Origin of the sequence: Kocuria sp. KRD140, from assembly GCF_017168375.1 — a bacterium.
GTDB lineage: Bacteria > Actinomycetota > Actinomycetes > Actinomycetales > Micrococcaceae > Kocuria > Kocuria marina.
Genome location: NZ_JABFAW010000004.1, coordinates 114,226 through 162,424 on the forward strand (window position 1 = coordinate 114,226; position 48,199 = coordinate 162,424).

Annotated in this window: 37 protein-coding genes, 3 tRNA genes, 1 pseudogene and 1 riboswitch; of the genes and pseudogenes, 20 read left to right on the forward strand and 21 right to left on the reverse strand. The window is 70.1% G+C overall.

The window, feature by feature from the left end; all coding sequences use genetic code 11:
* Positions 1-1,009: permease (locus J1M36_RS04710; RefSeq protein ID WP_206478750.1), on the forward strand; the 1,009-nt coding region annotated here is incomplete at its 5' end.
* A gap of 147 nt (positions 1,010-1,156) precedes the next feature.
* Here J1M36_RS04710 and J1M36_RS04715 read toward each other — a convergent pair.
* Both J1M36_RS04715 and J1M36_RS04720 read right to left on the reverse strand, forming a co-directional pair.
* Entirely contained in the window at positions 1,157-1,789 is a 633-nt protein-coding gene (locus J1M36_RS04715; RefSeq protein WP_064846469.1) for a hypothetical protein, read from the reverse strand.
* A gap of 9 nt (positions 1,790-1,798) precedes the next feature.
* The gene (locus tag J1M36_RS04720; protein WP_064846468.1) at positions 1,799-2,092 is read right to left on the reverse strand and encodes a putative quinol monooxygenase; all 294 of its coding nucleotides are present in this window, start codon (positions 2,090-2,092) and stop codon (positions 1,799-1,801) included.
* 160 nt (positions 2,093-2,252) lie between these two features.
* Between J1M36_RS04720 and J1M36_RS13085 the strand changes: the two genes are divergently transcribed.
* The 3 genes from J1M36_RS13085 (at position 2,253) to J1M36_RS12690 (ending at position 3,313) form a co-directional block, all read left to right on the forward strand.
* Positions 2,253-2,786 (forward strand): hypothetical protein, encoded by a 534-nt coding sequence (locus J1M36_RS13085; RefSeq protein ID WP_342358285.1) that lies wholly within the window; start codon positions 2,253-2,255, stop codon positions 2,784-2,786.
* A gap of 102 nt (positions 2,787-2,888) precedes the next feature.
* Positions 2,889-3,137, forward strand: a complete 249-nt coding sequence (locus J1M36_RS12685) for a hypothetical protein (RefSeq protein WP_241246865.1) — start codon at positions 2,889-2,891, stop codon at positions 3,135-3,137.
* Positions 3,116-3,313: a hypothetical protein gene (locus J1M36_RS12690; protein ID WP_241246866.1), complete on the forward strand. Its 198-nt coding sequence runs from the start codon at positions 3,116-3,118 to the stop codon at positions 3,311-3,313. The genes J1M36_RS12685 and J1M36_RS12690 overlap by 22 nt, the downstream gene beginning before the upstream one ends.
* An 11-nt stretch (positions 3,314-3,324) precedes the next feature.
* On the opposite strand, the gene J1M36_RS04735 is transcribed toward J1M36_RS12690, so the two are convergent.
* From J1M36_RS04735 to J1M36_RS04750, 4 genes are all read right to left on the reverse strand, one after another.
* A complete protein-coding gene (locus tag J1M36_RS04735) occupies positions 3,325-5,013 on the reverse strand; it encodes an ABC transporter permease (protein ID WP_342358286.1) in 1,689 nt (562 codons plus the stop codon).
* Positions 5,014-5,057: 44 nt separating this feature from the next.
* Positions 5,058-5,828: a molybdate ABC transporter substrate-binding protein gene (gene modA, locus J1M36_RS04740; protein ID WP_206478751.1), complete on the reverse strand. Its 771-nt coding sequence runs from the start codon at positions 5,826-5,828 to the stop codon at positions 5,058-5,060.
* 20 nt (positions 5,829-5,848) lie between these two features.
* Entirely contained in the window at positions 5,849-6,250 is a 402-nt protein-coding gene (locus tag J1M36_RS04745) for a molybdopterin-binding protein (protein ID WP_206478752.1), read from the reverse strand.
* 124 nt (positions 6,251-6,374) lie between these two features.
* Positions 6,375-7,157, reverse strand: a complete 783-nt coding sequence (locus J1M36_RS04750) for an enoyl-CoA hydratase (RefSeq protein WP_098053563.1) — start codon at positions 7,155-7,157, stop codon at positions 6,375-6,377.
* Between the two features lie 148 nt (positions 7,158-7,305).
* Here J1M36_RS04750 and nadE point away from each other — a divergent pair, with 148 nt between their 5' ends.
* The 3 genes from nadE to J1M36_RS04765 all read left to right on the forward strand — a co-directional run bounded on the left by nadE (position 7,306) and on the right by J1M36_RS04765 (position 10,583).
* Positions 7,306-8,133: an ammonia-dependent NAD(+) synthetase gene (gene nadE, locus J1M36_RS04755; protein ID WP_064846462.1), complete on the forward strand. Its 828-nt coding sequence runs from the start codon at positions 7,306-7,308 to the stop codon at positions 8,131-8,133.
* A 130-nt stretch (positions 8,134-8,263) separates the two neighbouring features.
* Positions 8,264-8,395: riboswitch (TPP riboswitch) on the forward strand.
* 45 nt (positions 8,396-8,440) lie between these two features.
* Positions 8,441-9,205: a 3-oxoacyl-ACP reductase gene (locus J1M36_RS04760; RefSeq protein ID WP_206478753.1), complete on the forward strand. Its 765-nt coding sequence runs from the start codon at positions 8,441-8,443 to the stop codon at positions 9,203-9,205.
* A gap of 1 nt (position 9,206) precedes the next feature.
* Positions 9,207-10,583: an LLM class flavin-dependent oxidoreductase gene (locus J1M36_RS04765; protein ID WP_241246867.1), complete on the forward strand. Its 1,377-nt coding sequence runs from the start codon at positions 9,207-9,209 to the stop codon at positions 10,581-10,583.
* 108 nt (positions 10,584-10,691) lie between these two features.
* On the opposite strand, the gene J1M36_RS04770 is transcribed toward J1M36_RS04765, so the two are convergent.
* A complete protein-coding gene (locus tag J1M36_RS04770) occupies positions 10,692-11,951 on the reverse strand; it encodes a phospholipase D-like domain-containing protein (protein ID WP_206478754.1) in 1,260 nt (419 codons plus the stop codon).
* Between the two features lie 415 nt (positions 11,952-12,366).
* Between J1M36_RS04770 and J1M36_RS04775 the strand changes: the two genes are divergently transcribed.
* The 3 genes from J1M36_RS04775 to J1M36_RS04785 all read left to right on the forward strand — a co-directional run bounded on the left by J1M36_RS04775 (position 12,367) and on the right by J1M36_RS04785 (position 16,074).
* Positions 12,367-13,173 (forward strand): exodeoxyribonuclease III, encoded by an 807-nt coding sequence (locus J1M36_RS04775; protein ID WP_064846570.1) that lies wholly within the window; start codon positions 12,367-12,369, stop codon positions 13,171-13,173.
* A gap of 3 nt (positions 13,174-13,176) precedes the next feature.
* Positions 13,177-14,091, forward strand: coding sequence for a hypothetical protein (locus J1M36_RS04780; protein ID WP_064846459.1), 915 nt, complete (start codon positions 13,177-13,179; stop codon positions 14,089-14,091).
* Between the two features lie 336 nt (positions 14,092-14,427).
* Positions 14,428-16,074 (forward strand): glycoside hydrolase family 13 protein, encoded by a 1,647-nt coding sequence (locus J1M36_RS04785; RefSeq protein WP_318541858.1) that lies wholly within the window; start codon positions 14,428-14,430, stop codon positions 16,072-16,074.
* 81 nt (positions 16,075-16,155) lie between these two features.
* On the opposite strand, the gene J1M36_RS04790 is transcribed toward J1M36_RS04785, so the two are convergent.
* The 5 genes from J1M36_RS04790 to J1M36_RS04810 form a co-directional block, all read right to left on the reverse strand.
* Positions 16,156-16,611, reverse strand: coding sequence for a hypothetical protein (locus J1M36_RS04790; RefSeq protein ID WP_206478756.1), 456 nt, complete (start codon positions 16,609-16,611; stop codon positions 16,156-16,158).
* Positions 16,612-16,997: 386 nt separating this feature from the next.
* Positions 16,998-17,070 (reverse strand) — tRNA-Phe (locus J1M36_RS04795).
* A gap of 75 nt (positions 17,071-17,145) precedes the next feature.
* Positions 17,146-17,219 (reverse strand) — tRNA-Asp (locus J1M36_RS04800).
* A gap of 89 nt (positions 17,220-17,308) precedes the next feature.
* Positions 17,309-17,381 (reverse strand) — tRNA-Glu (locus tag J1M36_RS04805).
* A 215-nt stretch (positions 17,382-17,596) separates the two neighbouring features.
* Positions 17,597-18,544: a universal stress protein gene (locus J1M36_RS04810; RefSeq protein WP_206478757.1), complete on the reverse strand. Its 948-nt coding sequence runs from the start codon at positions 18,542-18,544 to the stop codon at positions 17,597-17,599.
* 161 nt (positions 18,545-18,705) lie between these two features.
* Here J1M36_RS04810 and J1M36_RS04815 point away from each other — a divergent pair, with 161 nt between their 5' ends.
* Entirely contained in the window at positions 18,706-20,067 is a 1,362-nt protein-coding gene (locus tag J1M36_RS04815; protein ID WP_231885557.1) for a D-arabinono-1,4-lactone oxidase, read from the forward strand.
* Positions 20,068-20,105: 38 nt separating this feature from the next.
* Here J1M36_RS04815 and J1M36_RS04820 read toward each other — a convergent pair whose 3' ends face one another.
* Positions 20,106-21,200: an LLM class flavin-dependent oxidoreductase gene (locus tag J1M36_RS04820; protein ID WP_064846455.1), complete on the reverse strand. Its 1,095-nt coding sequence runs from the start codon at positions 21,198-21,200 to the stop codon at positions 20,106-20,108.
* A gap of 159 nt (positions 21,201-21,359) precedes the next feature.
* Positions 21,360-22,775, reverse strand: coding sequence for an FAD-dependent oxidoreductase (locus tag J1M36_RS04825; RefSeq protein WP_098053573.1), 1,416 nt, complete (start codon positions 22,773-22,775; stop codon positions 21,360-21,362).
* 249 nt (positions 22,776-23,024) lie between these two features.
* On the opposite strand from J1M36_RS04825, the gene J1M36_RS04830 reads away from it, so the two are divergent.
* The gene (locus tag J1M36_RS04830) at positions 23,025-24,485 is read left to right on the forward strand and encodes an NCS2 family permease (RefSeq protein ID WP_206478758.1); all 1,461 of its coding nucleotides are present in this window, start codon (positions 23,025-23,027) and stop codon (positions 24,483-24,485) included.
* Between the two features lie 25 nt (positions 24,486-24,510).
* Here the strand turns inward: J1M36_RS04830 and J1M36_RS04835 are convergent, their stop codons facing one another.
* Both J1M36_RS04835 and J1M36_RS04840 read right to left on the reverse strand, forming a co-directional pair.
* A complete protein-coding gene (locus tag J1M36_RS04835) occupies positions 24,511-25,455 on the reverse strand; it encodes a spermidine synthase (RefSeq protein ID WP_206478759.1) in 945 nt (314 codons plus the stop codon).
* Between the two features lie 181 nt (positions 25,456-25,636).
* A pseudogene (locus J1M36_RS04840) lies at positions 25,637-25,930 on the reverse strand (MTH1187 family thiamine-binding protein); the annotation flags it as partial.
* Between the two features lie 94 nt (positions 25,931-26,024).
* On the opposite strand from J1M36_RS04840, the gene pta reads away from it, so the two are divergent.
* Entirely contained in the window at positions 26,025-28,118 is a 2,094-nt protein-coding gene (gene pta, locus J1M36_RS04845; RefSeq protein ID WP_206478760.1) for a phosphate acetyltransferase, read from the forward strand.
* A gap of 118 nt (positions 28,119-28,236) precedes the next feature.
* Complete coding sequence (locus J1M36_RS04850) at positions 28,237-29,469, forward strand: acetate/propionate family kinase (protein ID WP_064846449.1); 1,233 nt, start codon at positions 28,237-28,239, stop codon at positions 29,467-29,469.
* 131 nt (positions 29,470-29,600) lie between these two features.
* On the opposite strand, the gene J1M36_RS04855 is transcribed toward J1M36_RS04850, so the two are convergent.
* Positions 29,601-30,104 (reverse strand): phosphoribosyltransferase, encoded by a 504-nt coding sequence (locus J1M36_RS04855; RefSeq protein WP_064846448.1) that lies wholly within the window; start codon positions 30,102-30,104, stop codon positions 29,601-29,603.
* Positions 30,105-30,202: 98 nt separating this feature from the next.
* Here J1M36_RS04855 and J1M36_RS04860 point away from each other — a divergent pair, with 98 nt between their 5' ends.
* Positions 30,203-31,765 carry a nucleobase:cation symporter-2 family protein gene (locus tag J1M36_RS04860; protein WP_206478761.1) on the forward strand — a complete coding sequence of 521 codons (1,563 nt, stop codon included), beginning with the start codon at positions 30,203-30,205 and terminating at the stop codon, positions 31,763-31,765.
* Between the two features lie 170 nt (positions 31,766-31,935).
* On the opposite strand, the gene J1M36_RS04865 is transcribed toward J1M36_RS04860, so the two are convergent.
* Positions 31,936-33,738 (reverse strand): ABC-ATPase domain-containing protein, encoded by a 1,803-nt coding sequence (locus J1M36_RS04865; RefSeq protein ID WP_206478762.1) that lies wholly within the window; start codon positions 33,736-33,738, stop codon positions 31,936-31,938.
* 132 nt (positions 33,739-33,870) lie between these two features.
* Entirely contained in the window at positions 33,871-35,109 is a 1,239-nt protein-coding gene (locus J1M36_RS04870; RefSeq protein WP_082943316.1) for an MFS transporter, read from the reverse strand.
* 75 nt (positions 35,110-35,184) lie between these two features.
* Between J1M36_RS04870 and J1M36_RS04875 the strand changes: the two genes are divergently transcribed.
* From J1M36_RS04875 to J1M36_RS04890, 4 genes are all read left to right on the forward strand, one after another.
* The gene (locus J1M36_RS04875; RefSeq protein WP_064846445.1) at positions 35,185-36,237 is read left to right on the forward strand and encodes a hypothetical protein; all 1,053 of its coding nucleotides are present in this window, start codon (positions 35,185-35,187) and stop codon (positions 36,235-36,237) included.
* A 739-nt stretch (positions 36,238-36,976) separates the two neighbouring features.
* On the forward strand, positions 36,977-39,640 hold the full coding sequence (locus J1M36_RS04880) for an excinuclease ABC subunit UvrA (protein ID WP_206478763.1): 2,664 nt from the start codon (positions 36,977-36,979) through the stop codon (positions 39,638-39,640).
* Between the two features lie 244 nt (positions 39,641-39,884).
* Positions 39,885-41,207 carry a VWA domain-containing protein gene (locus J1M36_RS04885; protein ID WP_206478764.1) on the forward strand — a complete coding sequence of 441 codons (1,323 nt, stop codon included), beginning with the start codon at positions 39,885-39,887 and terminating at the stop codon, positions 41,205-41,207.
* 71 nt (positions 41,208-41,278) lie between these two features.
* Entirely contained in the window at positions 41,279-41,479 is a 201-nt protein-coding gene (locus tag J1M36_RS04890; protein WP_206478765.1) for a hypothetical protein, read from the forward strand.
* A 149-nt stretch (positions 41,480-41,628) separates the two neighbouring features.
* Here J1M36_RS04890 and J1M36_RS04895 read toward each other — a convergent pair whose 3' ends face one another.
* Positions 41,629-45,237, reverse strand: coding sequence for a bifunctional proline dehydrogenase/L-glutamate gamma-semialdehyde dehydrogenase (locus J1M36_RS04895; protein WP_206478766.1), 3,609 nt, complete (start codon positions 45,235-45,237; stop codon positions 41,629-41,631).
* Between the two features lie 134 nt (positions 45,238-45,371).
* Positions 45,372-47,507 (reverse strand): glycoside hydrolase family 15 protein, encoded by a 2,136-nt coding sequence (locus J1M36_RS04900; protein WP_274606023.1) that lies wholly within the window; start codon positions 47,505-47,507, stop codon positions 45,372-45,374.
* Between the two features lie 127 nt (positions 47,508-47,634).
* On the opposite strand from J1M36_RS04900, the gene J1M36_RS04905 reads away from it, so the two are divergent.
* The gene (locus J1M36_RS04905) at positions 47,635-48,108 is read left to right on the forward strand and encodes a DUF805 domain-containing protein (RefSeq protein WP_206478768.1); all 474 of its coding nucleotides are present in this window, start codon (positions 47,635-47,637) and stop codon (positions 48,106-48,108) included.
* Positions 48,109-48,199: the final 91 nt, after the last annotated feature.

Consider the following 48,199-nt stretch of genomic DNA (forward strand, 5'->3'; position numbering starts at 1 on the left):
AGATGCGTATAAGAGACAGCTCGTGGGCGGGCTGTTCTGGGCCAAGTGGCTCCCCTACGAGGCCAAGATCCAGACGCTCGCCGAAACCGGGGTGTGGAACGGTGCGGCGATCTTCGGCTCCGCGGGCGAACCGGGGTCCGCGCCGTCGTTGCGGGGTGCGATCGACTTCACCGTGGTCTACCTGAAGGCCGTATGGAAGGCCGCTCTCGTTGCCCTGCTCGTGGCCGCGGCCCTCGAATCCCTGGTCCCCCGGCGCTGGTTGCTGCGGGTGCTCAGCCGCAAGACCTCGTGGGGTCAGGGGATCTCCGGGGCGCTGCTGGCACTGCCCAGCATGATGTGCACGTGCTGCACCGCGCCGGTGGCCATCGGACTGCGCCGCAGCGGTGCGCCCGCGGGGGCCACCATGGCGTACTGGCTCGCAAACCCCTTGCTCAACCCGGCGGTGCTGGTGTTCCTGGCGCTGACCATGTCCTGGCCCTTCGTGACCACGCGCGTGGCCGTGGGCATCCCGGTGGTGTTGATCGCCGCAGTGCTCGTGAGCCGCACGTTCTCGACCGTCACGGTGCAGACCCCCGAGGCCCTCCCCGCCGATCCGCAGCACTGGGGTGAGCTGGTCACCCGGTTCGGGCGAGCACTGGGCCGGTACCTGGTGGTGATCGTCCCGGAGTACGTGATCCTGGTGCTGCTGGTGGGGTTGTTCGCCGGATGGCTCTCGGACTTCACGGGTCTCGCGGACCACGCCGGGCTCTTCTCGCTGCTCATCGTGGGCCTGATCGGGGCGGCCCTGGTAATCCCCACCGGCGGCGAGATCCCGGTGATCGTGGGGCTCACCGCGGCGGGCGCAAGTTACGGGGTGGCCGGGGTCCTGCTCATCACCCTGCCGGCCCTGAGCATCCCCTCGATCATCATGGTCGCCCGGCATTTCGGGACCAAACAGACGCTGCTGGTCACCGGGTGGGTCGTGATCGGCGGGTTGGTGGCCGCAGCGCTGCTCACCGCGCTGGTCTGAGCCGGCGGGTCAGGGCCGGTTGGTCCGGGCAACAAACCAGGTACTCGAGTCGCCCGCATAGCGGTCGGCGCCCCGGCCGCCCGTACATGGGCCGACGGCACGATGACCCCTGGCGCGGCGACGGCACCGGGCCGCGCGGCGTCGTCGTCAACCGGCGATCAGTGCGTAGATCCCGCCCAGGACGACGATCCCGAAACCGAAGCCCGCGAACAACTGGGCCCACGTATGGGCGCGCAGGACGCGGCGGCTCACGCACACCGCCACCGCGACGGGCAGGAACAGCAGACCCCACGGCCCCACCGCGACGGGCAGGATCACCGCAGTGCCGCCCATCATCATCCCGTGCACGGAAATCTTCCAGAACGGGCTCACGAGCGCGACCATTGCGCTCGCCGCGAGCGTGGCCATGAGCAGTCCGGTGACCTCCACGGGTCCGTGGAACGCGAGGTTGACCGCCAGGAACACGGCCACCAGCGCGAAGGTCCCCAGCATCACGGGTCGGCGGTGCTCCTTGACGCTCACGTGGTGGTCGGTGAGCACACCCCGGCGCGCCAGCACCGTGACCGTGGCGAGTGAGACCCCGCAGACCGCCAGCGCCGCCATCACGCCCCACAGCAGTGCCCCGAGGCTCCTGTGCACGGTCCACGGCAGGACCACCAGCAGCGCGGCCAGCACGAGCGGCGCCTGGAAGACCTCGCTGAGGACAAGGGCCCATGCGGGCCCTCGTTCAGCCGGGGCAGGATCCGGGCGCGGCGACGTTGTCCCCTCGTAGTTGGTCACGTGTGGCGGTCAGAAGTCGAGCGTCTCGTAGGTCTTGTGCGCGCGCTCCGCCAGGGCGGGGATCGCCTGGCGTGTTCCCCACTGGTCGAAGTGCTCGGAGCTCACATGGGCCGTGAACGCATCCTCGTCCGTGTACACCTCGAAGATGCGGAACACGGCAGGCTCCTCCGGGCTCTGGTACGCCTGGTAGTAGAGGTTCCCGGGCTCCTGGCGAGCGGCCGGGGAGAGGTGGGAGAGCGCGTCACGCACGGTGTCCTCCTCTCCGGGCTTTGCAGTCCAGGTGGCGCTGCAGACGAAGGCCATGGGTTGTCCTCTCTCGATGTTGACGCCGGACGGTCACCGGCCCGACTCATGCTACCGACCCGAGCTGGCGCGGTTCAGCGGGGAGGCATGCGCTGCCGTGCACCGTGGCCCGGCAAGATGTCCCCACCACGCGTTGTCCGTCCACCCGAGAGCACCGGCCATGGCAGAACCACCCGTCGTTCGCATGTTCAACGAGTACACCTTCAGCTGGCCGTTCTGGGGAGAGAACGGTCTCCCGGACCAGGAGGACTTCCCCCTCCCGCTGAAACTCACCAGGGACGTCCTGGTCTGGACTCGGAACTTCGACCACGAGAGGGGCTGGCCAACGGCAGAGCAGCGGGAGGCCAGCCGCCGTGAGGGCGAACGACTCGCAGGGAGGGTGCAGGATTCGGTGGGCCCAGGGGTCACCATCGACCTGGACATGTGGGAGGCACATGTCCACAAACCACGCCTGCCTCGGTGGCTGCGGATGCTCACCGGTCTCACGCCGGCGAGCTCGTGTGAGGCGCTCGTGCTGGGCCGCCGCTACGCGGAGCTGCCGAACCCCAGCCGACACGTGGGCGTGATGCTCGACGCCGCTGCGCAGCACCCCGGACGCACCGGCCGCGAGGTGCTGCAGCTCTCCGCCACCATCACGGATGCGGGCAGGGCGCGGGTGGACGAGATGCTGGAGCTCGACGCCGTGTGCCCCTGACCCTGCCGCGCGTCGAGCTGCGCAAGCGGGGGGCACCCGCGCCGGGCGCGGTCTGCTGATCGCCATCGGCATGCTGACCGCTCTGGCTCTGGGCTTGTTGATGTGGGTCGCACGCAACGACGGCGCACCCTTGTCGGCGGCCCTGGCCGTGACCACGACCCCCAGGGTCTGCTGCTGCCCGTGCTCGGGATCATCACGGCATGCAATGAGTGGAGCCAGCGCACCGCGCTCATCCCCTTCACGCAGGAACCCCGCAGGCTGCGCGTGGTCCTCGCCAAACTGCTCTCGGTGGCGGCGCTGGGCACCATCGCGGTGCTCTCGCCTGGGTCATGGCCCTCGTGGCCTTCCTGATCCTCGCCGCGCTGACCGGCCAGTCCCTGAATCCCGATCCGGACTGGGGACAGCTCGCGGGTGGGTGGCTCACCCAGCTGATCGCCGTGCTACAGGGCGCGGCGTTCGGCCTCGCCCTGCTGTCCGTCCCGTTGGTGATCGGGATCTGGCGTGTGCTCACGCGCGAGGTGAAGTAGGCGCGCCGCGCTCAGTCGGCGGTCGTGCGCGGTGCCGGATCCCTGTTGCCGGCCCGCTCCAGCCGCACCACATGGTCCGCGAGCTCGGCCACGTCCTGCGGGTCGTGCGTCACGATCATTGCGGTGCGCCCGGCGAGCACCCGCTGGAGCACCTTCCTCATCCGAGGCCGCGCGGTCACGTCCAGGGCGCTCAGGGGCTCGTCCAGCAGGATCACGCGCGGCTCGGCGGCCAGCACCCGCGCGATCGCCACGCGCTGGGCCTGCCCGCCGGACAGCTCGTCCGGCATGCGCTGGGCGAACGCCCGCGTGTCCACCTCGCGCAGCCACGCCAGGGCACGACGCCGCGCCATCGCCTTCCCCGCGCCACTCGCCCGGGGGCCGAAGGCCACGTTGTCGAGCACGTTGAGATGGGGGAACAGCAACGGTTCCTGGGCCATCAGGGCCACGCCCCTGCGATGCGCCGGGACCCACATGTCCTGGGCCGCCCCACCGGCGCGCAGCACGGATTCGTCCCCCACCCGGATCTCACCGCGGTCGGGGGCCAGCAGGCCCGCGATCACGTCGAACACGGTGGACTTCCCCGCGCCATTGGGCCCGATCAGGGCCGCGGTGGTTCCCGGCTCCACCGTGAACTCGGCGGCCACACGGCGGCGGTCGTGTTCAACACGGACCATCAGTCCGGGCGCCTCCCCCGCTACGCGGGGCGTGCTCACCCCTAGGCCCGACGCGCCCCCGGGTGCAACCGCGGATGCGGCTGCGGTCCTGACCACGGCGCCATTTCGCCCGGCCCCGGCGTCCGCCGTCCCAGACCCGGCCGCGGGTCGGTCACCGACCGCATGGGCAGTGCGGCTGTCCTTCGAGGACTGCGTCGAGCCACCGGACCGGGGCCGTGATCCCTCCGGATGGGGACCCCACTGCGGACCCGGCGCGAACCACCGGGTGAGGTTGGCGCGGAAGCCGGCGCCGCGGCGTCGTCGGGAGGGAGCACTGACCCCCACGACGAGCAGAGCAACGAGCACGAGCAGCAGGGAGAGGGCCACGGCGGCGTCGGGATCGGTCTCGCGCTGCAGGTAGATCTCGAGCGGGAGCGTGCGGGTCACGCCCTGCAGGCTGCCCGCGAACGTGAGGGTGGCGCCGAACTCGCCGAGGCAGCGCGCGAAGGACAGCGCGGCCCCGGAGAGCACTGCGGGCAGCACCAGGGGCAGCGTGACCCGGAACAGGGTGCGCGTGGGGGATGCACCAAGGCCCGCCGCGACCCGTTCGTAGCGAACGCCCGCGGTGCGCAGCGTGCCCTCCAGGGAGACCACCAGGAACGGCAGGGCCACGAACGTCTGGGCGAACACGACGGCCGCGGTGGTGAACGCGATGTCCACGCCCGCCGAGGACAGGGTGCCGCCCAGGAAACCCATGCGTCCGAAGGTGTACAGCAGCGCGATACCGCCCACCACAGGTGGCAGCACGAGCGGCAGCAGCACCAGTGAGCGCAGGAGCGTGAGGCCGCGCACGGTGGAACGGGCCAGAACCAGGGCGAGCGGGCACCCCAGCACCAGGCACAGCGCCGTGGACACGACCGCGGTGCGAAGGCTCAACCACAGCGCGGCGAGCGAGGACTCGCTCGTGAGCAACTCCCCCAGGTGCGCCCAATCGATGCGCAGCACCATGCCGAGCAAGGGCAACAGGATGACCAACGCCCCCGCCACCGCCGGGACCAGGATCCACCGGGGGGTCGTGACGAACCCGCGCGTCACGGTGCGCCGAAGCCCGCGTCCCCCAGGACCTTCCGGCCCTCGTCACCCTGGACGAGGTCCACGAACTGCCGGGCGAGCTCCGGCTCCGCGGAATCCTTGAGGGCGACCACGGGGTAGTTGTTGACCGCCTGATCCGTGCGCGGGATCTCGACGGTCGTGACCCTGTCCTTCGCGGACTTGGCATCCGTGACGTACACGATCCCCGCGTCCGCCTGCCCGGAGGTCACCTTGCCGAGCACGTCCGTGACCGCGTTCTCCTGGCTCACGGGGTGAAGCGCGACACCGTTGGCCTTCTCGATCTCCTGCGTGGCCGCACCGCACGGTACCTCCGGGGCGCACGTGACCAGCTTGACGTCCCGGTCCACCACGTCCCGGAAGGAGGTGATGTCCGCGGGGTTGTCCTTGGGTACCGCGAGGGTGAGCACATTGGTCGCGAACACGCTCGGCTCCCCCGCGGCCAGGCCCGCGTCCGTGAGCTTCTTCATGTTCTTCTGGTCAGCGGAGGCGAAGACGTCCGCGGGGGCGCCCTGGGTCAGCTGTTGCACGAGCCCGGACGAGCCTCCGTAGTTCATGCTGACCTTCACCCCCGGGTGCGCCGCCTCGAACGTGCGCGCGAGCTCGTCGAAGGAATGGGTCAGCGAGGCCGCCGCGGACACCCGCAGGGTCGTCTCCTGATCGGACGACGACGCCGCGTCCCCTCCCCCGTCCGACGCTCCCGCGCATCCGGAGAGCGCCACCGCGCTCACCGAGCAAGCCAGGGCGCGCATGCGTGTCGCCGCGCGCCCCATCACTTGCGCCCCTCGGTCTCGACGATGACCGCGGTGGACTTCACCACGGCCGTGGCCACGGACCCCGGTTCCAGCCCCAGGTCACGCACCGCTTCCGAGCTCATGAGCGAGACGATCCGGTGCGGGCCGCACTGCAGCTCCACCTGGGACATCACGGGATCGGAGGTCACGGCGGTCACGAGTCCCACGAGGCGGTTGCGCGCCGAACTGTTCACCCCGGCGGGATCCTGAGGGCTCACGGCGTTGTCGCGCGCGTATGCCGCGAGTTCGGCGCCGTCCACCACGGCGTACCCCGCGGAATCCTTGTGCCCGGTGAGCGTGCCCTGCTCGATCCACCGCCGGACGGTGTCGTCGCTGACGCCCACGAAGGTCGCGGCCTGGGAGATACGGAGGTGGGTCATGGGAGCAGTTTATCCGCATCTGCGGAACCACGGCCCTGTTTGAACCGCACTTGCGTGGTGTTGACCTGACACGCGACGACGCCGCGCGGACCGGGCCGCGCGGCGTCGTCGTCCCCTACAGGGCTCATTCGTGGGAGAACCGCGCCTTACGCTTCTCCGCGAACGCGGACATGCCCTCTTTCTGGTCCGCGGTGGAGAACAGCCCGTGGAAGACCCGCCGCTCGTGCTGGACGCCGGCCCACAACCCGGACTCGTACGCGGCATTGACGGTCTCGACCGCGTGCTGGGCCGCGGGCTTGGACATCTCCGCGATCTTTCCGGCGACCTCCAGGGCGGTGTCCATGAGCTCGTCCGCTGCGACCACGCGGGAGACCAAACCGGAACGCTCGGCTTCCTCGGCGCGCATCTGCCGTCCGGTGAGGATCATGTCCATGGCCTTGGCCTTGCCCACGGCGCGGGTGAGGCGCTGGGTGCCGCCCATCCCGGGGATCACACCCAGGGCGATCTCGGGCTGACCGAACACTGCAGTGTCCGCGGCGAGGATCAGATCGCACATCATCGCGAGCTCGCACCCACCGCCGAGCGCGTAACCGGCCACCGCGGCGATCTTGGGGGTGCGCAGCCGGGCGAAAGCGTCCCACCCCGCGAAGAAGTCCTCGTGGTACATATCGGACGCGGACTTGCCGGACATCTCCTTGATGTCAGCACCGGCCGCGAAGGCCTTCTCCGAACCTGCGAGGATCAGCGCGCCGATCCCCGAGTCACGGTCCAGCTCGGTCGCGGCGGCCACCACGTCCCGCATGGTCTGTTCGTTCAGCGCGTTCAGTGCCTTGGGACGGTTCAGGGTGATGACACCCACGCGTCCCTCGCGGCGGACTTCAATGGTCTCGTAGGAGTTCTCGTTCATGTGATCAGCATCTCATAGGTCCCTCGGGGGCGTGTCCGAGCGTGGGGGTCCAGCACCGGGGCCCAGCGCCGGCCTCCGTCCTCCGGGCCACGGGACGGGCTGGCGGTAGGCCCCTGTCCCCGCGGGAACCGGCCACTAGCATGGACGCATGCGTGAATTGCAAGCACAGATCGTTGCCGAGCTCGGCGTCTCTCCGCAGATCGATCCGGAGCGGGAGGCCCAACGCCGCGTCGACTTCCTGAGCGACTACCTCAAGGCCACGCACACCGCGGGATTCGTCCTGGGGATCAGCGGCGGCTTGGACTCCACCTTGGCCGGGCGCCTGGCTCAGCTCGCGGTCGAGAAACTGCGCGAGGACGAGATCGAGGCGGAGTTCGTGGCCATGCGGCTGCCTCACGGGATCCAGCACGACGAGGCCGACGCCCAGGCGGCGCTCGAATTCATTCAGCCGGACCGGGTCATCACGTACGACGTCGCGCCGGCCGTCCGCGGTTTCGAGTCCGCCTACGGTGCCGCGACCGGTGAGCAGCTCACCGATTTCACCCGCGGTAACACCAAGGCCCGCGTGCGTATGACGGCGCAGTACGCGGTGGGCGGGGACCACAACCTGCTGGTGATCGGCACGGATCACGCGGCGGAATCGGTCACCGGGTTCTTCACCAAGTTCGGCGACGGCGGCGCGGACGTCCTGCCCCTGGGCGGGCTGAACAAACGGCAGAACCGCCAGGTGCTCGCGTACCTGGGGGCCTCCGAGCAACTCGTGGGCAAGGTCCCCACCGCGGACCTCCTGGACGAGAACCCCGGGCGCACGGACGAGGACGAGCTGGGCCTGCGCTACGACGACATCGACGACTTCCTCGAGGGCAAGGACGTCCCCGAGGAGGTGGCCCGCAAGATCGAAAGCACGTTCCTGCGCACCCGCCACAAGCGCACGGTCCCGGTGACCCCGGCGGACGAGTGGTGGCGGGAGGGCTGATCCTCCCCGTCCGCGCGATGTCCAAGGGGACGACCCTGGCCTGACTGCGCTGGACAACCGCATTGGCCATGCCCTCCGACGGCCTGCGCCGTGCGCGACCCCGGTCCGGCCCCCCTGTGCTTAGACTGGGCCCAGTGACACGGGGTGCCGCTGCACGTTCCCACGACCCACCGGGCCGGGGAGCCCTGGATGCAATGGCTGAGATGACACCCGTCGAACCTGTCCAGTTAGTACTGGCGAAGGGATGTCACGGTGGCACCGCACGGGTGGCGCACCGCGTTCTTCGCCGTGAGCCACAGGAGTGAGCATGCGGATCGACACCACCATCGTCCTGATCACCGGGGGAGCCCGGGGTCTGGGTGAACACCTCAGCCGAGCCTTCGCCCGCGAAGGCGCCCGGGTGGTCGTGAACTACCACACGAGCGAGGACCGCGCCCGCTCACTGGTGCGCGAACTCGGTGAGGACAAGGTCATTGCCGTTCGGGCGGACGTGACCGATGCCGGGCAGGTGCAGCAGATGGTGGCACTCGCCCAGGACCATTTCGGTGCGCCCATCACGGTGGCCGTGAACAACGCGCTGGTGGACTTCAGCTTCAACGGGGACGCCCGCCCCTCGCTCGAAAACCTCGCCGCCGAGGATCTTTCCCAGCAGTTCACCGGCGCGGTCGTGGGCGGACTCAACGTGATCCAGGCGGTCGTCCCGGGGATGCGCCGGTCCGGACACGGGCGCATCATCAACATCGGCACCAATCTCTTCCAGAACCCCGTGGTCCCCTACCACGACTACACCGCAGCCAAGGCCGCCCTTCTCTCCCTCACCCGCACGGCGGCCAAGGACCTGGGGGCCCTGGGCATCACCGTGAACATGATCTCCGGTGGCCTGCTACGCACCACGGACGCGAGTGCCGCTACCCCGGCCGAAGTCTTCGACGCCATTGCCGCCGGTACGCCCTTGGGTCGGGTCACCAGCCCGGAGGAGTTCGCGGACACCGCCCTCTTCTTCGCCTCCGACTGGTCCCGCGGCGTCACCGGGCAGAACCTCGTGGTCGACGGTGGACTGGTGATGGACTGACATGGCCGCCCCGCACGACACCGCGCGGACCCCGTCCGCCGCCCCTGCGGCGTCCACCCGTCCCACCCAGGTGAACCAGCCGCCCGGGACACCCGCCCGGACGCTGCACCTCAACGCCTTCCTCTACGGGGCCGGCCACCACCAGGCCGCGTGGCGCGCGCCGGGCTCCCCGGTGCACCGCCTCACGGACATCGCCTACTACGAGGAGCTCGCGCGGACTGCCGAACGCGGTCTGTTCGACGCGGTGTTCTTCGCGGACGGGCACAGCGTGGGTGACGTCTCCGGCGGACCCCGCTGGAGCCTGGAACCCCTGACAGCGCTGTCCGCGATGGCGCGGGCCACCGAGCGCGTCGGCCTGGTGTGCACGGTGTCCACCACGTTCTTCACCCCGTTCCACGCGGCCAGGATGCTCGCGTCCTTGGACCACATCTCGGGCGGGCGAGCGGGGTGGAACGTGGTGACCTCCATGTGGGACTCCGAGGCCCGCAACCACGGCTACCGGGCCATGCCGACCAAGGATGAGCGCTACGAGCGCGCCCGCGAGTTCGTGGAGGTGGCCCGCGCCCTGTGGGCCAGCTGGGACGAGGACGCCGTCACCGCAGACCCGGAGGGCCGGTGGGCTGAGCCCTCCAAGCTGCACCGTCTGCACCACGAGGGCCGCCACTTCCTGGTGGATGGACCCCTCACGGTTCCGCCCTCCCCCCAGGGGGAACCGGTCCTCTTCCAAGCGGGTGCCTCCGGGCCCGGCAAGGCACTCGCGGCCGACTTTGCAGAGGGGATCTACGCCGTGGCCTACGACCTGCCCGCCGCGCAGGAGTACTACGCGGCGGTGAAGGCCGAAGTGGCCCGCGCCGGGCGTGATCCCGGTTCCGTGATCGTGATGCCCGGTCTGGTCACGTACGTGGGCCGCACGCACGAAGAGGCCCTCGAGAAGCAGGCCAGCGTGGACCGTTTACTCCCTGTGGAGCAGTCGCTCGCACAGCTCTCCACGTTCGTGGAGCAGGACTGCGCGCAGTGGGACCTAGATGCGCCCGTGCCCACGCTGCCGCCCCTGGAGGAGTTCACCGGTCCGCAGGGCCGCTACGGCACCATCCTGCGGATCATCGAGGCCGAGCGCCCCACGGTCCGCCAGTTGCTCGGCCGCCTCGCCGCCGGCGGGGGTCACTGCACGATGGTGGGCACCCCGGAGTCCATCGCGGATCGAATGCAGGAATGGTTCGACAACGCCGGCGCGGACGGCTTCAACCTCATGCCGCCCGTCCAGCCGGACTCCCTGGACGACTTCGTGGACCTCGTGGTCCCCGAACTCCAGCGCCGCGGCCTGTTCCGCACCGCGTACACCGCCACCACGCTGAGGGGTCACCTCACGCGGGGTTGAGGCCCCGCTGCGCAACCCCGCCACAGGACGACGACGCCGCCCCGCACGGTGGGCGGGGCGGCATCGTCGGTGGCGTCAGCGGCGTCGTCGCCGATCGGGAGGGTCCGGTCAGAGGAACGGGCGCAGCGGTACCAGGATCGTCTCGGCGACCCGGGCCATGGGGTGGCGATCGCGCCATTGGGGCGAGGACAGCTCCTCACAGTGCTCGTAGTCGGCGAGGAAGACCTTCTCCATCTCGGCCGCGAAATCCGGGTCCACGATCTCCACGTTGGTCTCGTAGTTGAACGAGAGGGAGAGCCGGTCGATGTTGGCGGTGCCCACGGTGGACCACTCGCCGTCGACCGTGGCGGTCTTGGCGTGGATCATGCAGGCGGCGTACAGCAAGATGGTGACCCCACCCTCCAACAACTGGCCGTAGAACCCGCGGGACACCCAGTCCGCCAGGATGTGGTTGGAGTCCTTGGGGACCATGATCCGCACATCCACCCCGCGAGCTGCCGCGTCCAGGAGGCAGTCCAGGATCTGCTGGTCGGGGATGAAGTAGGGCGTGTTCACCCAGATGTGGTGCTGCGCCCTGTTGATCGCGTTCATGTACATCTCGCGGATGGGGTACACGAGCTGGATGGGCAGGTTCGCGGAGACCCGCACCTCCGGGTCCCAATTCTTGGGCGCCACCCAGTCGATGGCGTGTTCCGGGTCCCGGTCCTCGTTCCACACGCTCGCGATGGAGCTGCGTAACCCCCATACCGCAGGCCCGATCTCCCGGATATGCGTGTCCCGCCATTGCCGGGAATAGAGAGAACCGAAGTTGTAGCCCCCCACGAAACCGATGTTGTCGTCCACCACCAGGATCTTGGAATGGTTGAAGCCCGAGAACCGCAGGGGCCCTTTCCAGAACGGGCGGCGCACCACCGGCATCCGGTACACGTGGACCCGGTCCGAGAAGTCGTAGAAGGAGGACGGGATCACGAGGTTCGCGAACCCGTCGTAGATGATGAACACCTCCACGCCCCGATCCGCGGCCCGGTTGAACGCGTCCAGGAAGCGCTGACCCGTCTCGTCGTTCTTCCAGATGAACGTCTCCATGTGGATGGAGTGCTGGGCGTTGTCGATGGCATCGAGCATGTCCTGGTACACCGCCTCACCCGACGTGTAGATGGTGATGTCCGAGTCCTGCACGTGCGCGTTGAACGTCCCGGGGTGCGGGGCGTCACGCTGCTGACGCCCGTGATGCTTCCACCAGTCGAGCCCGGCGAGCGAGGCGATCACCACGGCCTGCGCCCCCAGCAGGGCACCAGCACCCGCACCGGCCGCTTTCAGGAGGATACGGCGTTCTCTGATCTCGGCTAGCGCCCGCCTTGCGTCCATGACTTCACACTACTGCGGCGTCACATGGCGCGTCCCGGATCATGACCGGACCGGCCCTGGGAATTCACACCGCCCGTCCCGCGACCAGGGGCACTGAGGTGTTACGCGGCGGGAATCCGCCGAATGGTAATCCACCCCGTCCCATAAGCCCTCGTGGAAGGACGACCTCGTGGGCGACGCCGCCACACAGAACCCGGGCGCCGCCGCATCCGTGGCCCCGGACGTCACCGCGAGCGAGGCCAGCCAGGACGCGAACGAGGCGCAGGACCAGGCCGGCGAAGCCGTGGAGTCCGCTGCCCCGCAGGCCTGCGACAACACCGTCGGAACCGATCCGCTCGGTCCCTCGTACGAGAACCCGGTCCGTCGTCCGCCCGCGGTTTCCCAGCGTGGGCCGCGGCTCGCTACGGTGGACCCCATGAGAATCGCCACGTGGAACGTGAACTCCATCCGCGCCCGCGCCGACCGCATCGAGGCGTGGCTCGACCGCTCGGACGTGGATGTCCTGGCCATCCAGGAGACCAAGGCCAAGGACGAGAACTTCCCATGGGAGCTGTTCGAGTTCGCGGGCTACGAAGTGGCGCATTTCGGCGTGAATCAGTGGAACGGCGTCGCCATCGCGTCCCGCGTGGGGCTCAAGGACGTGGAGCGCACGTTCCCCGGTCAGCCCACGTTCGGCAAACCCGGCCAGGAACCCGCCCAGGAGGCGCGCGCGATCGCCGCCACGTGCGACGGCGTGCGGATCTGGTCCCTCTACGTGCCCAACGGTCGCGGCCTGGAGGACCCCCACATGCCGTACAAGCTCGAGTGGCTGCGCGTCCTGGAGGGCCACGCCGAACAGTGGCTGCAGGAGGACCCGCAGGCCCAGATCGCACTTGTGGGTGACTGGAACGTGGCCCCGCGTGACGAGGACGTGTGGGACATCCAGCTCTTCCGCGATGGCGGGTACACCCATGTGAGCGAACCCGAGCGCGCGGCCTTCAACGCGTTCATCGAGGACGCCGGGTTTCAGGACGTGGTCCGCGAGCGCCACCCCGGGCCGGGCGTGTACACGTACTGGGACTACACGCAGCTGCGCTTCCCCAAGAAGGAAGGCATGCGCATCGACTTCCAGCTGTGCTCCCCCGCGCTCGCGGCCCGTGTGCAGGACGCGTGGATCGATCGCGAGGAGCGCAAGGGCAAGGGCGCGTCCGACCACGCCCCGGTCGTCATCGAGATCGACTGAGCCATGCCTCTGATCAACGTGGGCAGCGCCTACCGCAGCATCACGGGCCCGCCCATGCGCTTCGCGCTGCGGATCTACGTGCCCCAGCAGGATCTCGACGCCGCCTACGCACCCGGCATCCCCCGCGCCCTGGACCCCTTTACCGCGGGCGTGCACGAACTTTCGGAGCAACTGGCCCGACTGTCCGACACCTCCCAGCCGTTGCTCCCGCCCGCACGCGAGCCGCTGTGGACCATGCCGTTCTCCACCGCACCCGCCGGTTCGCGGCGTCTGCCCGGACCCACCGGCGACTTCCCGGTCTTCCACCCCACGCAACGGCTGCGTCGATCCCTTCGCCTGTTCACGGCCGCGGAGAACGACGACAGCGCCCAGTTGCTGCCGCTACTCGTTCCGGAGAAGCAGGTCAGCGACGCTGCGAAGGCCACGTCCCGCGAGACGTTCGACCCCGTGTACACCCGTGAGTCCGCGTACGTGGTCCCGCTCGCGTGGTTCGCGGCCTTCGCCCCAGAGGACCACGTGACCTCCTACCACTCCGGGCACGAGGTGCACCGACTCATCGCCCCCGCGGACACCGCCGCGCGCCGGGTGATCCAGGCCGCCCAGACCGTGGAGGACGCCGCTCAGCAAGCCTCGGGGGGCGCTGACGAGCACGACCTCCCGGACGAGGCGCGCCAGGCTGCGGCGTTCGCGCAGGACCTCACCCGCCTGGGGCGGTGGCTGGGTGCGTTCAGCGCTGCCTCCGTGGTGAGCCTGGACTACGGGTCCATCGCGGATCGGCTCCAGCCGGACGAGAGCCCCCGGGACATGGCGGACGCCGTGGAACTGCTGCGCGAAGGGGATCTGGCGGCGGCCACCGCGGCGCTGCGCCGGATCTTCATGCGCTGGGCCCCGTTGGCCCACTTGCAGCAGGCGAACTGAGGCGGGGAAGGGCGGCGGGCCGTCGTCCGACGCATCCGCGCCAACCCATCCCTGCGCTTTTATCAGCTAAAGCAGCTCAGCGTCCGAAAATCTGCTTTAGCTGAGTAAAAGCGGGGGGACGTTCGGCGATGGTGGCGCGGTGGCTGCGAGGCCCCGTGGGAGATGGGTAGCCTGGATCCCGTGACTTCCGACCCCTCAACGCACTCCGACCACCGCACCACGGCTCCCTCCGCCCGGTCCGACCAGACCGCCTCGGTCTCCACTGCCAGCGCCAGCGACACCAGTGCCCGTACCGCGACCGGCACCGAATGGTGGCGCGACGCCGTCATCTACCAGGTGTATCCCCGCTCCTTCAAGGACTCCAACGGGGACGGCATGGGGGACCTGGGCGGGGTCACCCAGAAGCTGCCATACCTCAAGCACCTGGGCGTGGACGCGGTGTGGCTCTCCCCGTTCTACCTCTCCCCGCAACACGACGCCGGGTACGACGTCGCGGACTACCGCACCGTGGATCCGCGCTTCGGTTCACTCGAGGACTTCGACCGGCTGCGGGAGGAAGCGCACCGGTTGGGCCTGAAGATCATCGTGGACCTGGTACCCAATCACACGTCCGAGGACCACGAGTGGTTCCGGGCCGCCCTGACCTCCGAGCCGGGCTCCCCGGAGCGGGACCGCTACATGTTCCGCGAGGGCAGGGGCGAGAACGGCGAGGAGCCGCCCAACAATTGGAAGTCCTTGTTCGGGGGCCGGGCGTGGACCCGGGTGCCGGACGGGCAGTGGTATCTGCACCTGTTCGATTCTTCCCAACCAGACCTCAACTGGGAGAACCCGGAGGTGTGGGAGGAGTTCCGGGCGATCCTGCGGTTCTGGCTGGACCGCGGGGCGGACGGTTTCCGGGTGGACGTGGCCCACGGCATGATCAAGGCCCCGGGCCTGCCGGACTGGGACGAGCAGGTCCACATGGTCGAGGGCACGGATGCCCAGGGCGCCCAGGACGAGCCCGACGGCCCCAGCAAGACCATGGACACCGGCCCCTACTTCGACCAGGACGGGGTGCACGAGATCTACCGGGACTGGCACACGGTGCTTCAGGAGTACCCCGGTGATCGCATGCTCGTGGTGGAGGCATGGGTGGGTCCCGCCGAGCGCCTGGCTCGCTATGTGCGCCCGGACGAGGCGCAGCAGGCCTTCAACTTCGACTTCCTGGTGGCCGGGTGGCATCGCGACCGCATGCGGGACACCATCGAGATCTCCCTGCGCGCCAATGCGGCCGTGGGCGCGCCGTCCACGTGGGTGCTCTCCAATCACGACACGGTCCGCCACGCCTCGCGCTACGGGTTGAGCTCCCGCACGGCCTACCCCAACGGGATCGGCGCGCAGGACGAGCAACCGCACGCCGGTCAGGGGCTGCGCCGGGCGCGCGCCGCCGCCCTCGTGGAGCTCTCCCTCCCGGGTTCCGCGTACATCTACCAGGGCGACGAGCTCGGTCTGCCGGAGCACACCGAGTTGCCGGATGCCGCGCGGCAGGACCCCACCTTCCATCGCACCGCGGGTTCGGAGCTGGGGCGCGACGGCGCTCGCGTCCCCCTGCCGTGGGCTCCCGTGGGTGACGGGCTGGGTTTCGGTCCGGATCCGTGGTTGCCGCAGCCCGAGTCCTTCGCTGGGATCACGGTGGACCACCAACTGGGTGACCCGCAGTCCACGCTCAACCTGTACCGCCGGGCTCTGGAACTCCGGCACGACCTGGAACTGGGCACGGCCGAGTTCGCGTGGCATCCCCTGAGCGAGGGTGACCAGGATGTCCTCGCCTACACCATGTCGTGCGGGACCGGCGAGACCGTGCTGGTGGCCGCGAACCTCGGGGAGAGCGAGATCGGTTTCGACGAGCTCTCCCGCGGTGAGCTGCTTCTGGCGAGTGGCCAGAACGCCGTGGTCAACGACCGGTTGAGCGTGGACAGCGCGGTCTGGCTGCGCCTGACGTGATCCCCGCGCCGAGGCTGACCCCCGTCTAAAGGGCGAAGCCCGGGGCGAAGGGCAAAACGGATCTCGGAACGGACCTCGGGATCAGTGGCGCGGTGTGCTTGCGCAATTAGCCCGCAACCACGACTCGGCCGGCTCCAACGCCCGGTGGATCCGCACGGCCTCCGAGGGCTGGAGGGTGGCGCCAGCGTCGTCGAGGATGTCCCGGACGTCGTCGAACGCCGGACGCACCTCGGCGGGGAGCTTCCCACGGAGCCGGCTGACGGACTCAAGGGCCTGTTCCAGGGTGTTCTCGTTCGCGTCCTCGTCCTCGCTGCGATCGGTGAGGGGCAGCAGCTCCAGGCCGCTGTAGACCTCGGCCACGTCGAAGCACGTCTGGGTGTCCCCGGGGCTCGCGGACGGCGCGCGGGGCGCGGCGCTCGCGGACGGCGTGATGGGTGAGAGTTCGATCGTGGTGGTCTGGCCCTGCCGCGCGTCACACGCCGTGAGGAGCACGATGAGACCGGCCCCCGCCAGCAGTGCGCGCACTTGGTGATTCACAGCTGATCCTTCCGATCCGGCCACCCGGGTCCGTCCGATCCGGCGTCGGGTCCCGCTGCGACGACGACGCCTCTTACGGCCGTCCGCGCCGTCGGAACCCGCTGCGCTCGCTGACCCAGGGCTGCTGGACCGACGCAGCGGAACCGCGCAGTCCTTCCGCAGCGTCCGCGAACGGCCCACTCCACGCTAGGGTCCCAACCTCGGCGCACCCTGGAGGTCGGGTGCACGCCACCACCACGCCACCAATCCGCAGCAGTGCTGGTCGAAGATACCGCCCGGCCCATGCCGAGCTACTTCGAGGAACCCGCCCGGCGAACGTCGGGCAGCTCCGAGAAGCGGGAAGACATGAAGAAACCCCCGCGTGTAGAAGCCACGCGGGGGTTCAGTGGCTCCGACCGGCGTCGATCCGGTGACCTTACGATTTTCAGTCGTACGCTCTACCAACTGAGCTACAGAGCCAGGCACGTTCCCGGAGGCAACCCCCGGTGATATGCCGCAACGGCGCGAAAAGTTTCCTTTTCATCGCCGCCTGAGCGACCCTGACGGGACTTGAACCCGCGACCTCCGCCGTGACAGGGCGGCGCGCTAACCAACTGCGCTACAGGGCCTTGATTGTTTCCAACGAGTGAATATCCTACCAGGACGAACGACTCACTGTGCAAATCGCTCACCCCGCGGTACCTCGCACGGGAAAACGTACCCCCAACGGGATTCGAACCCGTGCCGCCGCCGTGAAAGGGCGGTGTCCTAGGCCGCTAGACGATGGGGGCCAGAACGCCGTCCGAGCATCACCAGCGGCAATATCGGACGATGGACCGTGAGTAGCTTAGAGGCAAACGGCTTGGTTGCACAAACCCGCGCGGTGTCCCGCCGGGCCCGCGCACGCCGCGGAACGGCGGGGATGGCACCCCGGGGGGCGGCACCCCGATGGGGCACATCGCGTTCGACACCAGGCGTCGGCACCGAGCAGCGGCGCCGCGTCGATTCAGATCGCGACGTCCGGTCTGTCCGAGAGTCGCGGGTCCCGGATGCACGGCACAATCATGGCCGGCCCGGCACTGTTGTGCAGCACCCCCTGGGACGTGGAGCCCAACAGCATGCCCGCGAATCCGCCGCGACCGCGGGTCCCCGTGACCACCAGTTGGTTCTGGGCCGAACGTTCCACAAGGACGTGGATGGGGGATCCGTCCACGAGCTCGCCGGTGATGTCCAGGTTCGGGAAGTGCCCGCGCAGCCACCGCACGCCGGCGTCGATCGCGGCCTGGATCTCCCCGCGCAGGTTGTCGAAGTCCACGGGCGAGGGCAGCCACGCGGAGGATCCGGAGTCCGACGGCGCGGCGCACACCACGGTCAGCGGCACCCCGAGCTGTCCGGCCTCCTCCGCGGCCCACAGCATCGCGGAACTCGCCTGTTGGGAACCATCCGAGCCCACGGTCACACCGTCCACGAACGCCTGACGGCGGCTCACGTTCTCGTGCAGTTGGTACTCCCTGCCCCACTGAAGGGGGATGATGCCCACGGGGCAGTGCGCGTGGGCGGGCACCGCGGTGGACACCGAACCCAGCAGGCGGCCGATCAACCCGCCCCGACCGCGGGAACCCAGGACCAGCAACTGGGCGTCCTCGCTCAGTTCGAGCAACACGTCGGAAGGGTCCCCGGCCTGGACGGTGGACCGGACGTCCACGTCCAATTCGGCCACGCGGCGTCGTGCCTCGCCCGCGAGGTCCTCCACGGCACGGTTCATGGCGGTGTCGTCGAACGCCGCGTACCCCACGTCGAACGTGGACCCGCCGAACATGGGCACGGAGTAGGCAGTGACCATGTGGAGGGGCGCGCCGCGCCGTCGGGCCTCACGAGCGGCCCAGTGCAGGGCGCCCATGCTCTGCTCGGAACCGTCCACACCCACGACGATCTCGGCCTCACGTGCGTTCATGGTGCTCCCTCCCTGGGCAGGATGTCCTGGTGCCAGCCTAGTCGTGTGCTCCCCCACACCGCGGAGGCGGTGAGATGATGGACGAGCCCCGGGGCGTGCTCCACGCAGCGCGTCCCGGAGGACGACATCGAGGGGCCGAGCCCCCGGAACGGAGGCGAGCCATGAGCGCAAGAGCCGAGCACCCCACCATGGCGGCGCAGGTCAGGGGCGGCACGTGGCGGTCGTGGGGCGGCAACCTTACCTTCAAGCCGGCCGTGACCGTGCGCCCCACGGACTCAGACCAGGTGCTGCAGGTTCTCCAGGAGGCCGCCTCGCAGGGCGTGGCGGTGCGCCCGGCCGGGTCCGGGCACAGCTGCTCCCCTCTGGTCCCCACCGGGGGCGTGCTGCTGGACACCTCGGCGCTCAAGGGTCTGGTGTCCGTGGACGAGGACCACCAGCGGGTCACGGTGTTTGCCGGGACCACGCTGCAGGAGCTGAACCTGGCCCTGGAGCAGCACGGGCTGGCGCTGGCCAACCTGCCCGACTCCACGCACATGAGCGTGGGCGGAGCACTGGCCACGGGCACCCACGGCACGGGGCTGGGCCAGCCATCGCTGGGCGGGCAGGTGGTCGGGCTGAGCCTCGCAACCCCGGGGGGCGAGCTGATCTCCTGCTCCGAGACCCACCGCCCCGAGCTGCTCGACGCCGCCCGGGTGAACCTGGGCGTGCTGGGCGTGGTGGTCTCCGTGACGTTCCAATGCGTCAACGCGTTCCGGCTGCACTGCGCCGAGTTCCGCGAGCCGATCGGATCCCTGCTGGACACCATGCAGGAGCGGATGTCCGCCGCGGACCACTTCGAGTTCTCGTGGATGCCGGGCACCACCGTAGCCCACACCCGTATCCTGAGCCGGTTGCACCGCCTCCCGGACACCTACACGCGCCCCGCCTCGCTCATCTCCCGGGCGCTGCGACGCACGGACGACGCCGTCCTGCGCACCTCCCTGACCGCCGGGCTGGGCCGCGTAGGGAACCTGATCCCGCGTGCGGTGAGCCGGCTCAACCGGATCGAGTCCCTCGCGGAGAGCTCCCGGCGCTACACGGACGTGTCCTACCGCGTGTTCACGGTGGCCCGCCCGGTGCGCTACGTGGCCGCCGAGTACGCCCTACCGCTGGAGGCCACCGCCTCCGCGGTGCGCGAACTGCGCACCCTGGTGGACGCGCACGTGTACGACCTCGCGTTCCCCATGACCGTGCGCTGCTCCCCGCCGGACCAGGGGCACCTCTCCCCCGCGGGAGGCCGATACACGGGGTGGATCAACCTGCGCCAGTACGGCCGGCGACCCAGCCAGACCTTCCTCACCGCCGCCGAGCAGATCCTTGTGGACCACGGCGGCCGCCCCCACTGGGGCACACTGCACACCCGCACCGCCGAGGAACTCGCGCCCCTCTACACACAGTGGGACGAGTTCCTCACTCTGCGCGCCGCCATGGACCCCCAGGGCACCCTGCTCAACCCCCACCTCCGGAGGCTGCTGGGACTCTAATGCCCGCTCGTTCCGCCCCTGCGCGGAGCCTTCACCGCTTAGAGCAGACCGTCGGCTTCGAGGAGCGGACGGACGCCCTCGCCGAACCAGTAGGCCTCCTCGAGGCACGGGTATCCGGAGAGCACGAACTCGTCGATGCCCGCGGCAACATACTCCGCCATGAGGTCGGCCACCTCCCGGTGGGACCCCACCATGGCCGTCCCCGCTCCACCACGCAGTAGGCCCACTCCTGCCCACAGGCCGGGGTGGACCTGCAACTTGGTCGCGGAACCACCGTGCAGATCCAGCATCCGGCGCTGCCCCTCGGACTCGGAACGGCGCAGCGCTTCCTGCTGCTCCTGGATCATCCGTTCGTCCACGCCCGCGAGCATGCCCTCGGCCACCGCCCATGCCTGAGCCGACGTCTCCCGCGAAATGGTGTGCAGACGGATGCCAAAGCGCACGTCGCGTCCGCGTGCCCTGGCGAGTTCACGGATCCGGTCGATCTTCTCCTTTGCCTGTTGCGGTGGTTCGCCCCACGTGAGGAAGACATCCGCGTGTTCCGCAGCCACGGTGGCCGCAGCTGCGGAGGAACCCCCGAAGTACACCTGCGGACGGGGCGCAGGCGGGAAGTCCAGCCTGGCCTGCTCCACGGCGAGGTGCTCACCTCGGTAGTCGAAGGGTGGCTCGTGATCCCACAGACGGGACACGATGTCCAGGAACTCTCCGGTCCGAGCGTAGCGACCGTCTTTGTCCAAGAAGTCCCCGAAGGCGCGCTGCTCGGTGGACTCCCCGCCGGCCACCACGTTGACGTTGAGCCGTCCCCCCGTGAGGTCCTGGTACGTGGCCGCCATCTGGGCCGCCAGGGTGGGGGACATGGCTCCGGGACGCAACGCCACGAGGAACTTGAGTCTTTCCGTGTGCTGGGAGATGGCGGCCGTGGTCAACCAAGCGTCCTGGCACCACAAGCCCGTGGGCGAGAGCACGGATTCGAAACCGTTGTATTCCGCCGCCTGCGCCACCTGCACCAGATAGGGCAGACGCGGCCCACGCAGGGTCTCCGTGGCCTGAATCCTCGCCCCGTGCCCTCCGCCCACGATGCCGCGGGAATCCGACGCGGTAGGGAGGAACCAGTGGAGGGACATCGGGGCCATGGGAAACACTCCTGTCGTAACTGTCCGGTCCAGGCCACGCTACGACTGACGGAGCTGAGGCTCACGCGTCACGTCACTCAAGGACACACAACCGATCCCACCCCGCGCCTGGGCAGGCGTCGACCCAAGGGCGTGCAGGGGAGGACGACCCGATGGGCGCTACTGCTGGACAGCTCCGCGGGAGACCGCCACCATCTCGTCCCGCTCCACGACCTTGACGCGCTCGCGGGGGTTGCCTTCGGCGTCATGGGAGGACTGCCCCAGGCTCTGTTCGTACTCGTCCAGCACAAGCCAGCCATCCCACGTGGTGTACTGCACGCCCTTGTCCTCGAGCAGTTCCACCACGGCCTCGAGCTGCGGGTGATCCGGATCCGCGAGGGACGCGCGGTCCTCCATGATGTGGTTCACGGTCTCGAGGGCGTCCGACTTGGTGGCCCCGATCAGACCCACGGGGCCGCGCTTGATCCAGCCCGTGGCGTACACGCCGGGAACCGGGGAACCGTCTGCCTCGATCACGCGGCCCTCCTCGTTGAGGATCACACCGCGTTCGGGATCGAACGGCAGCTCGGGCAGGGGCGAGCCCAGGTACCCGATCGCGTGGTAGACGGCCTGCACGGGGAACTCGGTGTACTCGCCCGTGCCGGTCACGGAGGCGTCCCCGTTGAGCCGGGTACGTTCCATGCGGATGGCGCGGACCTTGCCGTTCTCGTCCCCGAGGATCTCGTCCGGGGTCTGCAGGAAGTGCAGGTGCAGGCGGCGGGACGCCGTCTTGGGGGAATCATCCTCGCGCCACTTCTGCAGCGTCTTCATCATGACCTTGATCTGGTTGTTCTCGGCCATGGCCTTCTCGGAGGCCTCGTCGAACTGGAAGTCGTCGTCGTAGACCACGATGTCCACGTCACGGGACTTAGCGAGCTCACGCAGTTCGAGCGGCGTGAACTTGATCTGGGCCGGACCGCGGCGGCCGAAGATGTGCACGTCCGTGACCGGGGACTTGCGCAGCCCCTGGTACACGTTGCCCGGGATCTCGGTCACGAGCATGTCCTCGGCGTGCTTGGACAGCACGCGAGCCACGTCCAGGGCCACGTTGCCGTTGCCGATCACCGCGATCTCCTTGGCCTCGAGCGGCCACGTGCGCGGGTAGTCGGGGTGGCCGTCGTACCACGCCACGAAACGGGCGGCGCCGTAGGAGCCGTCCAGGTCCGCGCCGGGGATCTGCAGCGGCGCGTCGTTGACCGCGCCCGTGGCGAAGATCACGGCGTCGTAGTGGGTCAGGAACTCCCCGAGGGTGATGTCCTTGCCGTACTCCACGTTGCCGAAGAACCGAATGTCACCGCGGTCCAGGATGGAACGCAGCGCCGTGATGATGCCCTTGATCCGGGGGTGGTCCGGGGCCACGCCGTAGCGGATGAGCCCGAACGGGGTGGGGTAACGGTCGAAGAGGTCAACGCTCACCTCGAGCTCACCCTCACGGACCGCCTCGGTCTTGGTGAGCATGTCCGCGGCGTAGATGCCGGCCGGGCCTGCGCCGATCACGGCCACGCGCAGCGGACGTTGGGTGTTGGAAGTTGTCACGGAATTCCTTTCGACGCGCACGCGTGTCTCACGTGCTTGCAGGGACTTGGATCAACGGTAGTGAACGCGGGTCAGTCTTGCCTAACCACGCGGAGGAGCTCGCGTGGCCGCCCGCACCACATGCGCGCCCCGCCCTGCGGAACCGGCGGGGCAGCACGGTACGCGGGCGGCGTCGTCGTAGTATTTCTACACAAACATCCCCCACCCGTCCCGTTCGGCGCCCGAACGCGCCCACCCGTGAGGATCCCTATGTCGTCATCCACCCCGCCCGCTCAGCGCAGCGAGCCCCGAGGCGGGCTGGACCGCTTCTTCTCCATCACCCGGCGCGGTTCCACTGTGGGCCGGGAGGTCCGCGGTGGCGTGGCCACGTTCATCGCCATGAGCTACATCGTGGTGCTCAACCCGCTGGTACTCGGCTACGGCCAGGACGCGGCGGGCAACACCCTGGGTGGCGCGCGGGTGGCCGCCGTGACGGCCCTGGTGGCCGGCGTGATGACCATCGTCATGGGCGTGTGGGCCCGGTCCCCGTTCGGCATGGCCGCGGGGCTGGGCGTCAACGCGTTCCTCGCCGTCACCATCGCCACCAACCCAGGGCTCACGTGGCCCGAGGTGATGGGCCTGGTGATCTGGGCCGGCGTGATCATGGTGGTGCTGGTGCTCACCGGCTTCCGCACCGCCGTGTTCAACGCGGTGCCGGCGTCGCTGAAGACGGCCATCGTGGTGGGCATCGGACTGTTCATCGCCCTGATCGGCTTCGTCAACGCCGGGTTCGTGCGCCGCATGCCGGACGCCGCCGGGACCACCGTGCCCGTGCAGCTGGGCAGCGGGGGCCAGCTCTTCGGGTGGCCCACTCTGACCTTCGTGGTGGGGCTGCTGCTGACCGTGGCGCTGATGGTGCGCAATGTGAAGGGCGGAATCCTGATCTCGGTGGTGCTCACCACCGTCCTGGCGCACGTGCTGGAGGCGGTGGCACCCTCGGGATCCTCCACCGAGAACGCGCACGGCTGGTCGCTCGTGGTGCCCGCCACTCCGGACGGGTTCTTCGGCCTCCCGGACCTCTCCCTGATCGGCTCGGCGGCGCCCCTGGAGGCGTTCCAGCAGCTCGGGGCGATCTCCTGCCTGCTGCTGATCTTCACCATCCTGCTGTCCGTGTTCTTCGACGCGATGGGCACGATGGTCGGGCTCTCCCAGCAGGCCGGTCTTGTGGCCGAGGACGGCCAGATCGAGCACGTGGACCGTGTGCTGCTCGTGGACGCGCTGGGTGCCGTTGCCGGTGGCGCCGGGTCCGCGTCCTCCAACCAGATCTTCGTGGAGTCCTCCACGGGGATCGCCGACGGCGCCCGCACGGGTCTCGCGAACGTCGTCACGGGCGCACTGTTCCTGGCTGCGATGTTCCTGACGCCGCTGGTCAGCCTGGTCCCGTTCGAGGCGGTGGCCCCCGCCATGGTCGTCGTGGGCTTCCTGATGGCCCGCAACGTCGTCGACATCGAATGGCAGGACTGGGGCGTGGCCGTGCCCTCTTTCCTCACCTTCGCCGTCATGCCGTTCACCTACTCCATCGCGGACGGCATCGGTGCGGGCTTCGTCTCCTACGTCTTCATCCGTCTCGTCCAGGGCCGCGCAAAGGACGTCCACCCGCTGATGTATGTGGTGGCGCTGGCCTTCGTGATGTTCTTTGGCGTGGGCGTCATTGAGGGCTGGGCGGCCTGACGCCCGTTCCCTGACGACGACGGCGCTACGCGGCGTCGTCTCCGCCCGTCACCGGCCCCTCCGGGATCGGGTCCGCCGGCTTGTCGTGCCACGGCTGGGTGCCGGCGGCCAGTTCGCGGCACCACGCGGTGTCCTTGTACTGGGCCGGCAGGGAACCGCCGAGCAGCTCGCGGGCCAGCGCGGCGGCGTCGGCGGAACCGGCCTGCGGCAGCGGTGCGTGGGAAGCGGCGAGCACCACGTTGCCGTAGCGGCGGCCCTTGAGCATCGCCGCGTCCGCCACGGCGGCCACGTGCTCGAAGACCTCCAGCAGCGCCGCGATCTCCGCGCGCGTCCCCTTGAGGTTGCGGGTGTCCCCCACGTTGAGCAGGTAGAGCCCGGCCGGGGCCATCACCCGGTCCACGTGGTGCGCGAACTCCAGTGTGCGCAGGTGCCCAGGCGTCTGCTCACCGGCGAAGACGTCGCGGATCACCAGGTCCCGTGACCCCTCAGTGAGGGACTCGGTCACCGCGCGGGCCTCCCCCGCCCGGATCCGCAGCAGGGGCGCGCGGGGCAGCTCCAGCCACTCGCGCACCAGGCGGGCGAGGGCGGCGTCGAGTTCCACGACCACCTGCCGCGCCTGCGGGTAGCGCCACGCGAGGTAGCGGGCCATCGAGCACGCGCCGCCGCCCAGGTGCAGCACGCGTAGCGCGGTGGGATCCAGGCGGGAAGAGACGTGCTCCTCGGCCACCGTGGAGAACCAGCGCATGTACTCGAACTCCAGCTGCTCCGGGTGGTCCGGAACGATGTGCGAGGACGGCACCCCGTTCACGCGCAGCACCCACGCGCCGGGCACGTACGTGTCCTGCTGCAGCTCCACAGTGCCGGTGTCCGTGACCCAGGTGCGCTCCACGAGACCGGGGGCGTCCGACGACGTCACCCGCGCGGGTTCAGCAGCCTGCTTCCGGTTCTTCTTCTGGCCTTTCCTGCTCACAGAGCGCGGCGAGGGGTCACTGTCGGCCGTCCGCGGACGGTTCGCTCCGCTCGGCGGCGTGCTTGCCTGCAGTGCGTTGAGCCGCCGAATCCTGGCCGTTGGCATCCTGCCCGACGGCGCCGTCGGAACCGCCTGCCGTGATCCCGCGGCGCTCCTTCGAGCGGCCAAGTTCGTGGCTGTGCAGCGCGGACTCCAGGCGCTCGAGCTTGCCCGTGAGCTCACCGGTGTGGCCGGGGCGGATGTCCGCCTTGAGCACGAGCGAGACGCGCGGGCCGTACTCGGCCACGGCGGCGGTGGCCTCCTTGACCACCGCCATGCACTCGTCCCACTCACCCTCGATGGTGGTGAACATGGAGTCGGTGCGGTTGGGCAGTCCCGACTCGCGCACCACGTGGACGGCCGCGGCGACGGCGTCGTGGACGGAGGCATCGGGATTGTCCCCACCGCTCGGGGAGACTGAGAAGGCAACCAGCATGTGACCAGTGTGGCACCGGCACTGCGCGGGCGCGACCCCCGCCCCGGTCCATAGACTGGAGGCACAGCCGACCGATCGCGAGGGAGCACGTTCCATGACGCAGGGCATCTACATTTCCGCCATGACACCGCGGAGCGGCAAGACGCTGGTGGCACTGGGCCTCGCGGACACCATGTTCAAGCGCACGGACGCCCTGGGTTTCTTCCGTCCGGTCTTCGACGGCGCGGCACCGGAAGACGACTCCGTCCTGCAGCTCATGAAGCGCACCTTCGACCTCCCGGACTCCCGGTGCCGGGGCGCGGTGTCTCTGGAGCGCTGCCGCGAGATCCTCGCCTCAGGTGAGCACGACGACCTCGACTCCGCCGCCATGGCCGTGTACTCCGAGATGGCGCTGGAGTGCGATGTGCTCGTCGTGGACGGCACCGACCTGCTGGCCCACAACGCGGTCACCGCCGAGTTCGACCTCAACGCCCGCCTGGCCAACAACATGGGCTGCTCCGTGGCCGCGGTGATCGGAGCCCACGAGTCCGGGCGTGTAAAGGACGTGCTCAACGCGATCGACGTGACCCGCACTGAGCTGCGCCAGGCCGGGTGCGACATCTACGCCGTGATCGTCAACCGCGCGGACCCGGAGCAGGCGGAGCAGATCCGCCGGGAGGCCAAGCCCGGCAACCACAACCTCCCCGCGTACGTGATCCCGGAGATCCCCGCGATCTCGAACCCCACCGTCGCCGAGCTCGTGGATGCCCAGGGCTACGGCACGGACTTCAACTCCACGTCCCTGGACCGCGACATCAAGGCCGTGAAGGTGGCCGCGATGACCGCCGGGAACTTCCTGGACCAGATTGCGGACGGGGACCTGGTGATCACCCCCGGGGACCGGACGGACGTGGTCTCGGCAACCCTGGCGTCGTCGTTGGCGCCCACGCTGCCGGTGCCCGCCGGGATGCTGCTGACCGGAGGCTTCCGGCCCGCCGGCGCGGTGGGCTCGCTGCTGGCCGCGGCGCCGTTCCCCGTGCTGACCACCGACCAGGACACGTTCTCCACCGCGGAGGCCGTGGGCACCACGCGCGGTACCCTGGCCGGCGCCCACTCCCGCAAGATCGCCGCCGCGCGCGGCGCGTGGGCCGAGTACGTGGACAGCGACGAACTCTCCGACCGGCTCTCCCTGCCGCGACCCGTCAAGCGCACGCCGCTGCGTTTCCTCCACGAGCTCGTGGAATCCGCGCGCGCGGACCGCAAGCACATTGTGCTGCCCGAGGGTGACGACCCCCGCATCCTGCGCGCCGCGGAGATGATCCACCGCCGCAACTTCTGCGACCTCACCGTGCTGGGCGAACCCGAGAGCGTCCGGGCGCTCGCACAGTCGGAGGGCATCGATCTCGACTTCGACGCCGAGGGTCTGCACGTCGTCGACTTCCAGCACGACGCCGCACTGCGCGAGAAATACGCCGACGAGTACGTGAAACTGCGCTCCCACAAGGGTGTGAGCAAGGAACAGGCCCTCGAACGGATGACCGACGGTTCCTACTTCGGGACCATGATGGTGCAGATGGGGGACGTGGACGGAATGGTCTCCGGAGCGGCCCACACGACCGCCAACACCATCCGCCCCGCCCTAGAATTCGTGAAGACCCGCGAGGGCGTACACATCGTCTCCTCCGTGTTCTTCATGCTGCTCGCGGACCGCGTGCTGGTCTACGGCGACTGCGCCGTGAACCCCAACCCGGACGAGCAGGCCCTCGCGGACATCGCCCTCGCCTCCGCCCAGACCGCCCGGGAGTTCGGAGTGGAGCCGCGCGTGGCCATGCTCTCCTACTCCACCGGCGGGTCCGGTTCCGGGGAGGACGTGGAGCGCGTACGCGCCGCGACCGACCTCGTGCGCGAGGCCCACCCCGATTTCGAGGTCGAGGGGCCCATCCAGTACGACGCTGCCGTAGACGCCTCGATAGCCAGGTCCAAGCTGCCGGGCTCGCACGTCGCGGGGCAGGCCACCGTGTTCGTGTTCCCGGACCTGAACACCGGCAACAACACCTACAAGGCCGTCCAGCAGTCCGCGGGCGCGGTGGCCGTGGGCCCCGTGCTGCAGGGGCTGCGCAAGCCCGTGAACGACCTCTCCCGCGGCTGCACCGTGGACGACATCGTCAACACGGTCGCGATCACCGCGATCCAAGCACAAACGCTGTGACGACACGGCGGCCCCGCGCGCGGGGCCGCCGTGTCCGCGTTGGTGACGCAGCGGCGTCGTCAACCCCGAACTCCGCCACTGGCAACCGCGGCCCGCGCGCCGCCGAAGGGAAACCACCATGCTCGTACTGGTCGTCAACTGCGGCTCGTCCTCCATCAAGTATCAGGTGCGGGAGGTCGAACCGGCGGACGGGGAACCGCAGGCCTACACTTCCTCCATGCCCGCGATCGACGAGAACGTCCCCCTCGCCACGGCCACGGCGGGAATGGCCGGCGGCGAGGTGATCACCAAGGGGCTGATCGAGAACATCGGCACGTCGGAGATCCAGGACCACACCCAGGCCCTGGAAATCCTCGCCCAGCGTCTGGACGAAGAGCTCGGCGGGCGCACCATCGACGCCGCGGGCCACCGCGTGGTGCACGGCGGCGAGCGCTTCTCCGCCCCCGTGCTGGTGAACAACGAGATCATCCGGGCGATCGAGCGGCTGGCCCCGCTGGCACCGCTGCACAACCCCGCGCATGCCCTGGGACTGCGGGCCATCCAGAAGACCTATCCGGGGATGCCCCAGGTGTGCGTGTTCGACACCGCCTTCCACCGCACGATGCCCGAGAAGGCCTGGCGCTACGCCGTCCCCGAGCAGTGGTACGAGCTACACGGGATGCGCCGCTACGGTTTCCACGGCACCTCGCACGACTACGTGACCGGCAAGGCTTGCGAGTTCCTGGGCATCCCGCGGGAACAGTTCAACACCGTGGTGGCCCACCTGGGCAACGGCGCCTCGGCCACCGCCATCCGCGAGGGCCGCTCCTACGACACCTCCATGGGCTACACCCCCCTGGCCGGACTGGTCATGGGCACCCGTAGCGGGGACCTGGACCCCTCCGTGGTCACCGCCATGCTGGAGCGCAACCCCGGGATGAGTGCCCAGGACATGAACCGAATCCTCAACAACGAGTCCGGTCTGCAGGGCGTCTGCGGGGACTCGGACATGCGGGCCGTGGCGCAGCGGGCCAGCTCCGGGGACCGGCGGGCGCAGCTCGCACTGGACATGGCCGCCTACCGCCTGGCGAAGTACATCGGCGGCTACCACGTGGCAGTCGGTGGAGCCCACGCGCTGATCTTCACCGCGGGCATCGGCGAGAACTCCCCCAAGTTCCGCGCCCTGGTGTGCGACCAGTTGGGCGCGCTCGGGATCACCCTGGACCCCACGCTCAACGAGGCCCCCCGGGGGGACGTGGCCCGCATCAGTGCGGAGACCTCCGCAATCGAGGTCCTCGTGGTGGCCACGGACGAGGAGCGGGCCATCGCGGAGGCCACGGCCGGGCTGGTGTGGGAGCGGGTCAAGAAGTAACACCTCGCGCACCAGACCCCCCACGCCCCGCCCCCGCAATCGCGTGCTTTAACGGAGCAGGTGCCATCTACTGTTCGGTAGACGGCACCTGCTGAGTTTTTGCAGCGCGCGGGGCGGCACCGACGGGCGGATCAGCCCTGCTTGGTCACCGGCTCCTGCGCGGACCACGGGAAGACAATCCACTCGTCCGTGGACTTCCAGGAGAAGTCCGGACGGACCTCCGAGCGGGGCTTCTCGTAGACCACGGCGGAGCGGCACTCGGCGCCATAGCCGCGCAGCAGCTCCAACACGAGGGAAAGGGTGCGTCCGGAGTCCACGACGTCGTCCACCACCAGCACCTTCTTGTCACTGATGGAGTCCGTGTCCAGCATGGGGGCGAGCAGCACCGGGTCCGGAAGGGTCTCGTGGACGTCCGTGTAGAACTCGACGTTCACGGCGTCAGAGAGCTTCACGCCCATGGCGTAGGACAGCGCCCCGGCGGGCAGCAGACCACCGCGCGCCACCGCGATGATGATGTCTGGGACGAATTCCGAGTCCACGATCTGCTGGGCGAGTTCCCGGGTGGCGGTCCCGAACCCCTCCCAGGTCAGGATTTCCTTGTTGTCCAGTTCGGTGGAGTCCGCGTGAAAGGCCATTCCCGTAGGGTAGTCGGTTTTGCGCGGCGGGCACTGCACGCGCCGCGCCCGCCTACACTTTCTGTGTCCCCTCACGACTGCCCCGATCGAGGATCCTCATGCCCAGCAGCGCATCACCCGCCCTTTCCCACGAGCGGGGGTCCCGCCCCGAGGACGAACGGCTGGGCGCCGGGCGCACCGTGGCGTACGCCGTGCAGCACATCCTCACCATGTACGGCGGTCTGATCGCCGTGCCGCTCGTGGTGGCCAGTGCCGCCGGGTACGACGCCGCCACCACCGCCCTGCTCGTGGCCGCCGCCCTGTTCGTGGGCGGGTTCGCCACGTTCCTGCAGGCGTGGGGGCTGCCGCGGATCGGTTCCCAGCTGCCGCTCGTGCAGGGGGTCTCCTTCACCGGGATCGCCACGATGCTGTCCGTGCTGGCCACGGGGGGCGGCATCCAGTCGGTGATGGGCTCCATCATGGTGGCCTCCGCCTTCGGGTTCCTGGTGGCCCCCTTCTTTGCCCGCGTGCTGCGCTTCTTTCCGCCCGTGGTCACGGGGTCCATCATCACGACCATTGGCATCACCCTGGTGCCCGTGGCGGCGTCGTGGTCCATGGGCGGGGACGAGAAGGCACCCGGCTACGGCTCACTGGGCAACATCGCCCTGGCGGGGGTCACGCTGCTTGCCGTGCTGCTGCTGTCCAAGTTCGGCGGAGCGGTGCTGTCACGGCTGGCCATCCTGGTGGCGATCGTGGTGGGCACCGTGGTGGCGTGGGCCACCGGCATGGCGGACTTTTCGCACGTGGGGCACGGGCCGTGGGTTGCGCTGCCCTCCCCCTTCCACTTCGGTGCACCCACGTTCCACATGGCGGCGATCGTGGCCATGGGCATTGTGATCCTGGTGAACATGGCGGAGACCACCGCTGACATCCTGGCCCTGTCCGAGATCACGGGCTCGCGCATCAACTCGGCACGCATCGCGGACGGGCTGCGCGCGGACATGCTGTCCTCCGCCGTGGCGCCGGTGTTCAACTCCTTCACGCAGACGGCGTTCGTGCAGAACGTGGGCCTGGTGGCGATCACCAAGGTCAAGAGCCGCTACGTGGTGGCACTGGGCGGCGTGTTCATGGTGCTGCTGGGCATGCTGCCCGTGCTCGGCCAGGTCATCGCCGCCATCCCCCTGCCGGTGATGGGCGGTGCGGGCTTCGTGCTCTTCGGCACCGTGATGTCCTCGGGCATCCGCACGCTGGCCCGCGTGGACTACCGCGGCGGCATGAACCTGATCATCGTGGCCGTCTCCCTGTCCTTCGGCATGGTCCCGATCGTGGTCCCCACCTTCTACGACGCGTTCCCCGACTGGGTGGGCATCATCTTCTCTTCCGGTATCTCGTCCGCCGCCGTGGCCGCGCTGGTCATGAACTTCTTCTTCAACGAGATGGGCCGCAGCCGGCGCACCACCGAGGCCATGGGCATGAACACCGTGGGGCTGCGGGTGCTCTCCCCGCGCGAGGCCGGCGCACTGCAGGACGGCGACCAGTTCGTGGACGGCCGCCTGCTGGATGCCCAGGGGCAGGAGATCCCGTTCGCGTCCTCCCAGGAGCAGTACGAGTCGGTGCGCGAACGCATCAACGCGGGCGAGCTGACTTCGCTGGAGGACATTCGCCGCGCGGTGGATAACTAACCCCGGAGGACGTCGCTCCCCACCTGCGCGTCTCTCCTCCTCTTCTCCTCCGCGAGTCTCGGCCTGTGCACCGCCGGTGCTCCACCGCCGCGGATTTCTGCCCCTCCTCTGCCCCGAGGGAGCAGCCGTACGAGGGGACGCACACCGCTGCCGGGATCACGCGCTGCCCCTCATCGGCGCACCCGGTGGTAGGCCGCCACCACGTCCTGTGCACGGGGCAGCGCCAGATGTCCCGGGTGGCCCCTGTGGTGGGCCAGGGCGTCCAGTCCGTCCCGCACCACCCGCTCCAGGGCCGCGTCCACCAGCTCGGTCAGAGGAGTGCGGCCGTCGGCCGTGCGCTCGACCTCCTCCAGAAGCCGCGCAATCGCTTCCGTCTGCGAAGGGTCCACGAGCTGGCTCAGAGCGGAGAGGTCCACGTCCTCGCGGCCCCACTGGATGGTGTCGAGACCGCGAGCGCGAGCGGGTTTGTCCCTGCCGCCCCGCTGGGCGGCGCCATGGCGCGGACCGGACCGGGAGGCGTCGTGCCCCGCGGCACCGGGTCCGGACGGGGTGGCACCGCGTTCGGCCGGGACCGTGCCGGGCGCTTCCGGGGCGCCGCCAGGAACGTGCGGGCGGATCTCCCCGAAGGACGCCGCAGGACGCATGTCCTCGGGGCGTGGGAAGTCCCGCACCACCTGCCGGGCGCGGTCGGTGACATCCACGGCGCGGTAGGCGTCCATGGCCATCACCAGGTCCGCGACGTCCAGGAACGCCCCGGAGCCACCCGTGACCAGGATCGAAGACACCCCACGTTCCGTGTAGAGGGCGCCCACGCGGTCCACGAACGGGGTGATGGGCTCGCGTTCGCCCGGAACCATGGCGCGCATGCGTTCGTCCCGGACCATGAGGTTGGTGGCGCACGTGTCCTCGTCCAGCAGGAGCACCGCCGCCTGCGCCTCGACGGCCTCCACCGTGGCCGCCGCCTGGGACGTGGAGCCGGAGGCGTTGGACGTGCTGAAGTCGCGGGTGTCCGCGCCGGTGGGCAGGTTGTTGATGAACGGCGAGACGTCCGTGTGGCTCACGGCCCGGCCGTCCTCCGCGCGCACGGACATGGCGCTCGGCAGGGTGACCACGCGTTCGCGGCCGTCACCGGGAACGTGGCTGTAGACCCCGCGCTCCAGGGCCTGCAGCAGCGTGGACTTGCCGTGGTAGCCGCCACCCACGACCACCGTGACGCCCTCGGGGATCCCCATGCCGCTCACGGTCGACCCGTCTTCGAGCTCGAGCTCCACGCGCAGCTCCGGAGGCGTCTCGAACGGGACGGCGCCCCGGGCCAGCGGTTCGTCCCGGTGCCCGGAGGCGCGCGGCAGCACGGCGCTGTCCGCGACGAACGCCACGAGTCCACGCTGCGGCAGCTGCTCCCGCAGGTGCTGGGCGTCCAGGTGGGAGGTCACGTGGGCCTGCAGGGCGCGGGCGTCCAGGTTCTCGTACCGCAGCGCGCGCTCGACTACGCCCGGCAGCACCTCCGTGAGCAGCCGGTGCGCGGCATGGCCCTTGATGCGGCGGCCCGCGGCGGGCAGGGCGATCTCGCAGCGCACCTCCACGTGCGCATCCGTGGCCGCGGGGTCCGGCACCACGACGGACGAGCGCTCGAGGATCTCCTGGCCAGTGCTCTGGATGGAGATCCCGCCCGAGTCCTTGCCACCGCGCGGGCCCAGCTCACGGGCGGCACGGGAGAACTGCCGGGTGAGGAAGTCCCCGGCCGCCACGCGTCGGTCCTTCGAGGCGATCAGCCCACTCGGGATCCCCGTGCTGCGCAGGGGCAGCCGCACGCGCGCGAGGGACGGCGGGGCGTACGGGTCCGACTGCACGCGGTCCATGACGAGCTCCACCTCCCCGAGCCGCCACAAACCCTTGAGCTGCTTGTACGCGCTGTAACTGCTGCCATCCAGGCTGCGGAGGGTCTGCGAGAGGTCCGTGCGAGGTGTGCTCATGGGTCCATCGCACCACATGTGCGGGGGCCGGGGCACGCGGCAGGGCAGCCTCCCCGTGCGGTTTCCCACAAGCAACGGGCCGGGGGGACCAGGCCCAAGCGAGCGCTGCGCGCCCCGGGCCCCGTTCACATCTCAGGCTCTGCGTGCCTGCACCCGCCCGAGCACCAGCGCCGCCACAAGGCACAGCACGTATGCCCCGGCGATGGCGGCCCATCCGGCGGTGAACGCCCCCGTGAGGTCCACGAGCTGGCCCACCACCACGGGCCCCAGCGCGAAGCCCAGGTACATCCCGGTGGCCACCAGTCCGGACGCCACACCGATCCGTTCCCCGGACACGGCGGCGACGATTCCCGAGTTGATCACCACGTTCGCGGCCAGCGGCAGCGCGGCGTGGAAGGCGACGCCCAGCCACATGAGCCAGTGCTGCTGCGTCGTCTCCGCGAGCACGAGCAGCCCGAGCCCCACGATCCCGCCCAGGCTCATGACCTGGATCAGCGGTGCGGGTCTGCCGAGCCTGCCGGTCACCCGGCCCCACCCGATCCGGCTTCCGATCCCGATCACCCCCATCATGCCCAGCAGCAACCCGGCCACCGTGACGGTGTACCCCATGGCCCGCACCGCGAACAGGGACGCGTACACGTTCACGCCCTGCGTGCCCACCGCGTTGAGGAAGGACGTCAGCGTCAGCAGCCACACCGCGGGCGGCAGCGCCCCTGACGACGCCGCGGCGGAGGGCGCGACGGGAGAGGGAGCGGGCGGCGTCGTCGGGGTGTTCTCTCGGGCGCGGCGCTGTAGCCGGGTGACCACGGTCCACCCCGTGATGAGCAGGGGAACGCACAGCAGCGCGCCGAACAGTGCGGCACCTCGCCACCCGAACGCCGCGCCCGCCACCGGGAACGTGAGGCCCGCGACCAGCAGACCCACCTGCACCCCGGACTGCTTCCACCCCATCCACGCGGAGCGCTGGGCCAGCGGCACGCGCTGCGCGACGATGCGGTTGGTCACCGGGTTGGAAAAGGACTGCGCGAGACCCGCAATCAGGGCCGCGACCAGCAGCATGGCGTAGGACTGCCACGTGGCGCTGAGCAGGAACGCCACCAGCACACCCCCGAAGATCAGGGTGAGCTGCACGCGGGTGTCAATGCGGTCCGCGAGCACTCCCAGCAGCGGTGCCGCGAGACCCGCTACCACGAACACCGCCGTGATGATGAACCCATACTGCCCCTCGGTGATCCCGTAGCTCTCCACGATGGTGGCGCTCAGCGCACCCACCCCGTAGTTGAACACCGGCCCGGCGGCCATCGCGGCCATGAGCACCGCCAGCAGGATTCCGGGGGCCTTGCGCGTCGGCGCGGATGGGGTGCGGGTCACAGTCGATCACCCTAGCCCCGCACCGCGCCCTCGACCTCCCGTAGGCTTTCCCCACGACTGAGAAAGGCGGACGTCATGAGTGACTCACTGGATCCGGAGCTCGCCCGGGCCCTGCAGGAACCGGCGCGGCTGGTGCGCGCGGACCCTGCACTGCTGGACACGGTCCGCCAGGCGGGTTCCCCTGCCCAGGCGGAACTGATGCGCCGCGTTTCAGACGTGCGCACCGTGGAGGACCGGTACGCGGCGGCCGCCATGCTCGCCGCCCTCTTCGGCCACCGCGGCCCGCTGGACCAGGCCGCCCAGGGCTACGGCAGCACCCCGCCGTCCGAACTGCTCGCGCTCGCGGACGTCCCGGCGCTCCAGCCCGCCCTGCGGGAATCCCTGTCCTCCCCCGTCCGCACCGGCCTGCTGGAGTGGGCCACCACCGCGGACCCTTCTCACCCGCCCCTCGAACTCGCCATGGCGGCCCGGGATCTCGGGCTGTCCGACACTGCAGTGCTGCGTTCCGTCGCGGATCGCGCGGACCAGGTCGCCCACGACGCGGCACCCGCGCAGCGGGAGCCACTGGCCCGTTTCTCGGAAGTGCTGCGCGCGGCGGCGGACAACCCCCGGGACGGCGGAGCGGCGGCGTCGTCCGCGCCCGGTTCGATGCCGACGCCGCAGGGTCCCGTCGGCTCGCAGGGCCCCGCGGTCACGACCACCGGCATCCCGGCCTCCGAGATGCTGGGTGAGGACGAGCTGGACGAGCCCTCCCGGCCCGGACATCGCTACCCGGGCGAGGGTGTGCCCGTGCGCGACTCGATCGCGGGCCCCGGCGCCAACGCACCGCGGCAGACCTGGGAGCCGGGCAGCCTCTCGGGACGTCCCACCGGCGGCGAGTCCCAGGACGGGAACGACGCCGCCCACCCGGCCGGTCCCTCGGGCTCGCCCGACCGCCACGGACCGCCGGTGCCCCCGCGCGAACCGTCCACCAACGAGCTGTATTACGGCGTGGGCAGCGACCGGTACGCGGACCGGGACCCGGACAGCGAGCAGACCCGGGCCGAGGACCGCCACGTGGCCCGCAACTGGGCCATCGTGTTCGCAGTGATCGTGGCGGTCATCGTGGTGCTGGTGCTCCTGTTCTGACCGCTTCAGGACCGCCGACCCCCGCCGGGCCGGTAGGTTGGCCAGATCCGCCAGGCCCTGCCTGTTGCGCCACCCGATCGAGTCCAGCTGCCCGTCGGTGAGCGGCTCGGTCATCAGCGCGTAGTCGGAGACCGGGACGGTCTTGAGCCTGTCGCGCTCGAGCAGGGACGGGAACACGTTGGTGGCCAGCACGGCACGAGGCGCCCCCACGAGCCCGGCGTCAGTGCGGGCCACCACGCCGTCACCCGAGGTGTCCAGCTCGGTCACGCGGCTGTATTCGTGGATCCCGCCACCCAGCTCCGTGACCACCCGGGCCAGTGTGGCGGGGTGGACCATGGCACACCTCCGCTTCCTCCACCGCCCGGCGGGGTACGTGGGGAGCGGACCTGCCCACGCACCACGCGCTCATCCAGGAAGACGCTGGAACCGTCCTCGGCATGGGGCTCGTTCAGCCACTGCACCCGGTGAGGCTCCCCGGCCGGGTTGAGAATACCCGTGCGCTCGAAGTCCACGTCCTTCCCATGGTGCTCAATCGGGGCGAGCGCGGCCGCGGTCCGGGCCGCTCTGCGGTGTATTCGAGCAGCACTCGACCGCGCCCCGTGGTGATGGGCGGTCATGCGGCGCCCGCGGGGATGTCGACGGTGTTGAGGACGCTGTATGGCTGGTTGTCCCCCATGCCGGACACCGCCGAAGGGCAGGCCCGCTCCGCCTGACGGAACCCCCGGGTAGCGTGGACCAGGTGACTACTGAACAGAACGGCACCGCATTCTGGCAGCACGGCGTGGTGGTGCGCGGCGCGCGCCAGAACAACCTCCGGGACGTCTCCCTGGACCTGCCCCGGGACTCCATCGTGGTGTTCACGGGGGTGTCCGGCTCGGGGAAGTCGTCCCTCGCGTTCGGCACGCTGTTCGCGGAGTCGCAGCGACGCTACCTGGAGTCCGTGGCGCCGTACGCGCGCCGGCTGATCGACCAGGCGGGTGTCCCGGACGTGGACGTGATTGAGGGGCTGCCGCCCGCCGTCGCCCTCCAGCAGCAGCGCGGCGGGGGCGGAGCGCGCTCGGACGTGGCCACCGTGACCACGCTGTCGAGCCTGGTCCGGATGCTGTACTCTCGCGCCGGTTGGTACCCGCCGGAACAGGCCATGCTCTACGCGGAGGACTTCTCCGCGAACACTGTGCAGGGCGCGTGCCCCACGTGCCACGGGATCGGGCGGGTCTACGAGGTCACCGAGGACACCATGGTCCCGGACCCGTCGCTGACCATCCGTGAGCGCGCCGTCGCCTCCTGGCCCGTGGCGTGGGCGGGGCAGAACCAGCGGGACATCCTGGTCTCCCTGGGCTACGACGTGGACACCCCTTGGAAGGACCTGCCGAAGAAGGACCGGGACTGGATTCTCTACACCGAGGACCGCCCCACGGTGGGCGTGTACCGCGGGCTCACCCCGAACCAGACGCGCAAGGCCCAGGAGGAGGGTGTGGAGGCCACGTACCAGGGCACGTTCATCGGGGCGCGGCGCTACGTGCTGGACACCTTCGCCAACGCGAAGAGCCCGAGCACCAAGAAGCGCGCGGCCCAGTACCTCACGAGCGAACTGTGTCCGGAGTGCCACGGCAAGAAGATCAAGCACGAGTCCCTGTCCGTGACGTTCGAGGGCTTGGACATCGCGGAGTTCTCGCACCTGCCGCTCGCACGCGTGGCGGAGATCGCGCGCTCGGTGACTGCGGAGGACTGGACCCCGGGTGAGGCCCAGCACCTGGAGGACCGCGTGCTCGACGCCGAGGCCCGCGCCGCCTCCACCGCCTCGCGGGTCGCGGAGGGCGGTGCCTCGCACGACGCCGCCCCGGACGTCCGGCGCACCCCGAACCTCTCCGTGGAGAAGCGGGCCGCCGCGCAGCGCCTCGCCGCGGACCTCGTGGCGCGGCTGCGGCCCATGATCGACCTGGGCCTGGGCTACCTCTCCCTGGACCGCACCACGCCCACGCTCTCCGGGGGTGAGCGGCAGCGGCTGCGGCTGGCCACCCAGCTCTCGTCCCAGCTCTTCGGGGTGGTCTACGTGCTCGACGAGCCCTCCGCAGGTCTGCACCCCCGGGACCTGGACGCGCTCATTGGGATCCTGCACGGACTCAAGGACCGCGGCAACAGCCTGTTCGTGGTGGAGCACTCCCTGACCGTGATCCACGAGGCGGACTGGCTCGTGGACATCGGCCCGGACGCCGGCGAGCGCGGCGGGCGGGTGCTCTACAGCGGTAAGCCGAGCGGTCTCGCGGAAGTTCCCGAGTCCGCGACACGCCGCTACCTCTTCGCCGAGCATGCGCCGTCGGCAGAGGCGCGCGAGCCCCGCACGCCGCAGGGGTGGCTGCAGCTCGAAGGCGTCACGCGCAACAACCTGCGCGGCCTGGGCGTGAGCCTCCCCGCTGGGTGCCTCACCGCCGTCACCGGCATCTCCGGCTCGGGCAAGTCCAGCCTGGTCAGTCAGGCGCTGCCGGTGCTGGTGCGCGAGCGGCTGGGCCACGGCGGCCAGGAGGACACGGAGATCACCGGGGACCCGGAGTCGGACCTGCTGACCGCCGACGACGCCGCGGACGAGGTGCGCGGGCACGTCGTCTCCCTGCCGGGGAGCGTGCGGCGCGTCGTCGTGATCGACCAGAAGCCCATCGGGCGCACCCCGCGCTCCAACGTGGCCACCTATACCGGGCTGTTCGACGCCGTCCGCAAGCTCTACGCCGCCACGGACGAGGCGAAACGGCGCGGTTACAAGGCCGGGCGGTTCTCGTTCAACGTGGCCAGCGGGCGCTGCCCCACGTGCGAGGGCGAGGGCAGCGTGATGGTGGAGCTGCTGTTCCTGCCGAGCATCTACGCACCCTGCCCGGACTGCCACGGCACCCGCTACAAGGCCGAGACCCTGGAGGTGCTGTGGCGGGAGCGCTCCGTGGCGGATGTGCTGGCCATGAGCGTGGACGAGGCGCACACGTTCTTCGAGGGCGAGGACGCCGTCCACCACACCCTGGGCGTGCTGCGGGACGTGGGACTCGGCTACCTGCGGCTGGGCCAGCCCGCCACCGAGCTCTCCGGCGGGGAGGCGCAGCGGGTCAAGCTCGCCTCCGAGCTGCAGCGGGCCTCGCGCGGGGACACGCTCTACGTGCTGGACGAGCCCACCGCCGGACTGCACCCCGCGGACAGCGACCGGCTCATGAACCACCTGCAGGGGCTGGCAGACGCGGGCAACACGGTGGTCATGGCCGAGCTGGACATGCGCATGGTTGCCCAGGCCGATCACGTGATCGACATGGGCCCGGGTGCCGGCTCGGACGGCGGGCGGGTGGTTGTCGCGGGCACTCCCGCCGACGTCGCGGCGCACCCGGACAGCGCCACTGCACCGTACCTGCGGGCCGTGCTGGGCTGACCCGGCGGTCGGGCCGGGTGGTCTGCACGGGCAGGGGGATGGCCCGGCCCCAGCGGCGGCGCCAAACGGCGTCATGCCGCCGCGGCGTCGTCGAAACCTCGTAATGTTGTCCCCGGGGAAGACGTCGTGTGTGCCACCTCACCACGGCGTGGGGACGCACCGCGGCCGCATCACTGCGGGCAGCGGGCTGGCCATGCACCACCGCCCGCAGGGGCCGTGACGCACGAGACGGGGGAACACCGAGATGACCGATCCTGGAACGCACCGGCACCGCGGAGCGCACCGCGCCGAACGCCGCGGGCCGAGCGGCACGCTGCTGACCTGGCTGGCCCTGGGCCTGGTGGCCGTCCTGCTGCTGCTCGCCGCCGTCTTCCTGATCCCGCGCGGGGACGACGCCGCGAGCGAGAACCCCTCGGACGCCGCCTCGAGCGCCGCGTCCGGTGACGCGAGTACGGCGGGTGGGGAGCCCGTCGTCGTTGCCCGCGCCAAGACCAGCGCGACCACCTGGTCCGCCGTGCTGCAGGACAGCAACGTGGAGCTGGGGCGCCCCCAGGAGGACGCCGGCACGCGCGAGCTGGTCTCCCGTGCGCTGGGCGAGGCCGAGAACGGGCGCGCGGATAAGGCCGCCACGGACGAGGCCCTGAAATTCCGTGCGCGCACGGAGGGCGACGCCGCGCCCGTGCGCAGTGCCGACGAGCGGCTCGAGCAGCTCGTCAAGCACTCCACCGCGGCGACCACCGCCAGCCCGAGCCCACTGAGCCCCGCCCTGGCCGCGGGCGCGGCCTCCGGCGCCCCGCCGCGCAGCGCGACCGTGGTTTCTCGCGCGGAGTGGGACGCCTACCACTCCCGTAACGCGGACACGGAGCTCGTGGCGAGCACCCCCGGCGACGACGCCCCCACCGCGGACGACGCCGCCCTGCAGCAGGCGCTCGCCCAGTGGCAGCACCTGGCGGAACCGTTCCACGCACTCGTGGCGATCGACGCCTCCGGGTCCATGGGCGAGAAGGTGGACCAGGACGGCTCCACCCGCATGGATCTGACGAAGGCCGCCGCCGCGACCGCCGTGGGGCTGTTCCCCGAGCACGACGCCCTCGGCCTGTGGACCTTCCAGCGGCACCTGGACGGGGACAAGGACTACCGCTCCCTCACCCCGGTGCGCGAGCTCTCCGCGTCGGTGGACGGCGGCACCCAGCGGGACCAGCTCTCCCGGGACGTGGAGTCCCTGACCTACGCCCCGGACGGCTACACCGGCCTGTACGACACCACCCTGGCCGCCTACCGCGAGGTGCTCCACGAAGACGCCCCCGGGCATCTGCGCACGGTGATCGTCCTGACCGACGGCATGAACCACGACCCCGGCTCCATCTCCCTCGACAACCTGCTCACCATGCTCAAGGACGAGCAGGACCCGGACAACCCCGTGCGCATCATCACCGTGGGCATCTCGAAGGACGCGGACGCGAAGGTGCTGCAGCAGATCGCGGAGACAACGGGCGGCTCCTCCCACATCGCCCGCACCCCGGAGGATATCCAGGACGTGTTCGTGAAGGCGCTCACGAGCGAGTGACCCGGTCCTCCGGCAAGCGCCAACCCGTTCGGCCAATGCTCCCGTGCCCTGGCCCTCGGTACCGTGGAGACATGACTGCCCAGGCCTCACGACGGACCCGGCTCTACTTCCCCGGCGCCCTCCTGGCCGTGCTGGCGGCGACTCTCCTCACGTTCACCGACGTCGCCTGGCGCGGTCTCATCGGGTGGGCCCTCCTGCTGGTGGCGGTGCTCGTGATGGTGACCGGTGGGCTGACGTGGCGGCAGCAGACGGAGAACACCAGGGGGCGGTGAATCTGAGGCGCGAAATGCCCCGGGGCCAGGAGCCGCACCGTGGGCCGGGGAGCGGCGCACCGGAACCGCCCCTCACGGCACGAGCCGTGCCACCGTGAATCGGGAGCGCGACTCGTGGTCGGTCAGGCGTCAGGGGCGACGCCACCGGGTCACCGCACCAGCTCGTCCACCACCCGCTGCATGGACTGGCTGTGGTTGCCGAAGCGGTGCATGGTGATGGACACGGCCTGCTCGGCCAGCATGTACATCATCTCCACGCGCCCGGCGCCCACCACGTCCTCGGTGATCAGGGCGATGTCCGGGTGCTCGGCGCGCACTGCGTAGAGGTCCTTGAGGTCCTCCTCGGAGCCGTCCCACGGGGAGATCACGCGGACGCGGGCGCCGTGGCGGACGTCGAGGGCGTCGTCGTCCAGGGCGCGCAGGTCCGAGAGCTGACCCAGCGGGCCCAGGGAACCGGTGCCCAGGGCGTGCGCGAACTCGGCGTCGGACGCCGGGTTCAGCACCGTGGCGAACAGCCCGTTCACGGCTGCGGGCAGCGAGTCCGCGGCGCTGAGGACCACCTGCGAACCCGAGCGCACGGCCGCGAGGCCCACCCGCAGGACGTCCATGAGGGACGCCCCTTCCTGGGCGCGCACCACCACGGTGCGGGGGCGGTAGCGGAACAGGTTGGCCTCGCTGAGCAGGGCCGTGGGGTCCTTGACCTGGCCGAACTCGCGCTGCCACTCGGACTGGTCGGACTGCGCGGCGCGGCGCAACCACACGAGGTCCTCGTCCGAGATCAGCGGGGTCACGGCGTCCAGTGCGCGGTGCACACGCGGGTCCAGAACCCACGCACCGGCCGCACCGCGGTCCGTGCTGGAGGACGAGAACCCGGCGCGCTTCCAGCGGCCCAGCGACGCCAGGTAGTTGGGGCCACCGGCCTTCGCGCCGAGACCCACGGAGGAGCGCTTCCAGCCGCCGAACGGCTGGCGCTGCACGATCGCACCCGTGATCCCGCGATTGACGTAGAGGTTGCCCGCCTGGACGGTGTCCACCCAGCGCAGGATCTCGTCCGCGTCCAGCGAGTGGATGCCCGCGGTGAGCCCGTAGTCCGTGGCGTTCTGCAGCTCCACGGCCTCCTCGAGGCTGTCCGCGGACATGAGCCCCAGGACGGGGCCGAAGCACTCGGTGAGGTGGAAGAAGGACCCCGGCTTCACACCGGTGCGGATCCCGGGACGCCACAACCGCCCGGTGTCGTCCAACTGCTTGGGCTCGATCAGCCATTCCTCGCCGGGTTCCAGCTGGGTCAGCGCCCGCAGTAGCTTGTCGCCGGGCTGTTCCACGGTGGGGCCCACGCTCGCCTGAAGGTTCACGGGCCAGTCCACGACCATGGAGGACGCCGCGTCCACGAGCTGACGGCGGAACCGCTCGGACGTGGCCACGGACCCCACGAGGATCCCGAGCGATGCCGCGGAGCACTTCTGCCCCGCGTGACCGAACGCGCTGGACACCAGGTCCCACACCGCCTGGTCACGGTCCGCGCTGGGCGTGATCACGAGCGCGTTCTTCCCGGAGGTCTCGGCCGTGAGGGGCCGCGCGGGATCCCACGACGCGAACAACTGCGCCGTCTCGTACGCGCCCGTGAGCACCACGCGCTCCACGTCCGGGTGGGAGATCAGCTGCTGACCGGCCTCCCCCTCCACGGGGGCCACGAGCTGTAGCACGTCCCGGGGCACACCGGCCTCCCACAGTGCTTCACACATGGCGGTGGAGCAGCGCCGCGATTCGGGCGAGGGCTTGTGGATCACGGCCGAGCCCGTGGCCAGGGGCGCCACCGTAGTGCCCGTGGGGATAGCCAGCGGGAAGTTCCACGGCGGGGTCACCACGGTCACGGCGTGCGGCACGAAGTCCCCGCCGTCCACGGCGGCCAGCTCGAGCGCGCGCCGTGCGTAGTAGCGGCAGAAGTCCACCGCCTCGGAGACCTCCGGATCGCTCTGCCCCAACACCTTGCCCGTCTCCGCGCCGGCCACGGCCATGAGGTGACCGCGGCGCGCGGCCAGGATGTCCCCGGCGCGGTTGAGGATCTCGGCGCGCTCGCGAGCGGGCGTGGCGGCCCACCGCTGCCCCGCGGCCTTGGCGGTGGCGACGACGTCGTTCACGGCCTCGACCGCATCCCCCGAGTTCTCCTCGACGTCCCGCAGCAGCTCGGGGACCGCCAGCGATTCGTACCACTGTGGGTCCCCGATGCGTTCGGCGATCTCCTCCGCCCACTTCTGGTTGGCGGGGACGGAGACGTCCGTGTCCGGTTCGTTGCGGAACGGCTCGTCCAGGGGGATCGTGGGGGTCTCCCCCGCGGTTTCCGCGCGGCGGTCCTGCACGCGCCGCGGATCGAGCGCCTGGGGATCGTCCTCGAGGTCAGCGAGCGCCGCCCGGAACCGGGCCTCCTCGCGCTGGAAGACCCAGTTGTCCGGACCCAGGTCGAAGATCCCGGACATGAAGTTCTCGTTCGCGGAGTTCTCCTCAAGCCGCCGCACCAGGTAGGACACGGCGACGTCGAACTCCGCGGGCTTCACGGCCGGCACGTACAGCAGCAGCTGGCCCACGTCCTCGGAGACGGCGTCGCTCTGGTTGGTGGCCATGCCCTGGAGCATCTCGAACTCGATGCGGCCGGTGACACCGCGCTCCGCCGCGAGCAGGTGCGCGAAGGCGATGTCGAACAGGTTGTGCCCGGCCACGCCCAGGCGCATGCCCTTCATGCGCTCGGGGTGGAACAGCCAGGACAGCACCCGCTTGTAGTTGGTGTCCGTGGCCTGTTTGGACTCCAGCGTGGCCAGGGGCCAGCCGTGCATCTCGGCGTCCACGTTCTCCATGGCGAGGTTCGCGCCCTTGACCAGGCGCACCTTGATCTGTGCGCCGCCGTCCGCGACGCGCTGTCCGGACCACTCGGAGAGCCGCTCCACGGCGCCGAGGGCGTCCGGGAGATAGGCCTGGATGACGATGCCGGCCTCGAGGTTCTCCAGCTGGGGCTTGTTCAGCAGCCGCTGGAACACCTCGATGGTCAGTTCGAGGTCCGAGTAGACCTCCATGTCCAGGTTGATGAACATCTTGCCGGTGCCCTTGGTGGCGGCCGTTTCATACAGCGGCAGCAGGCGCTCGACGACGCGCTCCGCGGTGCGCTCGAAGCCCCAGTGGGACAGCTGCGGCACCACGGAGGAGACCTTGAGGGAGACGTAGTCCACGTCCTCGCGGCGCAGCAGGCCCTCGGCGTCCGCGAGGTGCTTCTTGGCCTCGTCCTCGCCGAGCACCTCCTCGCCCAGGAGGTTGATGTTCAGCCGGTGCCCGTGCAAGCGTAAGGCCTTGACGGACTTCCCGAACGGGCCGGGGCGGGCGTCCACGACCATGTGGCCGACCATCTGGCGCAGACGGGTGCGCGCCGCGGGGACCACCACGGAGGGCAGCACCCCGGACAGCACTGTCCCCGCCTGGATCTGTGCGCGGTCCGCGGCCGGCATGGACTGCGGGGTCAATTTCGCGATGTCCTGCAGGGCCTTGGCCGCGGCCTTCGTGTCCTCCGTGCGGATCACGCGGTCCACGAAGCCCACCGTGAACTCCAGTCCGTTGGGGTCCTGGAGCACGGCGGCCAGACGGTCCTCCGCGGGGTTCTTCTGGGTGTTCTTGCGCTGGTTCTCCTGAGCCCTGAGCAGCCACGTGCGCACGAGGTCCACGGCGGGATCGGCGAGGGCATGAGGATCGGTTCCGGTATTGACGGTGCGTGCCATTGCAGCGCCTCCAAAGTCTCGGCCCGGGAAGGATGCCGAGGCACTCCCTCGGCCACCAGCCGAGTCTCACCGGGCCCGGCGTGGCTGGTTCTCACACGCTATCGTGATCCCCGCCACGGCTAAGAATCGCCGACCTACGACCGATCGAGCTCCGCCTGCAGGATGTCCAGCACCCGGATGAGGTTCAGGTGGGCCTCCACCTGCGGGAAGTTGCCGGTGGCCCGGCGCTGGGACGGCGAATACGTGGACGGCAGCAGACCCAACTCGTTGGCCGTGCCGAGCACGAGGTCCGTGAGCCGCGTGGCGTCCCCCGTGTGTCCGCACAACGCCAACTGTTCGGCCAGTTGCAGGGTCGCGGACACGGACGGCACCGACTGCCCCGCGAAACCGTCCTGACCGATCGAGGACGCGAACGCCTCGGCGTCGTCCAGGTCGGTGAGCTGCGGGAGGTTGCGGTAGCGGTGCAGCAGCCCCGATCGGTCCGTGAGCTCCTTGCGGATGCGCGCCACGGTGCCGAGCATGCGTTCGTCGTCGTAGGCCACGAAACCCACCGTGGGCAGCTGCAACAGGGAGGCGTCCACGTCCGTGGAGCCGTAGTACTGCACGAACGAACCCACCTGGGGGTCGTAACCGTTGGTCCAGATCTCGTGCGCGAGCTGGTCCCGGTGTTCCTCCCACGTCTCCACGTCCCCGGGCAGCCCGTGGATCCGCACGGCGTCCACGCCGGCCTGCAGCGCGGCCCACATCATCACGCGCGAGTGCGTGTAGTACTGGGGTTCGCCGCGCATCTCCCAGACGCCCTGGTCCTTCTCCTCGTAGTTGGCCACGACGGCGCGCAGCAACGCCTGCTGCAACGGCCAGGACAGGTGGTCCTCCTGCACGCCGCGCCGACGCAGCATCTCGAACACCCGCAGCACGTGACCGGCCACGTCCGCCTGGTAGTGGTTGCCGGATGCGTTGCCCTCGCGCACCGGGCGCGATCGCTCGTAACCCGGCAGGTCCACGAGGCGTTCGCGGATCTGCCCGGAGCCGTCCAGCGTGTAGATGTTGGAGGGGTTGTCCACGTCCCCGGCCACGGCGCGCAGCAGCCAGTTGCGCAGTTGCGCGGCCTCCCGGTCGTGGCCGTGGTCCAGCATGATCTCCAGCGCGGAGGCCGCGTCCCGGGGCCACGCGTGGCGGTGGTCCCAGTTGCGTTCCCCGCCCAGCACCTCCGGCACGGACGTGGTGTCCGCGGCGATCAGTCCGCCCGTGGCCTGGTGCATGAGCCCGCGCACCACGAGCAGGCTGCGGCGGATGATGTCCTCGGGGGCGTCCTGGGTGCTCGTGAAGTGCACCGTCTCCTGGGCGTCGGCGTCCGCCGGGCGGTCCCCGTGACGCCCCACGTCCCGGCCGGACGCGGGCTCGCCCGCGTCTCTTCTTTCCGCCGACGACGCCGCCCACGCGCCGTCGTCCCCGTCCTCCGGGAGCTCCGGGTCCGCTGTGGGGTCCGTGAGCGGATCGTACGGTTCGTACAGATCCGTCCACTCCTGCCACAGGTTCAGCGTGGCCGTGAGGGTCTCGTTGACGTCCACCGCTTCCGGCGGGACGCCGTGGGACGGGAACCACGTGAGCGTGAAGTCCCTGGTCTGGCCCGCGGCCACCGTGAAGGAGCCCGCATGGCGCCGCTTGCGGCGGTCCGGGTCCGCCTCCGGCAGCGGGTCACCGTGGAACACCACGGAATCGGGGCCGGCCATGCCCACGAGCACGGACTCCGCGACCGCGCCCTCCTCCGATTCCTCCTCGAGCACGTCGAAGCGGCTCAGCCACGGGACCGACGAGCCGTAGTTGAAGCGCAGCCGCAGGTCCTGGAACATCTCGACCTCGCCCGTGAGGCCCTCCACCCGGCGGATCAGTTCCGTGCGGGAGTTCAGGGGCATGAAATCGGTGACCCGCACCACGCCGGTGTCCGTGGTCCACACGGTGTGCAGCACGAACGTGTTCTCCGCGTAGAACCGCTCCACCGCGGTGACGCCGGGCAGGGAGAGGTCCACCGCGGCGTCGTCGTCCACGGCGCAGTACGGCGCCAGCAACCAGCGGCCGTGGTCTGGGGTGCCCAGCAGCGCCGCGAACAGCGCGGGCGAATCGAAGCTCGGGACGCACCACCAGTCCACCGAGCCATGACGGGAGACCAACGGCCCACTGCGCATGTTGGAGAGCAGGGCGTAGTCCTCGATCTTGGAAGCCATGGGCCCAGAATCCCACAAACGCCCTGGCGGCTCACGCCGGAGCATGGGCGCCCGTGTCGAGGAACGGGCCCCTGCCCTCAGGGGAAGTCTGGCCGGATGGCCACTGGGTTCGGTGACGTTCCGCCACTAACGTGGTTTGTTCGTTGTCCGCGTTCCCGACAGGAAGAACCCCATGACGTGCCCGGCCCAGCCGCTCCCCCGCTCAACGCAGCCCGGTGAGTCCGTCGGCCCCCTGCGCGCCATTGGTAACTTCCTGCGCAAGGGGACCACGTTCTCCGGGCGTGCGTCGCGATCCGAATACTGGTGGATCGCCTTGTATTCGTTCCTCTTCTCGGTGGCCTGCAACTTCGCGCAGGACCGGGGGTACCTGGACTGGCCGGACGTGGACGGTGGAGCCAGCGTCGCGCTGATGCTACTCGCCCTGGTCACGCTGCTCGTCTCCGTCCTCCTGTTCATCTTCGCCATCGCACTGCCCGTCCGACGACTGCACGACGCCAATCTCTCCGGGCTCTGGTACCTCCTGATCCTGGTCCCCTTCCTGGGCGCTCCGGCACTGCTCATCCTGGTGCTGCTGCCCCCGGACCCGCGGGGCGTGCGCTTCGACAACCAGCTCCTGCCGCAGGCACCGGGCGCGGGCTCTCGCTGAGCGGTTTCCTCAGCCACAGCACGTGGACGCGCACGGGCCCGGCAGCACCATGCGGTCAGTGCCTCCCCACTGCCACCCGGTGGCGCCACAC

What these genes read in the sequence shown, in the direction of transcription:
- J1M36_RS04720 (WP_064846468.1), bottom strand. Translation starts at nt 2,092, where the DNA reads ATGGCCTTCGTCTGCAGCGCCACCTGGACTGCAAAGCCCGGAGAGGAG.
- J1M36_RS13085 (WP_342358285.1), top strand. Translation starts at nt 2,253, where the DNA reads ATGGCAGAACCACCCGTCGTTCGCATGTTCAACGAGTACACCTTCAGC.
- J1M36_RS12690 (WP_241246866.1), top strand. Translation starts at nt 3,116, where the DNA reads ATGGCCCTCGTGGCCTTCCTGATCCTCGCCGCGCTGACCGGCCAGTCC.
- modA (WP_206478751.1), bottom strand. Translation starts at nt 5,828, where the DNA reads ATGCGCGCCCTGGCTTGCTCGGTGAGCGCGGTGGCGCTCTCCGGATGC.
- J1M36_RS04745 (WP_206478752.1), bottom strand. Translation starts at nt 6,250, where the DNA reads ATGACCCACCTCCGTATCTCCCAGGCCGCGACCTTCGTGGGCGTCAGC.
- J1M36_RS04750 (WP_098053563.1), bottom strand. Translation starts at nt 7,157, where the DNA reads ATGAACGAGAACTCCTACGAGACCATTGAAGTCCGCCGCGAGGGACGC.
- nadE (WP_064846462.1), top strand. Translation starts at nt 7,306, where the DNA reads ATGCGTGAATTGCAAGCACAGATCGTTGCCGAGCTCGGCGTCTCTCCG.
- J1M36_RS04760 (WP_206478753.1), top strand. Translation starts at nt 8,441, where the DNA reads ATGCGGATCGACACCACCATCGTCCTGATCACCGGGGGAGCCCGGGGT.
- J1M36_RS04765 (WP_241246867.1), top strand. Translation starts at nt 9,207, where the DNA reads ATGGCCGCCCCGCACGACACCGCGCGGACCCCGTCCGCCGCCCCTGCG.
- J1M36_RS04770 (WP_206478754.1), bottom strand. Translation starts at nt 11,951, where the DNA reads ATGGACGCAAGGCGGGCGCTAGCCGAGATCAGAGAACGCCGTATCCTC.
- J1M36_RS04775 (WP_064846570.1), top strand. Translation starts at nt 12,367, where the DNA reads ATGAGAATCGCCACGTGGAACGTGAACTCCATCCGCGCCCGCGCCGAC.
- J1M36_RS04780 (WP_064846459.1), top strand. Translation starts at nt 13,177, where the DNA reads ATGCCTCTGATCAACGTGGGCAGCGCCTACCGCAGCATCACGGGCCCG.
- J1M36_RS04810 (WP_206478757.1), bottom strand. Translation starts at nt 18,544, where the DNA reads ATGAACGCACGTGAGGCCGAGATCGTCGTGGGTGTGGACGGTTCCGAG.
- J1M36_RS04815 (WP_231885557.1), top strand. Translation starts at nt 18,706, where the DNA reads ATGAGCGCAAGAGCCGAGCACCCCACCATGGCGGCGCAGGTCAGGGGC.
- J1M36_RS04820 (WP_064846455.1), bottom strand. Translation starts at nt 21,200, where the DNA reads ATGGCCCCGATGTCCCTCCACTGGTTCCTCCCTACCGCGTCGGATTCC.
- J1M36_RS04830 (WP_206478758.1), top strand. Translation starts at nt 23,025, where the DNA reads ATGTCGTCATCCACCCCGCCCGCTCAGCGCAGCGAGCCCCGAGGCGGG.
- pta (WP_206478760.1), top strand. Translation starts at nt 26,025, where the DNA reads ATGACGCAGGGCATCTACATTTCCGCCATGACACCGCGGAGCGGCAAG.
- J1M36_RS04850 (WP_064846449.1), top strand. Translation starts at nt 28,237, where the DNA reads ATGCTCGTACTGGTCGTCAACTGCGGCTCGTCCTCCATCAAGTATCAG.
- J1M36_RS04855 (WP_064846448.1), bottom strand. Translation starts at nt 30,104, where the DNA reads ATGGCCTTTCACGCGGACTCCACCGAACTGGACAACAAGGAAATCCTG.
- J1M36_RS04860 (WP_206478761.1), top strand. Translation starts at nt 30,203, where the DNA reads ATGCCCAGCAGCGCATCACCCGCCCTTTCCCACGAGCGGGGGTCCCGC.
- J1M36_RS04865 (WP_206478762.1), bottom strand. Translation starts at nt 33,738, where the DNA reads ATGAGCACACCTCGCACGGACCTCTCGCAGACCCTCCGCAGCCTGGAT.
- J1M36_RS04875 (WP_064846445.1), top strand. Translation starts at nt 35,185, where the DNA reads ATGAGTGACTCACTGGATCCGGAGCTCGCCCGGGCCCTGCAGGAACCG.
- J1M36_RS04885 (WP_206478764.1), top strand. Translation starts at nt 39,885, where the DNA reads ATGACCGATCCTGGAACGCACCGGCACCGCGGAGCGCACCGCGCCGAA.
- J1M36_RS04890 (WP_206478765.1), top strand. Translation starts at nt 41,279, where the DNA reads ATGACTGCCCAGGCCTCACGACGGACCCGGCTCTACTTCCCCGGCGCC.
- J1M36_RS04895 (WP_206478766.1), bottom strand. Translation starts at nt 45,237, where the DNA reads ATGGCACGCACCGTCAATACCGGAACCGATCCTCATGCCCTCGCCGAT.
- J1M36_RS04900 (WP_274606023.1), bottom strand. Translation starts at nt 47,507, where the DNA reads ATGCTCCGGCGTGAGCCGCCAGGGCGTTTGTGGGATTCTGGGCCCATG.
- J1M36_RS04905 (WP_206478768.1), top strand. Translation starts at nt 47,635, where the DNA reads ATGACGTGCCCGGCCCAGCCGCTCCCCCGCTCAACGCAGCCCGGTGAG.